This window comes from Paenibacillus sp. J22R56, assembly GCF_056269375.1.
On record NZ_JBWDNV010000005.1, the window covers coordinates 288357 to 346027 of the forward strand.

The 57671-nt window shown below is 46.8% G+C and carries 45 protein-coding genes and 1 pseudogene (2 of these 46 cut by a window edge); 7 read left to right on the forward strand and 39 right to left on the reverse strand.

The window, feature by feature from the left end:
* Together AC0YNT_RS14190 and AC0YNT_RS14195 are read right to left on the reverse strand one after the other, a co-directional pair.
* Window positions 1-238, reverse strand: partial view of an extracellular solute-binding protein gene (locus AC0YNT_RS14190; RefSeq protein WP_475805184.1) — the 5' end (the start) only. The gene continues 1379 nt to the left of window position 1, outside the view; the window shows 238 of its 1617 coding nt (coding positions 1-238); the start codon lies at window positions 236-238; the stop codon falls past the left edge of the window.
* A 364-nt stretch (window positions 239-602) separates the two neighbouring features.
* The gene (locus AC0YNT_RS14195; protein ID WP_475805185.1) at window positions 603-2870 is read right to left on the reverse strand and encodes a helix-turn-helix domain-containing protein; all 2268 of its coding nucleotides are present in this window, start codon (window positions 2868-2870) and stop codon (window positions 603-605) included.
* A 383-nt stretch (window positions 2871-3253) separates the two neighbouring features.
* On the opposite strand from AC0YNT_RS14195, the gene katG reads away from it, so the two are divergent.
* On the forward strand, window positions 3254-5437 hold the full coding sequence (katG, locus tag AC0YNT_RS14200) for a catalase/peroxidase HPI (RefSeq protein ID WP_475805186.1): 2184 nt from the start codon (window positions 3254-3256) through the stop codon (window positions 5435-5437).
* 93 nt (window positions 5438-5530) lie between these two features.
* On the opposite strand, the gene rhaS is transcribed toward katG, so the two are convergent.
* The 19 genes and pseudogenes from rhaS to AC0YNT_RS14295 all read right to left on the reverse strand — a co-directional run.
* Window positions 5531-6622, reverse strand: a complete 1092-nt coding sequence (rhaS, locus tag AC0YNT_RS14205) for a rhamnose ABC transporter substrate-binding protein (protein ID WP_475805187.1) — start codon at window positions 6620-6622, stop codon at window positions 5531-5533.
* A 72-nt stretch (window positions 6623-6694) separates the two neighbouring features.
* Window positions 6695-7681 (reverse strand): ABC transporter permease, encoded by a 987-nt coding sequence (locus AC0YNT_RS14210; RefSeq protein ID WP_475805188.1) that lies wholly within the window; start codon window positions 7679-7681, stop codon window positions 6695-6697.
* Window positions 7682-7684: 3 nt separating this feature from the next.
* Complete coding sequence (locus AC0YNT_RS14215) at window positions 7685-8734, reverse strand: ABC transporter permease (protein ID WP_475805189.1); 1050 nt, start codon at window positions 8732-8734, stop codon at window positions 7685-7687.
* Window positions 8731-10266 (reverse strand): sugar ABC transporter ATP-binding protein, encoded by a 1536-nt coding sequence (locus AC0YNT_RS14220; RefSeq protein ID WP_475805190.1) that lies wholly within the window; start codon window positions 10264-10266, stop codon window positions 8731-8733. Before AC0YNT_RS14220 ends, AC0YNT_RS14215 begins: the two co-directional genes overlap by 4 nt.
* Window positions 10267-10437: 171 nt before the next feature.
* Window positions 10438-12096 (reverse strand): response regulator transcription factor, encoded by a 1659-nt coding sequence (locus AC0YNT_RS14225; protein WP_475805191.1) that lies wholly within the window; start codon window positions 12094-12096, stop codon window positions 10438-10440.
* The gene (locus tag AC0YNT_RS14230; protein ID WP_475805192.1) at window positions 12083-13915 is read right to left on the reverse strand and encodes a sensor histidine kinase; all 1833 of its coding nucleotides are present in this window, start codon (window positions 13913-13915) and stop codon (window positions 12083-12085) included. Before AC0YNT_RS14230 ends, AC0YNT_RS14225 begins: the two co-directional genes overlap by 14 nt.
* Window positions 13905-14963, reverse strand: a complete 1059-nt coding sequence (locus AC0YNT_RS14235) for an autoinducer 2 ABC transporter substrate-binding protein (RefSeq protein ID WP_475805193.1) — start codon at window positions 14961-14963, stop codon at window positions 13905-13907. The genes AC0YNT_RS14230 and AC0YNT_RS14235 overlap by 11 nt, the downstream gene beginning before the upstream one ends.
* Window positions 14964-15078: 115 nt before the next feature.
* Window positions 15079-15255 carry a YjfB family protein gene (locus tag AC0YNT_RS14240; protein ID WP_167279747.1) on the reverse strand — a complete coding sequence of 59 codons (177 nt, stop codon included), beginning with the start codon at window positions 15253-15255 and terminating at the stop codon, window positions 15079-15081.
* 66 nt (window positions 15256-15321) lie between these two features.
* Window positions 15322-16659 (reverse strand): LLM class flavin-dependent oxidoreductase, encoded by a 1338-nt coding sequence (locus AC0YNT_RS14245; protein WP_475805194.1) that lies wholly within the window; start codon window positions 16657-16659, stop codon window positions 15322-15324.
* Between the two features lie 51 nt (window positions 16660-16710).
* Entirely contained in the window at window positions 16711-17727 is a 1017-nt protein-coding gene (locus AC0YNT_RS14250) for an ABC transporter substrate-binding protein (protein WP_475805195.1), read from the reverse strand.
* A 29-nt stretch (window positions 17728-17756) separates the two neighbouring features.
* Window positions 17757-19103, reverse strand: a complete 1347-nt coding sequence (locus AC0YNT_RS14255; protein ID WP_475805196.1) for an LLM class flavin-dependent oxidoreductase — start codon at window positions 19101-19103, stop codon at window positions 17757-17759.
* A 61-nt stretch (window positions 19104-19164) separates the two neighbouring features.
* Window positions 19165-19989, reverse strand: coding sequence for an ABC transporter permease (locus AC0YNT_RS14260; protein WP_475805197.1), 825 nt, complete (start codon window positions 19987-19989; stop codon window positions 19165-19167).
* A gap of 25 nt (window positions 19990-20014) precedes the next feature.
* Window positions 20015-20824, reverse strand: a complete 810-nt coding sequence (locus AC0YNT_RS14265) for an ABC transporter ATP-binding protein (protein ID WP_475805198.1) — start codon at window positions 20822-20824, stop codon at window positions 20015-20017.
* A 171-nt stretch (window positions 20825-20995) separates the two neighbouring features.
* Complete coding sequence (locus AC0YNT_RS14270; protein ID WP_475805319.1) at window positions 20996-21877, reverse strand: deoxyribonuclease IV; 882 nt, start codon at window positions 21875-21877, stop codon at window positions 20996-20998.
* A 72-nt stretch (window positions 21878-21949) separates the two neighbouring features.
* Window positions 21950-22432 (reverse strand): nitroreductase family protein, encoded by a 483-nt coding sequence (locus AC0YNT_RS14275; RefSeq protein WP_475805199.1) that lies wholly within the window; start codon window positions 22430-22432, stop codon window positions 21950-21952.
* Between the two features lie 18 nt (window positions 22433-22450).
* The gene (locus tag AC0YNT_RS14280; protein ID WP_475805200.1) at window positions 22451-22840 is read right to left on the reverse strand and encodes a nitroreductase family protein; all 390 of its coding nucleotides are present in this window, start codon (window positions 22838-22840) and stop codon (window positions 22451-22453) included.
* A 143-nt stretch (window positions 22841-22983) separates the two neighbouring features.
* Window positions 22984-23520, reverse strand: a complete 537-nt coding sequence (locus AC0YNT_RS14285) for a helix-turn-helix domain-containing protein (protein WP_475805201.1) — start codon at window positions 23518-23520, stop codon at window positions 22984-22986.
* 161 nt (window positions 23521-23681) lie between these two features.
* A complete protein-coding gene (locus tag AC0YNT_RS14290) occupies window positions 23682-24098 on the reverse strand; it encodes an SRPBCC family protein (RefSeq protein ID WP_475805202.1) in 417 nt (138 codons plus the stop codon).
* Window positions 24095-24967, reverse strand: a pseudogene (locus AC0YNT_RS14295) (aldo/keto reductase); the annotation flags it as partial. The pseudogene AC0YNT_RS14295 and the gene AC0YNT_RS14290, both read right to left, overlap by 4 nt.
* Before the next feature lie 319 nt (window positions 24968-25286).
* On the opposite strand from AC0YNT_RS14295, the gene AC0YNT_RS14300 reads away from it, so the two are divergent.
* Complete coding sequence (locus AC0YNT_RS14300; RefSeq protein ID WP_475805320.1) at window positions 25287-26660, forward strand: family 43 glycosylhydrolase; 1374 nt, start codon at window positions 25287-25289, stop codon at window positions 26658-26660.
* 126 nt (window positions 26661-26786) lie between these two features.
* Here the strand turns inward: AC0YNT_RS14300 and AC0YNT_RS14305 are convergent, their stop codons facing one another.
* On the reverse strand, window positions 26787-27743 hold the full coding sequence (locus AC0YNT_RS14305; protein WP_475805203.1) for a helix-turn-helix transcriptional regulator: 957 nt from the start codon (window positions 27741-27743) through the stop codon (window positions 26787-26789).
* A gap of 127 nt (window positions 27744-27870) precedes the next feature.
* On the opposite strand from AC0YNT_RS14305, the gene AC0YNT_RS14310 reads away from it, so the two are divergent.
* On the forward strand, window positions 27871-28782 hold the full coding sequence (locus tag AC0YNT_RS14310; RefSeq protein WP_475805321.1) for an SDR family oxidoreductase: 912 nt from the start codon (window positions 27871-27873) through the stop codon (window positions 28780-28782).
* Window positions 28783-28845: 63 nt separating this feature from the next.
* Here AC0YNT_RS14310 and AC0YNT_RS14315 read toward each other — a convergent pair whose 3' ends face one another.
* From AC0YNT_RS14315 to gltC, 7 genes are all read right to left on the reverse strand, one after another.
* Window positions 28846-29844, reverse strand: a complete 999-nt coding sequence (locus AC0YNT_RS14315) for a type I glyceraldehyde-3-phosphate dehydrogenase (protein WP_475805204.1) — start codon at window positions 29842-29844, stop codon at window positions 28846-28848.
* Between the two features lie 67 nt (window positions 29845-29911).
* Complete coding sequence (locus AC0YNT_RS14320; protein WP_475805205.1) at window positions 29912-30868, reverse strand: alpha/beta hydrolase; 957 nt, start codon at window positions 30866-30868, stop codon at window positions 29912-29914.
* 332 nt (window positions 30869-31200) lie between these two features.
* Window positions 31201-31557, reverse strand: coding sequence for a DoxX family protein (locus tag AC0YNT_RS14325; protein WP_475805206.1), 357 nt, complete (start codon window positions 31555-31557; stop codon window positions 31201-31203).
* Between the two features lie 181 nt (window positions 31558-31738).
* A complete protein-coding gene (locus tag AC0YNT_RS14330) occupies window positions 31739-32860 on the reverse strand; it encodes a GerAB/ArcD/ProY family transporter (RefSeq protein WP_475805207.1) in 1122 nt (373 codons plus the stop codon).
* Window positions 32861-32897: 37 nt separating this feature from the next.
* Window positions 32898-33980 carry a Ger(x)C family spore germination protein gene (locus AC0YNT_RS14335; RefSeq protein ID WP_475805208.1) on the reverse strand — a complete coding sequence of 361 codons (1083 nt, stop codon included), beginning with the start codon at window positions 33978-33980 and terminating at the stop codon, window positions 32898-32900.
* A gap of 24 nt (window positions 33981-34004) precedes the next feature.
* Entirely contained in the window at window positions 34005-35498 is a 1494-nt protein-coding gene (locus tag AC0YNT_RS14340; RefSeq protein ID WP_475805209.1) for a spore germination protein, read from the reverse strand.
* A gap of 135 nt (window positions 35499-35633) precedes the next feature.
* Window positions 35634-36533 (reverse strand): glutamate biosynthesis transcriptional regulator GltC, encoded by a 900-nt coding sequence (gene gltC, locus AC0YNT_RS14345; protein ID WP_475805210.1) that lies wholly within the window; start codon window positions 36531-36533, stop codon window positions 35634-35636.
* Window positions 36534-36676: 143 nt separating this feature from the next.
* On the opposite strand from gltC, the gene gdhA reads away from it, so the two are divergent.
* Window positions 36677-38056: an NADP-specific glutamate dehydrogenase gene (gene gdhA, locus AC0YNT_RS14350; protein ID WP_475805211.1), complete on the forward strand. Its 1380-nt coding sequence runs from the start codon at window positions 36677-36679 to the stop codon at window positions 38054-38056.
* Between the two features lie 78 nt (window positions 38057-38134).
* On the opposite strand, the gene AC0YNT_RS14355 is transcribed toward gdhA, so the two are convergent.
* The 3 genes from AC0YNT_RS14355 to AC0YNT_RS14365 all read right to left on the reverse strand — a co-directional run bounded on the left by AC0YNT_RS14355 (window position 38135) and on the right by AC0YNT_RS14365 (window position 46387).
* Window positions 38135-38383: a hypothetical protein gene (locus AC0YNT_RS14355; RefSeq protein ID WP_475805212.1), complete on the reverse strand. Its 249-nt coding sequence runs from the start codon at window positions 38381-38383 to the stop codon at window positions 38135-38137.
* Window positions 38384-38566: 183 nt separating this feature from the next.
* Entirely contained in the window at window positions 38567-39688 is a 1122-nt protein-coding gene (locus tag AC0YNT_RS14360) for a HupE/UreJ family protein (protein WP_475805213.1), read from the reverse strand.
* Window positions 39689-39790: 102 nt separating this feature from the next.
* Entirely contained in the window at window positions 39791-46387 is a 6597-nt protein-coding gene (locus AC0YNT_RS14365; RefSeq protein WP_475805214.1) for an S-layer homology domain-containing protein, read from the reverse strand.
* 274 nt (window positions 46388-46661) lie between these two features.
* On the opposite strand from AC0YNT_RS14365, the gene AC0YNT_RS14370 reads away from it, so the two are divergent.
* The gene (locus tag AC0YNT_RS14370; RefSeq protein ID WP_475805215.1) at window positions 46662-47882 is read left to right on the forward strand and encodes a helix-turn-helix domain-containing protein; all 1221 of its coding nucleotides are present in this window, start codon (window positions 46662-46664) and stop codon (window positions 47880-47882) included.
* Window positions 47883-47918: 36 nt separating this feature from the next.
* Here AC0YNT_RS14370 and desA read toward each other — a convergent pair whose 3' ends face one another.
* The 4 genes from desA to AC0YNT_RS14390 are packed head-to-tail and all read right to left on the reverse strand — an operon-like array spanning window position 47919 to window position 50377.
* On the reverse strand, window positions 47919-48953 hold the full coding sequence (gene desA / locus AC0YNT_RS14375; protein ID WP_475805216.1) for a Delta(5) desaturase DesA: 1035 nt from the start codon (window positions 48951-48953) through the stop codon (window positions 47919-47921).
* Between the two features lie 47 nt (window positions 48954-49000).
* Complete coding sequence (locus tag AC0YNT_RS14380) at window positions 49001-49639, reverse strand: hypothetical protein (RefSeq protein ID WP_475805217.1); 639 nt, start codon at window positions 49637-49639, stop codon at window positions 49001-49003.
* Between the two features lie 13 nt (window positions 49640-49652).
* The gene (locus AC0YNT_RS14385) at window positions 49653-50051 is read right to left on the reverse strand and encodes a permease prefix domain 1-containing protein (protein WP_167279726.1); all 399 of its coding nucleotides are present in this window, start codon (window positions 50049-50051) and stop codon (window positions 49653-49655) included.
* Window positions 50048-50377 carry a PadR family transcriptional regulator gene (locus AC0YNT_RS14390; protein WP_475805322.1) on the reverse strand — a complete coding sequence of 110 codons (330 nt, stop codon included), beginning with the start codon at window positions 50375-50377 and terminating at the stop codon, window positions 50048-50050. Before AC0YNT_RS14390 ends, AC0YNT_RS14385 begins: the two co-directional genes overlap by 4 nt.
* Window positions 50378-50645: 268 nt before the next feature.
* Here AC0YNT_RS14390 and AC0YNT_RS14395 point away from each other — a divergent pair, with 268 nt between their 5' ends.
* Window positions 50646-51338: a response regulator transcription factor gene (locus AC0YNT_RS14395; RefSeq protein ID WP_475805218.1), complete on the forward strand. Its 693-nt coding sequence runs from the start codon at window positions 50646-50648 to the stop codon at window positions 51336-51338.
* Window positions 51316-53586, forward strand: a complete 2271-nt coding sequence (locus AC0YNT_RS14400; RefSeq protein ID WP_475805219.1) for a sensor histidine kinase — start codon at window positions 51316-51318, stop codon at window positions 53584-53586. The genes AC0YNT_RS14395 and AC0YNT_RS14400 overlap by 23 nt, the downstream gene beginning before the upstream one ends.
* 110 nt (window positions 53587-53696) lie before the next feature.
* Here the strand turns inward: AC0YNT_RS14400 and AC0YNT_RS14405 are convergent, their stop codons facing one another.
* The 3 genes in view from AC0YNT_RS14405 to AC0YNT_RS14415 are tightly spaced (at most 33 nt apart) and all read right to left on the reverse strand, a layout consistent with a single transcriptional unit that may run on beyond the window.
* Window positions 53697-54980: an alpha-L-fucosidase gene (locus tag AC0YNT_RS14405; RefSeq protein WP_475805220.1), complete on the reverse strand. Its 1284-nt coding sequence runs from the start codon at window positions 54978-54980 to the stop codon at window positions 53697-53699.
* A 33-nt stretch (window positions 54981-55013) separates the two neighbouring features.
* Window positions 55014-55886: a sugar phosphate isomerase/epimerase family protein gene (locus tag AC0YNT_RS14410; protein WP_475805221.1), complete on the reverse strand. Its 873-nt coding sequence runs from the start codon at window positions 55884-55886 to the stop codon at window positions 55014-55016.
* Between the two features lie 33 nt (window positions 55887-55919).
* On the reverse strand, window positions 55920-57671 hold the 3' portion of the coding sequence (locus AC0YNT_RS14415) for an alpha-mannosidase (protein WP_475805222.1). Its footprint extends 1392 nt past the window's final position; only the last 1752 of its 3144 coding nucleotides appear in the window; the start codon falls outside the window, past its right edge; it ends in the stop codon at window positions 55920-55922.

The following is a 57671-nucleotide window of genomic DNA, read 5'->3' on the forward strand; positions in this document are numbered from 1 at the left end:
CCTGTACGAATGTCGTTAAGTAGTTCTTCGTAATGGTAGAACCTGCAGGAGAATTGCCTCGGTCGAATACTTCAACTTTAAGTGAAGAAGCTTTGCCGGAAGCCTTGTCGCCTCCAGTTGATTCGTTTGCTTTCTCGTTGCCATTGTTGCTGCTGCATGCGCTGATCAGCATCGTGCCTACGAGTGTAGCTGTTAATAGAGTGCTGGCAGTTTTTCTTCCTCTTTTCGTTTGTACCATTTGAACCCAACCCCTCTTTATTAAGGTTTGCTTCCTGCACCCGGTGTTATTAATTGAACACGCTTACAAGCTTTACTGTTGGTCCGTGTTTGGGAAGTGGCCTCAGTATGACACGCCCTCCAATATCGTGACAATAAACCAGTTTCGGCTGAGCAAACCGTTCCTCCAATCCGTTGCCCCATAAGGCTTTTGAAGCTTAGAATAAATCATTTTCCCGATATAAACCGTATAGCAAAAAGCCCGTAATAAAGCCTTTTCCTGCGATAAACCATACGATTGACTATAAAAAAGAACGACAGCGGTGGTCCGAATGAAATACATTATCCGGGCCACCGCTGTCATCATACATAGATCATTATTGTCATCATTCTATAGTAGCTTCATCACGATTGCCCTGTACGCCTAATGACAAAGTGGAAGGGCGCATCTTCAGCTTGCGGAATTCGCCTGGTGTTACACCAGTCAACCGTTTGAATACCCGTCCGAATGTTATGGAGTTAGCATAACCAACTTGAAGGGCAATATTTTGTACCGTCTCTTCTGTCTCGGCGAGCAGACGCTCAGCTTGCTGCATCCGAAGCTGTACAAGAAAATCAACAAACTTCATATCGTACTCCAGCTTGAACAGATGACTGGCATATTTGCCGGATATTTCGAACCGATCGCTCAAATGCTTAAGAGACAGATCCGGATCGGCGAAGTTCTCTTGAATATAATCTCTTATCTCGGTAATCATCGTTTTATAGCCTTTGGCCTGGCTCATTGATACATACGTATCGTAGACTTGGACGAGGTAATCCAACAGCAGCTCTTTCATCTCTGGAAGTGCTGATGCTCCTCTCAGGCTTACAAGCAATTTAGAAATTCGGTTACCATCCAGACATTCATTCAAAGAGTCCGACAGCTCCTTCAGCTCCCGGCTGAGCATCTGCAGGAAAAGCTGGATAAACGATAAAATATCTTCATCCTTCATTACATCTGTTTCAAAATGCTTAAATAGCTGCTCAAACGTATCCCGCCAGCTTTCATTCGTTAAGCGGAACTCCTGCACACAATTCGTACACTGCTGCATGTAATTGAACATTCCGCGCGACTGATCCAGTGGAATATCACCACTAAAGGTAATCGCATTACGCCCGATGGCGAATTGATATTCCATACCGTTTAGAGCATCACGGTAGGAACGTCCAATTCCGCCCCAGTCATTCACAATGGAGCCGATACCAATGGAAATATTGAAGCGCAAATGCTCCCCTACCCATTCCCGTGCAACCATTGCTGTTTTACGAAGCTGGTCCTGAACTTGCGACCCGGTGTCGCCTGTGGCGAACACAAACGTGATCCGATCCGATGCGGACCATTCTCCCCATCCCTGCAAACCTTCAACACTTGCAAGCTCCTGCATCACATTACCCAGCGCGAATTTTAATACATTCTGCTCATGAAGCGTATTTTCCGCTTGGAAATCATCGTACCTGTTCAGCCTGACGACCATAACGGCATACTGCCCCGCATCCGGAAGAAGATTCAGCCTGCGCAGCCGTTCCATCATTTTATCGCCGCGTTGTCCGCTAATGAGTTCATTAAATAGTTGCCTGCGTCCAAGCACAATACTTTCTTGCTGCTCCTTCTCATGATCAAGAGATTGAACAATTAAATTCTCGAGCGCTCGATCGATCATCGTCAGATCGTCCGTCTTGACCGCTGAGCCGTCACTCCCCCTGAGTTGCAACGCTTGAATTCGGTTCATCATCAGCCTGATCGGCTTATAATTTCGCCGGGTAACCCAAATAATATAGACAATGGCGACAACGAAGGTCAGAACCGCGATAATAACCCATACATACGAAACAACCGATACCCAGCTGCGCAAATGACCAGCCTGAAGACCACTCTCAAACGTCCAGCCCAGCGACCCGGAGGTGAGCGTTGTCAGCACTTTCCCACTAGGAGCAGAGCTGTCTCCCGGATAAATTGGCTGCCTTGCTGCATCGGTGATCCGCATGAACGAAACCTGATGATTCGTCATGCTTCCAATCAGTTGCTCCACATTATATAAATTGATGTTGACGACCAGTATGCCGTCTTTTCCGAATGGAAGCGGCGTCTGCTTGTACATGGAAATAACCCGTACCGGCTTCAGTCCGTCAAATTCCCGGAACTCGCGGCTTGCCGACCAACCTTGGAAATCCCGGTTATTATTTGCCTTCTGAATAAATTCACGGTCACCAAACTCCGATAAATCGGTCAGACCACTAGAAGTGAGCACGGAATTATCCGACTGCTTGTACAAATAAATGGATTCGACCAGGTCATTATCTTCAATCATCGACCGCAGACTATGGACGACGTTATATTTAATCGTTGTAGACTCGGATGTACCATTCAAATATGCCGCATAGCTCTTGTTCGCCTCGGCTTCCTTCAGTACATTAAACTCTACTTCACGTATAGACCGTTCCACACTGTTTACGACATACCCGGTCGTAATTTTATCTGCCTTAGCCGTCTCTGAACGAGATATTTCATTAACCGCAATGAACGACAAGAATATGATCATCGATACGGTCAACACCAATATCGGAAAATAAGACACGAGCAGCCTTAAATACCAATTGTTAAGCTTTAGCATGTTCAACCTCCTGCCAAACCTGACTCTAGATGAAAGCGTTATCACAATAATTAGCATAAATGAGTTAAGCGGTTTACTAGTGCCTACATTGTAGCATGCCTCCTAATGATTCGAAACACTTTAAGCGGCAAAAGTTATAAGATCATTGTTGAATTTTTTCGAGGTCAGCCTATGCATCCGCCAGAATAAACAAAGGCCACCATAAGAGGTGTTGTTTGGAAATGGGCATGTCATCAGCTTCTAACTCTCTCAAATTGTCAGAGCCTCCGTGAAGATTAGATGAAAAGTTATTTCTAGCATTGCTTTCAGTTGTATATAGATTTATAAAGAGGATAAGAGCAAATTTATTTGCTACTTCAATAAACCCAATAGGAGATGATTGAATGGATTCTACAGTTTCTACTAACGCAGGGAAATGTCCAGTTATGCATGGCAGCGCTACTAGCCACAAATCTAGTGGTACTTCAAATAGAGACTGGTGGCCTAACCAGTTGAACTTGAATATATTGCATCAGCATGACAGAAAATCTAATCCTATGGGCGAAGACTTTGATTATGCTGAACAATTCCAACAGCTGGACTACCAAGCTCTTAAACAGGATCTCACTCATTTAATGACAGATAGCCAGGAATGGTGGCCTGCTGACTTTGGTCATTATGGTCCTTTCTTTATCCGCATGGCTTGGCACTCTGCAGGTACATATCGCACAGGTGATGGCCGTGGCGGCGCGGGAAGCGGCACGCAGCGTTTTGCCCCGCTTAACAGCTGGCCAGACAATGGTAATCTAGATAAAGCACGCAGGCTTCTTTGGCCGATTAAACAAAAGTATGGCAATAAAATCTCTTGGGCAGACCTCATGATTCTAACCGGTAATGTCGCTATTGAATCAATGGGCGGTAAGACATTTGGCTTCGGTGGTGGACGTGCTGACGTCTGGCATCCGGAAGAAGACATCTATTGGGGTAATGAGAAGGAATGGCTCGGAGATACGCGTTACACCGGCGATCGGGATTTGGAAAATCCGCTTGCTGCCGTTCAAATGGGTCTTATCTATGTGAATCCGGAAGGCCCTAACGGTAATCCCGATCCGGCTGGAAGCGCCCGCGACATTCGCGAAACGTTTGCCCGTATGGGCATGAACGATGAAGAAACCGTTGCACTCGTTGCCGGCGGCCACACTTTCGGCAAGGCGCATGGCGCAGGTGATGCTGCTCTGGTTGGTCCAGATCCTGAAGCTGCTCCTATTGAAGCACAAGGGCTTGGCTGGCTGAGCACACATGGCTCCGGCAAAGGACGCGATGCCATCACGAGTGGTGTTGAAGGTGCTTGGACGGCTAATCCAACACAATGGGATAATGGCTTCTTCGATCTTCTGTTCGGCTATGAATGGGAGCTGACGAAGAGCCCGGCAGGTGCACATATCTGGGCTGCGATCGATCAAGCTCCAGAGCATCTTGCACCAGATGCTGAAGATGCATCCATTCGTGTTAAAACAATGATGACTACTGCCGATATGGCCTTGCGAGTAGATCCAGCATATGAGAAGATCTCACGCCGTTATCATGAGAATCCGGAAGAGTTCGCGGATGCGTTCGCTCGTGCATGGTTCAAGCTGACACATCGTGACATGGGTCCTCGTGCAAGATATTTGGGTCCTGAAGTTCCGTCTGAAGAGCTAATCTGGCAAGATGTAATTCCAGCTGTCGATTATACATTAACAGATGATGAAGTCGCTGAATTAAAGGAGAAAATCCTTGATTCGGGACTTACAATCAGCGAGTTGGTTACGACAGCTTGGGCTTCGGCCAGCACCTTCCGTGACTCGGATAAACGCGGCGGTGCCAATGGTGCACGTATCGCTCTTGCTCCACAGAGAGATTGGGAAGTGAATCAGCCGCAGCAGTTGACCAAAGTGCTCACTATTCTTGAGGGCATTCAAGAGGAACTGGATAAGAAAATAAGCCTTGCCGATCTGATTGTACTTGGCGGCAGCGCAGCTGTTGAGAAAGCTGCACAAGAAGCAGGCTTTAATGTAACGGTACCTTTCACTGCTGGTCGCGGCGATGCTTCGCAAGAGCAGACCGATCTGGAAAGCTTTGCAGTACTCGAGCCGGCTGCTGACGGCTTCCGCAACTATCAGAAGAAGCAGTATAGTGTAAGCGCTGAAGAGCTACTGGTAGACAAAGCTCAGCTTCTAGGCCTTACCGCTCCGGAAATGACTGCCCTTGTTGGCGGCTTGCGTGTTCTTGGTACTAACCACGGCGGCACCAAACATGGCGTATTCACGGATCGTGTTGGTACACTGACGAACGACTTCTTCGTCAACCTGCTCGACATGAATATCGCATGGGAACCAAGAGACGGCGGCATTTACTACGGACGTAACCGCACAACAGGCCAAGTCGACTGCACAGCAACTCGAGTTGACCTCGTGTTTGGCTCCAACTCCGTTCTTCGTGCAGTGGCCGAATTGTATGCACAAGACGATAACCAAGAGAAGTTTGTGCGCGACTTTGTCGCTGCATGGGTGAAAGTGATGAATGCCGATCGGTATGATCTGAAGTAAGTTCGCCATTATTATTATTCATAGTCAAACAGAGAGAAGAGTCCGCGAGTGCGGACTCTTCTCTCTGTTTCCATGTAAAAGGCTGTAATCTATTTAATAGACCGCTTTCCACTCCGCAATGTTTGAAGCATCAAATTTAAACGGCGCGCCAAGCATAATTTGTGTACCTTCGCCGTCCTCTATTACCTCTTTTTCCCCTAATTTGCCAGCCGTCACCTTGTCGCCTAATTTGCCTGTAATCGTGCCTTTAATGAGTGCGTCAGCTACATAGCCCGACAGATAACCAACATCAAGCGGATTCCACAGGTACATCCATTGGCAAACACCGCTTTCGATATATTCCGCCATCTCACTTGGCAGACCGAGGCCCGTCAACTGAACTTTACCCTTCAAGCCTTTGTCCGTCAGTACTTTGCCCGCAGCTGCAATTCCAACCGTTGTAGGAGCGATGATGCCTTTCAGATTCGGATAAGATTTCAGCAGCGCTTCTGCCTCAGATACACTCTTGTCGCGAAGGTCGTCGCCATATGCAACTTTGACCAGTTTAACATCTTTGTATTTAGGATCTTCCAGCTCTTTTTTCATCCACTCAATCCAAGTGTTTTGGTTTGTCGCTTGGGAAGTCGCGCTAAGAATCGCAATTTCACCAGAACCACCAATCATTTCTGTTACACCTTGTATGAGAGTACGTCCGATTAACTCAGGATCTGCCTGATTCACATGAACCATTCGACTTTTCGCATTAACCGCCGAATCAAGAGATAACACTTTAATACCTGCTTTCATGGCTTTCTCCAAGGCTGGCTGTAGCGCGTCCGGATCATTGCCCGTGATAGCGATTGCGGATACCTTTTGAGAGATAAGCTCCTCAATCATTGCGATTTGAGCTTCTGCAGTCGGCTGATCCGGTGCCTTCAGAATCGCTTCATAACCAAGCTCTTCCACTGCATTCTTATATCCATCCATCAATTTTTCACCGTAAGGGTTGCCTGTATTTTTAAAGATGATAGCTGCTTTGCCGCCTGCTGCAGGAGCATCACTTTCTTTCACGCTTGGCTCGGAGCTTGCATTTGGACTATCCGTCGCTGCCGTTCCAGTGTTATTTCCGTTATTGTTATTTCCGCAAGCCGAGAGCATCACCATAAGTAAGATGGCCGTTAAACACGTTACCCAGATCTTTTTCATTTTTCTGTTTCCTCCCTTGTTTTCGTTACTTATATATACAAAACAGCCTAATGACCGTCATGTATCGGAATATCACTTGCGAATAGCTGTAAAACGCTGCTTCAACTGAGGAATCGCGACGGATATAATAAGCAGCAAACCAAGAATAATGAGCAGCATTTGTGCGGATACGTTGACGAGTCCAAGCCCGTAACGCAGAAAACCAACAAGGAAAACCGCAAGAATCGCACCAATCATCCGGCCCTTACCTCCCGCTGTGCTGATTCCGCCAAGCACAACCATCGCGATCACTTCCAGCTCGTAGCCCGATGCGATGTTAGGTCTCGTGCTCCCCATACGGGAAGTAAGGAACATCGCTGTGACAGCAGACATTAGACCTGCGAGAGTAAATACGATTATTTTGATTCGATCAACCTGTACGCCGGAATATCGACTGGCAGTTGGATTATTGCCGATCGCATATACTCTTCTGCCGAATACTGTCTTATGAAGCAGGAATCCGAACAGGAGCGCACAAATCACGAAAGCGATTAGAATAAACGGAATATTGCCGATATAATCCCAGCCGAGAAACTTAAACCAGTCCGGGAACTTGCCCGAGGCTTGATCCTTCAGCAGCATGTAAGCAATTCCTCGGTAAATAATCATCGTCGAAAGTGTCACGATTACCGATGACAGCTCCTTGTACTTGACGATCAGCATCCCATTAATCCAGCCGCAAACCGTTCCGACGATTAGACCCACGACCATTGCCCCTACCATTGGGAGTCCATGATTATACAAATCCGCCATCACAACGGAGGACAACGTGACGATGGAAGCGACAGAGATATCAATATCACCCATCAGAATGATGAATACCATAGGGAGAACAATAAACGCTTTATCCAAAAAGCCCATTGTTGCGTCACGCAAGTTGTCGTAATTCAGGAAGTACTCGGACAAATTCGAGTTCATGATGAATATGCCAATGATCAATAAGACAAGCAGCCATTCCCATTGGAGGACAAAGCCTTTAAGCGTCATTTCCTTCTTATTAGATAGCAGTCTCGGTTCCATCGCTTAAATCTTCCTCCTCATCAGGTTATTGCGGTCAATTCCCCGCTTGACGAGCGCATTAACCAGTACCGCAATAAGAATAATCATCCCTTGAATAAACATTTGCCAGAAAGGTGATACATTGATCATTGGAAGTGCGTTGTTTAGAATGCCAAGCAGAAGCGAACCAAGAAGAATACCGGATATTTTGCCCACGCCGCCCGCGATACTGACGCCGCCAAGCACACAAGCTGCTATGACGCCTAATTCATAGCCTGATGCCGTATCACCTTGAGCAGATGCAAACTTGGAAACCCAGAGCACACCGGCAAGGCCCGATAAACCGCCCATAATGGCATAAACGAGCCACAATATTCTGCCTGTGCGAATACCGCTGATTGCAGCCGAATCCGGGTTGCTCCCAACTGCATAAATTCTGCGTCCTGTGCGGGTGTGACCCACAAAGTAATAAGCGGCGATAAAAATGACGATGGCAATAAGGATCAAGTTATTGATGCCGAGAAACGAACCAGTCGCAATACTTTTAAAGCTAGCCGGCATTTGATGTGCGCTGACCCATTTGCCTCCACTGGTCTCGAAGGTAAGACCACGAAATACGTTCATCACGCCGAGTGTAGCAATGATTGGCAAAATATTGATCCATGAGACAAGAAAGCCGATAATGATTCCACATGCGAGACCAATGGCAATTCCGATGGCGATTGCGATTAGCGGATGAGTGCCCGGGTAATGGCTGACGGTCAACGCTGCGATCATACCGGATAAAGCCAAGGTCGCACCGATAGAAAGATCAATGCCTCTCGTGACGATAACAAGCATCATACCTACAGACAGAATGCTTAAGATTGCCGTGTTTGTACCGATATCGCTAATATTTTCCCAAGTCAGAAAACTGGAATTACGCAGCTGCACACCAATCGACAGCAAGAGGATAAAACCTAGCAGACCTAGCTCTCTGAACTTCGCGATGAGATCGCTGATCGACTGTTTCTTCGGTTCCGCATTAACTGGCGCTGCTCCCAGTCCCGCAGACTCCGTTAACATCTGTTTCATGCTTCTGCCCACCTTCTTCCTTCCGCTGTGGATGGTGTATCGTCCATAGAAGCTTGCAAAATCACTTCTTGCGTCAGCCCTTCCCGACTTAGCGTAGCTGTCACCCGACCCTCCCGCATGACGACCACTCTATCACTCATTCCAATAATCTCCGGCATCTCAGAGGAGATGAGAATAATGCCGTATCCCGTGCAAGCCAAATCGCTGATCATTTCGTAGATTGCCGATTTTGCCCCAACATCGACGCCTTTCGTTGGTTCATCTAGGATCAGCACGTCCAGATCCGACATGAGTAGCTTCGCGAATACGACTTTTTGCTGATTACCGCCTGACAGCGAGCTAACGAGGTCGAAAACACTCTTTGCTTTGACACTAACTTTCTCTGCGAGTGTTTTTGCAATATCTCGTTCCTTCCGCTGATTAATAGCGCCCTTGCTAGTGAAGTTTTCCAGCGCAGGAAGCGTAATATTATGGCCGATGTCCCATTGCAGCACAAGCCCTTGCTTTTGCCGATCCTCCGAAAGCAAACCAATTCCTTGGCGCATGGCATCGAGCGGATTCCGGACTTTCAGCGGCTTTCCTTTATATAACACGCTGCCTTTATCGTACTTCTCGATGCCAAACAACGTTTGGCTTACTTCCGTTCGTCCCGCACCAACCAGTCCAGTCAGTCCAAGAATCTCGCCCCTTCGCAGTGAGAATGAGACATCAGCGAAATACCCTGTTTTCCCGAGTCCCTCCACGCGAAGAATTTCCTCGCCAATTACCGCTTCCTTCTTCGGGAACAGTTGGGATATCTCTCGACCAACCATTGCGACAATCAAATCCGGATTCGAAATTTCGTCTACGTTCCAAGTGCCAATATATTTGGAGTCCCGCAGCACCGTCACTCTGCTGGCGAGGCGGTACATATCTTCGAACCGATGAGAAATGAAAATAATCGAAGCACCATTGTCGCGCAGCCGCTCGGCAATTCGGTACAGCTCCTCGCTCTCATTTTTAGAAAGCGCCGCTGTTGGTTCGTCCATAATAATGATTTTCGCATTTACGGACAGCGCCTTTGCAATCTCAACAATTTGCTGCTGGGCGACACTTAATGCCCCCATGAGCGTCTTCGGACTGAAGTTCGCTCCAAGCTCTTCGAGAAGTCTTTCTGCTTCCTCATGCATCTGCTTCCAGAGCAGGCGCCCTGTTGCTTTCTGAATTTTTTCATGGCCCATAAAGATATTTTCCGTCACACTTAAATCCGGGTAACAAGTCACATGCTGATAGATGGCAGCGATTCCCGCAGCTTGTGCCTCCGTCGGGTGGCTAAAGCTGACTTTGCTGCCATCCAGAAACATCTCACCTTCTTCAGGTGAATAAACACCTGTAATGATCTTAATAAAAGTCGACTTGCCGGCGCCGTTCTCGCCCATCAAGGCATGAATTTCGCCCGGCTTCAGCTTGAAATACACGTTGTCGAGTGCTTTGTTGCCCGGGAATATTTTGGTTATGCCATTAAGCTCCAGCACAAATTCCGTTTTTGCCATCGCCGGTACCCTCCTTAGTCTCTATATCTCAACCTTATAGATCAAAGATACCGTCAAACGATGCTCACCATAAGGAGACAATACTCAGATTAGGGGGAGAACCTTCGGATTGTATGCGATTTCCTAAAATAAAAAGAGCCTCGACTGCCGTCGAGACTCTTTAATAACCTTCTATTGTTCATACTCGTCTGTGCTTTCCCGACCTGAATAGAACACCTGCTCTCTGAACTTGGACGGGCTTTGACCGATATATTGCTTAAACAGACGACTGAAATATTTGATATCTTGATAACCGATTTTGATGCTAATGTCCTGGAGCTTTATTAAAGGATCTGCAAGCAGCTCCTTTGCCTTCTCCATGCGCTGCCGAGTCATATAATCGAGTACGGTTTCTCCGGTTTGCATTTTGAAATATTCGCTGAAATAGGTAGGGTTCATAAACACATGGTCCGCAATTTTCTTGATCGTTACATCTTTGGACAAATGCTCCCCAATCCATTTCTTCGCCTGTTCGACCGGCTTCATGCTGCTCTTCTTCCGAACTTTTCCAATGTCATGAATAATCCTTATGATCAGTTGATCAACCACGCTCTTAAGTTCATGAATACTCGAAGCTTTACGAGCCTTCAGCAGCTCATGCTCAATGGAAGTCGCTTGTACGAGCTCACTGACGTTTTCCACCCATGCTGAATGAATTAAAATAATGACATTTTGTACTGCACTTTGTAAATAGCCAGGTGACTCCATCTTTTCAAGATTCGTGAACAGCTTCGTGCAGATCAAGGCAGCCTCTTCACCGCTCCCTTGTTCGATCACCCGCCTAAGCTTGTGATACAAGCCGGATAACTCCTTCTCTCCTGAGACCGAGCTGCGTTCTTCTTCCTTCTCATAGGGACGGAATACCTGATTACCGCCGCTTAGAAAACGATAATTCATCAGCGACATCGCTTGACGTTTCGCTTCCGGCAGCAAATATAAATCCTCGATTGCATCACCAAAGGCGACTGTCACAGAGAAAGGTGTGTATGTCTGAATAGCCGTTCGAATTTTCCCGGCAAGCTCGTACACCGCCTCGTTGAATTCAGCATCATTATCTGGTCCGTGCAACAGTACCCAAAAATCTGATTCTCCGCCAAGGAAGCTCCACCCCTGCCTTTCCGTTTGTAACAACTGAGTACCAACCACTTCTGCCAAAATATTTTCCAGCGCATAGTAATACGCCTTCCAGTCTTTCGAAGTGTAACTTCTTGTCTTCACAGGCAGCGTATCAAGCTTGATGAGTGTAAGAATATACTTGCCCTTCGGAAATTCATCGACCCAGTATCCAAGAGTAGTAACATCTATTTCCGAGGAAACAATATAGCTTAACGTCTGAATTTGTCTGCTATTCTTCAGCTTTACGGCTTCTCGCTCCATCTCCCCTCGCTTGAGAGACTGAAAGCGCCTGTTAGTCACAATTTCGCGGATCTCCGACATCCGCTGACGGAATTGATCCCGGTCAACCGGCTTCAATATATAGTCGAGCGCACCTTCGCGAAGCGCGGTCTGCACATAAGCAAAATCATCGAAGCCGCTGATGAGCAGTGGATAGAAGAAAAAGCGTTTTTTCGCTTCCTTAATTAAGGTAAGTCCGTCCATTTCTGGCATTTTCACATCCGTAATAAGCAAGTCCACGTCTCCACCGGTTTGCTCTAAATAATCAAGAGCTTCCCTGCCGTCACTTGCGGTAGCCACAACATCCCATGCCTCCCCGCAGGAGAGCACCAGCCGCTCAATGCCGCGCCGGATGCGTGCTTCGTCGTCTACGATAAGCACTTTAATCTTTATCATGAGATACTCCTGTCCCATAGTTCATAGGAATTCGAATGATGACTTCCGTCCCCATGCCTGCGATACTGTCAAGTTGAAGGCCATAATCCATCCCGTGCATCATTATAATCCGGGAATTTACATTAACGAGGCCGAAGTGCGAGCCCCGGCTTTCGAAGCTGCTTTTCTTCAACGATTGATCAAGCTCATTCAATTTGACTTCCAAAATTCCTGGTCCGTTGTCACGCACGCGGAATACAATATCCCGTTTACCTGACCTCGCACCAAACTCCTCGCTGACAGAGATGTGCAGCTCGAGTGCTTTTCGGCTTTCCAAACCATACTTAATAGCGTTCTCTACGATTGGCTGTAAGATGAATTTTGGTGTATACAGAGATCGGAAGTCATGCTCGTCCAAGCCTTGCGCAATATGGAAGTGAACCCTTTCTTCGAACCGGAATTTCTGTATGGTCAAATAATCTCGCACGTGCTGCACTTCTTCCGCGATCGACACCGATTTGGACTGGTTGGACACGGAGAAGCGCAGCATTCGTCCGAGAACGGTAACCATATCGACCACTTGCTCTCTTTCCCCTTCTTCGACCGCCATTCCTATTGTTTCTAGCGTGTTATACATAAAGTGAGGATTGATCTGCGATTGCAGCGCATACAGTTCTGCTTCCTTTTGCCGGATTTCGATCTGGTAGTTCTGCTGAATCAAATCCCTAATCGTTGCAATCATTGAGTTGAAGCTTCGTGCGAGCATACCTACCTCATCACCGCTTTGCACCTTGAGATCAACCTGCAAATCACCTCTCTCGACCGTCTTCATCAGTCTGGTCAGCTTCTTAAGCGGCCTCGTCATATTGTAAGAGATGATGACCCCGATTATGAGGGTAAGCAAAATGATTCCCAGTACTACGACAACAGTCAAATCGCGTACCATACTTGTCCGTTCTGTCAATTCGACTAAGGGGATGCTGTGTACGAGCACCCAGCCCCGCTCCGGCGACTGGTTGGCACTCACGAGCTTATTTATTCCGGAGACATTCGTGCGGAAGCTTCCGCTCAGCGTTGGATATCGAACAACATTCGCGTCTACTCCGCCGATTTTTTTATGATTCGTATGATAGATCATTTTCCCAAGATCGTTCATCACCCAAAGATCAGCTTTAGCATTTGTTTCAAAATTGCGCACGATGTTGTCGATGAACGTCAGGTCTACCGCGATGAGCATCGCGCCTAGATTTTTGCGGTTATCGTTATCATTAATCGGCTCGAGAATAAATACATATGGAATTTCGCTCTTGAACCTCAGATTGATTTCATCCGGAAGAATAATATGTTCTTTGGATCCCAGCTTGATCCGATTCACATAGTCTTTGATCGTTGGACTCCATTTTTGGTCGATAAAACCAACTTTGGAGCTATAGAACATCCGATCATTTGATACTACAAACACGCCAAGTACGTCCTTGTTCCTGCCGTTCGTGAATGTGCGCGTCAAATAGCTGTTCATCATGTATTGATCTCTGTTCAGTTCGGATTGCTTGCTATAGCTTGTCCGTCTCAAAATCTCGAGCACGCTGTCCGAGTTAAACAGAATTTCCGGCATCGTCTTCATCTCATCGAGGCGCTTGTCGATATCCGCATTTGCTTGGTAAAGAAAGCGCGGCATATATTCGCCAATTTGCTCTTCTACCGATCTTTCATATTGTGTGGAAGAGACATAGACAAGCAGCAGCAGAGGAATAACCGTAAGCAGAGTATAGGTGACGATCAGCTTATACGCGATTGGAAAATCACGAAATTTGAACCCGCGTAATCTTCTAAAAATCATATTGATCCACATTCTCCGCGGTGAAATCGAGCGGCTCTCCCATGATCACCATATCCCCATTTAATCGAATGTTGCCGACGCCGCTGATTTCCTGTCCGTCGATCGGCATTTGCCCGTTCAGATAGTTATACGCTAGCATAATGGTCAAAAAACCAAGTTTCTTAGGGCTCCATAACGTTGCCACTTGCGCGGATCCATCATGCAAATAAGCTCTCATCAGGTTCGGATTCGCCAGTCCAACGACCTTCACCTCGCCGGTCTTTCCCGCTTCCTTAACGATCTTAGCTGCGGCTGGAGGACCAACCGAGGAATTGCCAATTATGCCGTCGAGATCAGGATAGTCTGCAAGCAGCTGCTTCGCTACACGATAAGCCTTGCTAATATCATCATCCGTTGCGACCGTAGCCACAAGCTTTAAGTCAGGATAATATTGACTGTTCTGCTCGCTGATCCATTTTAACCACTCATTTAAATTCGCAGCTGCGAAAGAACCGGTCATAATCGCATAGGTTCCCTTCTCACCCATCGTCGCCGCCAGCGAATCTAGCAAATGCCTCCCGAGCATCTCAGGATCAACCATGTTCACGAAGAAATCACGGCTGGTAACTTCCGTGTCAGAATCCCATGTTATAACCTTTATACCTTGATCCCTCGCCTCTTGAAGTACCGGCACCAGTCTGCTTGGATCATTGGCCGAGATTGCGATCAAATCTACTTTTTCAGCTATTAGTTCCTTTACAGCTTCGATCTGACGATCGACGTCAGCCGCAGCTGAGCCGCGGAAAAGAACATGAATGCCGAGATCTTCCCCGGCTTCCATCGCACCTTCAGCCGCGTATTTGAAATAATCAATATCCGTCCCCTTTGGTACAAAAGCAATTGTATATTCAGCGGTTCCATCCTTCAGTGAGACCGATTCGGAGCCTGTAGCTTGTCCGTTATTCATCTCATACACAAGTTCATACCGTTCCGCAGAACGCGACTGGCATGAGACGAGGCACAACATAATTATGATTAATGCTGCCAATGTCCGAACCAAAAGCCTCACCGCCTTCCTTGAGTTAAACCAATTATAGCTGAATGTATGCGCTTACGGAATATGATGTAAAAAAGGCCGCCTTTTACGTCTTATCGACGTATAGGCGGCCTTTCTTCTAAATTAGTTACACTTTCAAATCGATACTGCCGCCAAGGTGGGGCTGTACGCTTTGTGCCATCATTTGCACCATCTGCTGTGACTGCTGCGCTGCGTGATCCTGTGCCATCTTAAGCACGCTGATGCCAACATCAGTCATGAGCTTGCTCTGCGACATGGCAACAGATAAAGCCGGAATGTCCATGATCTTCCTCCCACATCAGAAAATAAGAGCCTTCCTCTGTTGTATCGGATCATGGATGGTCTTTCGTTAGACTTTAGCTCCAGCCTTCTCGAGACCTACCGCAGGAACAGGAAGACCTAAATTCCCCCGAAGCGTGCTGCTCTCATATTCCGTGCGGAATAAACCTCTACGCTGCAGCTCGGGAACGACGAGCTCGATAATATCCTCGAATCCGCCTGGGAAATAAGGCGACATAATATTAAAGCCATCGGCGCCATCATTCAGGAACCACTCTTCCAGCTGGTCAGCAATCTGTGATGGTGTTCCGACGATTTCACGGTGTCCACGCGCGCCGGCAATCCGTTCATATACGGCGCGAATAGTTGTTAAATTTTCACGTTCCGCAATTTCGCGGATAATGTTGTAGCGTATGCGCGGATTCGTCTTATCCTCAATTGCACCGAATTCAGGCAGCGGTCCATCCACATCATAGCCGGACAAGTCGGTATTGGTGAAGGCAGACAGATAAGCCAAGCCGACCTCCGGCAGTATGTAGCTGTTCAGCTCCTTCTGCTTCGCCAGCGCCTCTTCCTCCGTTTTCGCAACAGTAATAAAGACGCCTGGCATGATTTTTAACTCTTCCTTATCACGACCATATTTGGCTAAACGCCCTTTTACATCAAGGTAGAAGGCTTGCGCATCCTCCAATGTCTGCCAAGCCGTAAATATGACCTCCGCCGTCTTGGCAGCAAGCTCTTTTCCGGCTTCTGAGGATCCTGCCTGCACGATAACCGGATTACCATGTGGATGCGATGGCGAATCCAGTGTACCCGTTACTTTGAACCACTTTCCTTCATGAGTGACAGGATGCACCTTATCTACATCGAGAAAACGTCCGTTCTCTTTATCGATGACAAGCGCGTCCGGTTCAATGGACTGCCATAGCTTCTGGACGAGCTCAACGAATTCCTCTGCTCGCTCATAACGACTCGCATGCTCCAGATGCTTATCTTTGCCAAATAGAACAGACTCTTTATCATTAGCAGAAGTCACGACGTTCCAAGCTGCACGGCCGTTCGAGAGATGATTGATGGAACCAAATTTACGTGCGACATGGAATGGTTCGTTATAAGTCGTTGTCAAAGTAGCGACTAACCCGATTTTTTCCGTCACAGCCGCAAGTGCCGAAATAATAACAACCGGATCCAGCTTAAGCGCAGAACTCGAATGCTGATTGAGGTTTGAACCAAATCCGTCTGCGAAAAAGATCGTGTCAAACTTGGCACGTTCCGCCGTCTTGGCGATCTCCGCTAAATAAGCCAAATCAAAGGTACGGTCTGCACCTGAGGCAGGATGCCTCCAGCTTGCCACATGATGGCCGGGCAGCATAACAAAAGCTCCAAGTTTCATTTGTCTCAACGTCATCTTCACCACTCCATATCTTCTTCTATTTTTTTAAAATTTGATATACCGTTACTATTTGGCGAAAGAATTAAATTCGTTTGTATACAAATCTTCACTCTTTACCTGCCCTTTCTTCAAATCACCGTTTGCCACCAGCCAGTCAATCCAGACTTGGTATTCATCTGGAGTAATGACACCACCAGCTTGAGCGATCCCTGTACTTTTCCAATATTTCAGATTCTCGATAGGTTCGTTGCCATCACGGTTCTTAATAATCGTCTCGAACCGCTTGATGACTTCTTCACGAGGGGTCGTACGAGCCCACTCAATGGCCTTGGCCACACCATCAACAAACTGCTTGACGGTGTCAGGATTGTTCTTGATGTACTCCTCCCTGAAGAAGTAATCACCTGCCGTAAATTCGGAGCTGAAGACATCAATGTCCTTAAAGAGTTCGACGATACCGCCCTTATCGAGAGCTCGGTCTCTAGCAATACCACTTAATAAAACAACATCGATCTGCTTACTGCGAAGAATTTGTTCCGCATTGGCAGACGGGATCGTTACCAGCGTCACTTGTTCAATTTCCTTCTCCGTTAAGCCGCCTTTGCGCAAATAGTCCTTCGTTACAAACTCCAAATGTGCGCCAAGCGTGTTTACGCCTACTTTTTTGCCGATAAAATCTTTAGGCGATTTGATCGGGCTTCCTTCAAGCACATAGGCGCCAATATACGTGTTTTTATCACTGCCATACGAACCGATTACCGATTTGATTTTGACGTTTTGCGAAATGGATTTAATAATAGCTCCGTTAAACGCCGATCCAAAATCAATTTGTTTAGTCGCTGTTAATTGAATACTTTCTGGTCCGCCGGTGCTGCTTCCGATTGATTCCAGCTCCAAGTCGCCGAGGTATCCCAAATCCTTCGCTAATTCCGGAAACGATACACTTCCAGGCGCACCATTATACTGAAGTACCTTGTCTTCTTCACCCGACTTTGCCTTGCTAGATGAGCACCCTGCAAGCACCACACTAATAAGCCCCAAAGTAACCAACAGTACATGCACGTATTTATAACGTCTCTTCATAAGACAACCCCCTTATATAAATCTTCCTATTATTGATGAGTCTGCTGTGTCTGCTTCTTGTACGGATTAACGGGAATAGACAAGCCCAGATTTCCGCGCAGCGTATTACTTTCATATTCGGTACGGAATAATCCGCGGCGCTGTAATTCCGGAATGACGAGATCGACAATGTCGTTCAGACCTTCCGGGAACGTAGGCGGCATCACATTGAACCCATCCGCACCTTCATTTAAGAACCATTCCTCTAATTGATCCACAATTTGAGCAGGTGTGCCTACGATCTCCCGATGGCCGCGTGCACCTGCGATAAATTCATAAACTTCGCGTAGTGTTTTTAACCCTTCACGTTCTGCTAGAGCCCGAATAATATTCGTACGTATCTGAGGATTCGTCTTGTCTTCCTTCTCTCCGTTTGCCGGAAGAGGAGCATCCACATCGTAACCGCTCAAATCTACACCAATAAAATTAGATAAGTAATTGAGCCCAACTTCCGGCAAAATATATCCATTCAATTCTTTTCGCTTAGCAATCGCCTCGGCTTCCGTTCTTGCAACGGTGATGAACACGCCAGGCATAATTTTCAAATCCTCCGGTTTCCGGCCATACTTGGCCAGACGTCCCTTCACATCCCGATAGAAGGTTTGGGCTTCTTCCAACGTTTGCCACGCTGTGAAAATCACCTCCGCTGTCTTCGCTGCCAGCTCTTTCCCCGCTTCTGAAGAACCCGCCTGTACGATGACAGGATGCCCTTGCGGCGTCGACGGTGCATCCAACAAACCTTGTACCTTGAACCATTCCCCGTGATGATCAACCGGATGAATTTTCTCCACATCCAGGAATTTGCCATTCTCCTTGTCGATCACAAGCGCCTCATCCTCGATGGAGAACCACAGCTTCTTGGTAAGCTCAACGAATTCTTCCGCTCGCTCATAACGGCGTGCATGCTCAAGATGCTTCTCTTTGCCAAACAACTGTGCCTCCTTCTCATTGCCAGAGGTCACTACATTCCAGCCTGCACGTCCTCCGGACAGATGATCGATGGCGGCGAATTTGCGTGCCACCTGGAACGGCTCATTATAAGTGGTGGTCAAAGTCGCAGTTAGTCCTATATTTCTAGTAACTGCCGCAAGCGCCGTTATAATCATAAGAGGATCAAGCTTTACCGTTGACGTAGCGAAATTACCTGTTGGCTTCAGACCAAGGATATCGGCAAAGAAGATCATATCGAACTTCCCACGTTCCGCCATTTGTGCTAATTCCTTGAGATAGTCCAGATCCAAGGTCCGGCGTGGATCCGTAGATGGATATCGCCAGCTTGCCACATGATGTCCCGGCAGATTAAAGAATGCTCCAAGCTTCATTTGTTTTTGTGTCATTCTACCAACTCCTACTATTCCTATATTTTTAATCAACTTAAGAGTAAAAAAAAGGGCTATATTAACCGTTCACCTGCTGTTTCCATCTGGAAAATTTACGCTCAATGACACTTAATCCTTGATTGATCAATAATCCAAGTAACGCAATCGTAAGGATGCCGGCGAACATTTCAGGGATCTGGAAGTTATATTGGGAATAGGTGATCAGGTAACCTAGACCTTCCTTCGCGCCTACCATCTCAGCAGCAATCAAGACCAATATCGCTCCTGTTCCCGCCATCCGAATTCCGGTAAAGATAGTAGGGACGGATGCTGGCAGAATAACCTTGAGAAACAGCTTAAACGATGAGATGTTCATAGACCTAGCCGATTTAATCAACAAAGGATCAACATTCCCTACAGCTGCGATGGTATTCAGTAGGATGGGCCATGTGCAGGCGAAGAGGACAATAGCAATCTTGGATGTCTCTCCGATTCCCAGTACTAACATGAACACAGGCAGCAAGGCTAATGCCGCAGTATTGCGGAACAATTCAAGCACTGGGTTCAGCAGCTCTCTTGCAAGAGGATACCAGCCAATTGCGAGACCTAGTGGGATCGCGATAAGAAGAGCTAAGGAAAAACCACTTAAGGAACGAATCATACTCGCTGCAAAATGATGAAATAACTCTCCGGATAATATCAAATCCCACAACGCCCGAATAACATCCGAAAAAGGGGGAAAGAATGCCGGATCAACGATGCCGCTGCTCGGAGCAATCTCCCATAGCAAGGCTAGTAAGACGAGTACAATAGATTGTTTGAGCAGCCTCCGAAAGTTGATCGACCAGCCGATTCGAATATTTCTACTTTGCAAGGTAGCAGGAACTGCTTTAATGTTCTCCATTCAACGATCTCCTCTCCTTAATCAATTAGATATAAGCACCTTGATACTCCAATTCGTGAAGCAAGCTCCATACTTCATGGCGCGCCTTCACAAATTCCGGATGTGATCGGATATCTGCATCATCCAGCCGGTGCTTCAACGGAATGTCTACAATCTTCTTCACTGTACCTGGCCCCGGAGTCAGTACCACGACGCGTTCACCCAAGTACACTGCCTCATCGATTCCATGCGTAATGAAAATAATTGTTTTTTTCGTTTTCTGCCAAATTCGTAATAGTTCACTTTGCAAGGTTTCACGAGTCTGTGCATCCAGCGCCGCAAAAGGTTCATCCATTAATAGAACATCCGGGTTAAAAGCAAGACTTCGAGCAATCGCTACACGCTGCTTCATTCCTCCAGACAACTCATGGGGATATCGGTTAGCAAAGGCACTCAGCCCAACTAAAGCAAGAAAATGCTCAGCTAATTCCTTACGCTCATGTTTAGGAACTCCCTTTGCTTCCAATCCGAACTCAATATTGCCACGTGCCGTCTTCCAAGGAAATAAAGCATATTGCTGAAAAACAATCCCTCGATCAAGACCTGGACCGGTAATTTCTCTACCGTCCATGTAAATACGTCCATTCGTTGGACGGGTTAAACCACTGATCAAGTCAAGCAAGGTCGATTTGCCGCATCCGCTTGGACCAACCAATGTGATGAACTCGCCTTCCTTGACGGTAAAGCTTAAATCTTTTACTGCTGTAAATTGCTGTGTCGCCCCTTTTTGTTTCGGATCACGCACGATGAAGCTTTTCGCTACATTCTCAAACCTGATTTTTTCACTCGCAGGCATTTCTCTCACCCTTTCTCTTTTGGCCCATCAGAAAACAAAAAAGCACAGATGACCACACGCTGTGTTAGTCTTCTGCGCTTCCAGTTAACCGGTCAGCGGTATGCTGTTTAATACCTAGTAAATCCATGTGATTAATATAGCATGGAATTTCCAATTGTCAACATAGTCCATTTAGTCCAATTTTTGAACCAACTCATCCGTCTCTCCCCTTAACAGAGCGATCTCATGCTTATAAGGCGGATTAACGTATTTCTTTGGTCCAATTGATGGGGTTTCAAGATGCTTTGGAATGGCCGTTAGCTGCGGGTGGTGAACGACATATCGCAGAGCATCAAGTCCAATATACCCATAACCGATATTCTCATGTCTATCTTTGCGGGAACCTTGCATGTTCTTTGAATCATTCACATGAATAGCCTTCAACCGATCAAGTCCGACGATTCGATCGAATTCGTCCAGTACTCCGTCAAAATCGTCCCTCACGTTATAGCCTGCATCATGAATATGGCAGGTATCCAGACAGACCGATAAACGTTCATTATGAGTAACCCGATCTATGATCGCGGCCAGCTCCTCAAAGGAGGTTCCGCATTCACTCCCCTTGCCAGCCATAGTCTCCAGAGATACCTGAACATCCCTTTTATCCGTCAACACTTCGTTTAATCCCTCTGCAATCCGAGCAATACCCGCTTCCACACCTGCTCCCACATGGGAGCCTGGGTGAAGAACGATTTGTGCTGCTCCAAGCGTTTCCGTTCTTTCAATCTCAGATTGCAGAAACGTAATTCCATGCTCAAATACCTGTAAAGATATCGTATTGCCCAAATTAATAATAAATGGGGCATGAACGACAATATTAGATATACCATGCTCTTTCATATGAGCCTGTCCCGCTTCTATATTAAGCGCCTCTATAGGCTTACGTCGCGTATTATGCGGAGCACCTGTGTAGATCAGGAAAGTTGACGCACCATAGGATGCTGCCTCTTCACTTGCTTGAAGAAGCATCTTCTTCCCTGTCATCGAAACATGAGATCCTATAAGTAAAGACAGCTCAAGCACTCCCTCGTCCTGCAAATATAGCTCCAATTATAGTTTGGTCTGAGAAACTTTTTTATTCGTTTTTTACAGCAAGCTCCATTTCAAAGTTACAGGTGATGTTGGAATGACTTCTGATGAACCATGATAGAATCCCAAATCTAGAACTGCTGCAATTCTTTCCTTGTCCGACACACCAAGCTCTTGGCAATGTCTTCGATCATACATCCATTTCTCGAAAGAAACGTTTACCCCCAGATTCTGCTGGGTGGCGAGCAGCTTAAAATTCTGGATGAGGCAGAATATCGCAGCTAAATTCTCATCCTGCTTAAGGGTATCGTTCTCGTTTTTCATTGCAATGATTAAACACCCCGGTGCTTTGGATTGGATAAAATTTAAACCAGCCTTATTGTTATCGCTAATATAAATAAATCTCCATGGCTCCCTGAGTCGATGATTAGGAGCCCATACCGCATGATTTAATAGTTCAAGAACGAATGCCTGCGGAACCGTACGTTGCTCAAATCGAAGATCGTTCTGCGGCTCAACACCCTTATCCATCAGCTTCATTGTTGATAATCCCCCAATCTATTTTCCATTAGGAATCACTTCGGTCCAATTCCGTTCTGCAGGAGTTCGAGTCCGGCCCCTTGGAGCCTTATCAAAGTACCCCATCTGCAGTATGCCAACAAATCGCTCATCTTCTTGTAAACCAATCCCTTTAAAAAAGGCTTCATTTTGCATCATCGGTTCGGTAATCCAGACCATCCCAAGCCGCTCTTTCCAACCAAGAAGTTGGAAATTTTGCATGATCCGGCATACCGTTCCAAAGTTCTGATCATGAATGATGGGATCGGAATCCGTTTTGGCAAACACGATAAGGTTTGCAGGCACCTCTGCCGTACGTTTATGAATGCTCTCCGTTAATTTGCCAAGCACCAATTTAAAGATCTTATTTTCCTGAAATCTTCCTACCACGTAGTCAGACACATCGTATTCGATACAAAAATCACCGTCAATGGAACGTGGGAAGGTGCCATAGATAGTCCGGTTTATGACCTATTTTGTCTGGAAAATGAAGAAAAGCCGCCCTCCGTTGTTTGAACGGAAGGACGACTTATTTACATCGTATCACCTTGTTTTCGAAATTCACTCGGAGACAGGCCAACATTCTTTTTAAATAATCGGCCGAAATAGGAAGGATCTTTGTAGCTTAGTTGCTGAGCAATCTCATCTACTGATGCCGTTGAATAGCGCAGCAATCGCTTGGCTTCTAACAACTTGCGCTCACGGAGTACTTCACCTGCCGATTTCCCAAGGGAAGGCGATGGCCAATTCCTATTCTCCCATTTGTTCGCAGCAAGCATGTCCTTGGAAAAGATAAGTAGATACCCGCTAACTAGCTCATCCGATTTGATCTCCAGCCAAGCATGAATTTGCCCTGGAGAGATCAGTCCAATGGAATGAGGTGAAAAGCTGTAGGTTTGTAAATCGACCTGAACCTTGCCATATCCACTCGTCACATAAAATATTTCAAAACAATCATGCCGATGCACGGGCAGCTGACTTATACTATGTTGGTCCAAACGTAATGAAAACAGACTGAAGTTGTTCGTTTGCAAGTCTGCAGCGGATATAATAGGAATGGTTTTTTTCATAAATTCTCCAATAATACCCATCGGAATTTCTCAGCAAGATGTGCTGCTGATGTTTAAGCGTCATAATGGTACTAATATATCACAACAGGGATTATCGAACAATTTGGACATAAAAAGCCTCTAAACACTCGGAAACCATGTGTCTAGAGGCTTTTATTAGACTAGAAACTTAATGCTTGTGCCAAAGCTTTTAAGCCGTCCGTGTAGATTCCATGAAACAGATCAATGGCCTCTTGGTCACTTACACCTGCAGGGGTGAAGCTGCCCGACCATTCCACAAGTGATGTTTGGCTGTCCGCCAGTTCCCGAACACGAATCGTTGATTTATAATCCGTGACCGGGAATGGTGCCTCTTTTATGGAATAAGTGTAGTAACGATCCTGTTCATTAAACTCCTCAAGCCGCTCTACAATAATAGCTCCGTCGGGATTAGCAAGATGGCGCACACGTCCACCCTCACTTAATTCGCTGTTTGGTATATAGGGCAGCCAGTCTGGCAGAGAGTTAAAGCCGCCGATTAATTGCCACACTTGATCAGGTGAAGCTGGGATTTCCTTTGTTGCAATCGTCTGTGTCATTTTTGCAGCTCCATTTCAGAAAGGATTGGAAGCGGCGCGTTTGGAGCCACCAGGTTCTGTTCACGCATTTCTTCCCAAAAGGCTGTTGGAATAACGGTATTTAATGCCTCTTGATCCTCGGTGATCCGCTCAGGACGACTAGCACCAGGGATAACAGCAGCAACTGCTGGATTGGCAAGTGAAAACTGCAGGGCAGCCGACTTGATACTGATGTTGTGGTTTTGCGCAATGCTTTTAATCTTTTCCACTTTCGAAATGATTTCTGGTGATGCTTTCTGATACTCGAAGTGTGTACCTCCAGCCAGAATGCCCGAGCTGTACGGACCACCAACAATAATATTGACATCTTTCGCTATGGCTGCAGGCATTAATCGTTGCAGTGCACGCTCATGATCAAGCAATGTATAACGACCAGCCAGCAAGAAAGCATCAGGCTTCACTTCATCCAGCTCCAACGTGATTTCGATCGGCTCTACTCGGTTTACTCCAAGTCCCCAAGCTTTAATAACTCCTTCTTCACGCAGTTTCGTCAGTACACGGAAGGCCCCGGTACGGGCGATTTCGAATTGTGAAAGCCACTCGTCCCCATAAAAATCCTGCGCGATATCATGAATGTAGACAATGTCCAGACGGTCCGTCTGCAGACGCTTCAGACTTTGTTCAATTGAGCGAAGAGTAGCGTCAGCACTATAGTCATTCACGATCTTATTCTTACGGCCGAATTCAAATAGCCCGCCTTTCTCACCCAAGTCACGTAACGTTGGGTCTTCGAGCTCGTCCATAATGAGACGTCCAACTTTTGTACTTAATACATAGTCGTCACGACGGTGCTTCGAAAGTGCTTCACCAAGACGAATCTCAGCTAGCTCTTTTGCTTCATAAACTTATAAATCCTCCTATTTGAAATGATGTGATCCATCACCCAAGCTAATTGTTTATCGTACGGGATTTATATTAAAGCACATCATACAAATCGGATAGTACGCACTATTTTGTACCATAGATACTGAAAAGTGCTATAGGCACTTAAAAGTTATATAGATAATACCCAGTTCGACTACTAACAAAAAAAAGTCCGTACGATCTAAAATTCCGTCCTGTTGCTCACCTAGTGGAAATGATTAACTATTGGTGAATGAAAATCGGATAGGAGGGACGATTTATTTGACAAAAGTTCGCAAGCTCGGAATGAAGAGTTTGGCATTACTCCTGTTATTGCTTCTCATCTTACCTGGGGCGGCTAATGCCTCAACGCAAAGCGGAAACTTTTACAACGTCGTTTTCCAAGATGGTGCAGACCCGTGGATCTACAAGCATACCGACGGCTTCTATTACTTCACAAAGACAACAGGCGGCGACGTAACAATCTGGAAATCAAGCTCGCTTACTGGAGTAGATGCGGGTACAAAAAGAGTAATTTCCACCAGCTGCTGCAACGTCTGGGCTCCTGAAATTCATTACATCAACAAGACCTGGTACATTTATTACGCCAAGGATGACGGCAACAATGACAATCACCGGATGTACGTCATGGAGAACACCTCCGCTGATCCGATGACAGGTACATGGGTCAATAAAGGAAAAATTACGGATTCCACGAACCGTTGGGCGATTGATGGAACCGTACTGCAAGTCAATAATAATCTGTATTTCATATGGTCTGGCTGGGCAGGGACAACGAATGTGCAGCAGAAACTGTACATTGCTCATATGAGTAATCCATGGACGATCGACTCGGCACGAGTTGAAATCGCAACTCCAACCTATTCATGGGAGACCAACACATCGCCTTCCGTTAATGAAGGACCTCAGGTCATCGTTCATAATGGCGTTATCAGTCTCGTATACTCAGCCAGCGGGAGCTGGACTGACGGTTACTGTTTAGGTCTCATTACAGCAAATACGAGCAGCAATTTATTGCAAGCCTCATCCTGGAGCAAACGAAATCAGCCAATCTTCCAATCCGGCAACGGCTTGTACGGCCCTGGTCATCATTCCTTCACGAAATCACCTGACGGTACGGAGGATTGGATTGTATATCATACAGCCAAGTTTGCGGGCAGCGGATGGAATCGAGAAATCCGTGCACAGAAATTCACTTGGAACGCAGATAACACCCCGAATCTAGGTGCGCCAGCTGCCCCTAATACGCCAATTGCGATTCCTTCCGGAGACACGGGACGTATTCGCTATGAAGGTGAATCCGGTGTATTCGGAGGTATCGCATATGCTTCTTCCAGCACGAATGGTTCTGGCGGAAGTAAAGCTGGACATATTGACACGACGGACAGTTATGTAGAATTTGACGTATATGCTGCGGCTGCCGGAGATTACGTCATGTCCGCACGTACGGGTAATGGTACATCGGGAGTAGATTGGTCCTACTTTATCCTAACGGTCAATCAGACGAACGCCGGTAACTTATACATTACGAACAAAGGCTGGGAGAACTGGGGAGCCTCGATTACCCGCCTGACGCTTCATGCAGGCTGGAACAAAATCCGCTTCTCCAAAGGCGAAGGATATGGTGAACTCGACAGCTTTGACCTATTCCCTGCTTAACCAGGCTGTCGTCTCCAGTGCGGTGTACAAACAGGCACAAACGTGGCAGCTCATACGGAAGTAAGCATACCTTCAAATTATGCAAAAAAACGCAGCCAACAAAGGCTGCGTTTTTTTGTGAACTAATTATTCATACATGTCAATGACTGCCTTCGCATGCTGTACAACTTTTGCAATCAAATATTCGGGCTGGACTAGCTTCATCGCCCCACCATAACCAAGCACATACTCCACTGCTTCCTGCTCAGTATTAAAGCTAAGGGTAACAGAAGCCATCTCTTCTTCGACCGATGTGTGCATGTCGATTTTCTCAACAAATCTGTCTGTGAAGGTTAAGCGGCCAATAATGGAGGGATGTACAAGAACCTTCACTTCCAAGGTAGGGAGCGATTCTGCAAAATTCAGCTTGCTTTGGTTCCAGTACTCAGCCAAATCAAACCGAGCTGGTCTGGTAAATACATCTGCTGTCACTTCTGCCTGCATGATTTTGGACACCTTGAAATTTCGATAGTCACCTTCGTCATTCATGGCGATCAAGTACCAGGAGCTGCCCTTCGCCACCAGACCCAAAGGGCTGACAATTCTTGGCGAGTGGGTCCCATCGGTTTTCTGATAATTGATGTTAAGCTTCGTATCCTCCCACAATGCTTTTTGAATGGTGAGCAAAGCTTTATTCTTGTCATTGGAAGGCTTCCATGTTCCCGTATCCATATAAATTTTGTCCATGTAATGCCGTGCTTCGCCTTTGCTTGAATCGGGTAAGGAGGCCAGTAATTTCTGACGGATGTCCAGCCCTGTGTTAACACCCAAATCCTTCATCATTTGTTCTGAAGGAAGCAGGAACAACGCCTTCGTGTCCTCCAGCTTTAGACCACTCAAATAACTCTTGAAGTGATCCATCAGCCTCCATCCCCCTGTTTTCCCACGGTCAGCTGCAACAGGTACACCGGAAATACTTAGCGCATCCATATCCCGTAATATCGTTCGTTCTGATACCTCTAGTTTTCTGGCAAGCTCTTTTGTTGTCATCATATCATGATTTTGAAGCAAAATCATGATACTAAGCAGACGGTCTGCCCTCATTTATGTTCACCTTCACTCAAAGAAGATATTTTATATATGACAAAAGATGTCGTCATTATAGTCTACAATAATCTGAGATTTAACTAAAGCTAATCCTTACGAAGTAAACTTTTGAGGAGGATAAATGATGAAATCTTTGCTTGGAAAAATCGCTTTGGTGGCTGGGGCAACACGGGGAGCTGGGCGTGGTATTGCGATCGAATTGGGAGCAGCAGGAGCAACCGTGTATGTCACTGGACGTACAACACGGTCGGAACGTTCTGAATACAACCGGGCCGAAACAATTGAAGAAACAGCAGAGCTTGTTACGTTGGCAGGCGGACATGGTATTGCCGTACAGGTGGACCATTTGGTACCGGAACAGGTGGCTGCCCTGGTGAACCGAATTGAACAGGAACAGGGGCGGCTTGATATTCTGGTCAATGATATATGGGGGGCTGAGAATCTCGCAGAATGGCATGTACCGGTGTGGGAGCATTCACTGGATAAAGGTCTGCGTATGCTGAGACTCGCCATTGATACTCATCTCATCACGAGTCACTATGCTCTCCCCCTTATCATCAAGAACAAGAACGGACTTATCGTGGAGATGACGGATGGAACAGCCGAATACAATCAACAAAATTACAGAGTATCCATGTTCTATGATCAAGCGAAAACCTCGGTCATTCGTATGGCTTGGGCACTTGCTCAAGAGGTTAAGCCCTTTGGTTGCACGGCTGTCGCAGTGACCCCTGGCTGGCTTCGTTCCGAGATTATGCTAGAGCACTTCAAGGTGAAAGAAGATAACTGGCAGGAAGCAGCTTCAATAGAACCTCATTTTCTTATTTCAGAATCGCCACGTTACGTAGGGCGTGCCATTGCTGCACTTGCAGGAGATCCGGATGTGAACCGCTGGAATGGACAATCCCTCTCAAGTGGTCAACTTGCGCAGGTGTATGGCTTCACCGATGTGGATGGTTCCCAGCCTAATTGCTGGCCTTACCTCGTTGAGGTTATGGATGCGGGTAAGCCGGCAGACATTAGCGGTTATAGATAAAAGGGATTTGAGCTTAGAAAAACCGCCTTCTCCTAGGAGAAAGCGGTTTGTTGTTTGATGAAATTAACTCCGGCTTAAAAAGGCAGCTACTTCAGCAAGACGCGAGGCATAACCCCACTCATTATCATACCAAGCGGCCACAGATAAAAGCCCGCCCTGTACATGTGTGAGCGGCAGGTCAATGATCGAAGAATGGGAATCGCCTACAATACGCGAAGAAGCCCATTGTCCTTCCAGCACATCAAGAACCCCTTTGAGCGGCTCTGCTTGCGCCGCTTGCCGGAACATATCATTAATCTCTTCTGCTGTACACGGCTTCTCAGTTACCAGATTCAGCTCCGCGATACTGCCGGTACGCGTCGGGATCCGGTAGGCTTTCCCAGTAATTTGCAGGTCTGGCCAAATGAACTTCAACGCCTTCGCCGCACCCGAAGAAGAAGGAATGATATTTTCCGCAGCTGCCCAGGAATCCCGGCGATCTCTCATCGGTTGATCCGTCAACGATTGTGTATTCGTATAGGAGTGAACGGTCGAGAATAACCCATACTGGATGCCATAATTTTCACGCACCAGCTTAACGACAGGAGCCAGTGCATTAGTTGTGCAGCTCGCCATACTGATGATCTTGTGCTTTTCCGGGTCAAAGCTGTCCAGGTTTATTCCTTTCAACAGAACAGCATCACAATCATCGAGCGATTTGCTTGGTCCGCTCACAAGCACACGCTTCGCTCCACGCTCTAGGTGAAGCTGCGCAACTTGTCTCGTCACTGCCCGGCCCGTACAGTCGATGACAAGTCCAACGCCAAGCTCACTCCAATTCGGAATTTCCTGCGAGGAGTTAAGATAGAGAATGGAACGGTCGCCAATCTTAATCGTCCCTTCTGTACCTGTTACGGACTCCGGCCAACGCTTGTAATTCGTGTCTACCTCGAAGAGCGCTGCAAGCGTCGCTTCGTCTTTAATATCCGAGATCGATACCGGCACGAACAGCTGATCCTGCAAGGCTACGCGAAGCAGCTGTCTTCCGATACGACCAAATCCAAATATAGCGATATTGTTCATTCATTTCTCCTCACGCGTATGGATACGCTTAGTTATTTTAAGTAAATGGATATCGAGACGTTATTCTTTATTCTTTCAGCCAGGCGTTAGCAAGCAAAATTGCTCCCCGTGCTGCTGAAGTATCTGCCAAGGCATTCAGCATGACGAAATCATGTATCGTTCCTTGGAATCGCGCTTGTGTTACGCGTACACCTGCCTCGCGAAGCTTATTCGCATAAGCTTCTCCTTCATCACGAAGGACATCGGCTTCTGCTGTTATAATCAGTGCTGGCGGCAAGCCCGTAAGCTGATTCGTTGTCGCACGAAGTGGAGATGCGTAAATTTCGTCTCGATCGCTAGACTTACTCGTATATTGATCCCAGAACCAAGCCATAGCATCCCGGCGGAGGAAATAACCGGTTGCGAATTCGGAATAGGATTCGGTGTCATTCCCTGCATCCGTAACCGGATAGAATAACAGCTGCTTGTGAATTTCTGGACCTTTCCGTTCTTTGGCAAGCAGCGTAATGGCCGCCGTCATATTGCCTCCAACGCTGTCCCCTGCAATATACAACCGGCTCGTATCCAAGCCGTTCTCTTCACCATTTTGCGCAATCCATTGCAGCGTTGTATAGATCTCTTCAATGGCCGTTGGGTACTTCGCTTCCGGCGACAAACTGTAGTTCGGGAAGACGACCGCTGCTTCCGCACCAACCGCTAGTTCTCGGATGAGACGATCGTGGGTATGCGCGTTACCAAACACCCAACCGGCACCATGGATATATAAAATAGCAGGCAGCTTCTTCGTTGCATTAGGAGAACGAAGAATGCGGACCGATACCTGCCCATTTGGACCGCCTTCAATCATCAGATCGGTAATAACGACAGGCGGTTTCGGAATATCCCCGGCTTGAACCTCATCCACCGCTTCACGTCCTTTAACGGGACCAAGATCGAACAAATACGGTGGGTTTGCTGTATCCTGCGTGAATTTCAATGCCTCCGGCTCCAGCACAACCTTCTTGTTTACGGTTTTCTCTGTCATTTCATACCACTCCTCACATGAATTAATTTCATCCAATATGGACCTGCTTATACTTCACCGTTATATGGCGAGATGAATCTTGTTTGCATAAAATGGAACATTTTATTACCAATATTTTATAGTAATATCCATTCCAAATAAAGTGATCAATTTACTATCTTATCGGTATTATTGGTCCTAATAATTGTTTATATGAACCCTTTTACTAATACCTGAATATATTCAAGTTTCTATTATATTAATTTTTGGTAAAGTTTATCACAAAAACTCACCTTTGAAATGTAACAAAAAAAACCTGCACACTGAGTGGATCAGTGTGCAGGTTTTAGTCATTAACCAAGTTTATCTGCAAATAAACAAACGACTGCAGCAGCTATCACAAGATTTAAAATGGCCGGAAACACTTTTCCGAACGAGTGCTTGACTCTAAGATGCGTGAGGATCGCAATTAGCATCATAATACCGATAAATATGGCGGTCCATGCAGCAATCTCCGCATCCCAGTACCCAATAATAAGTCCTGCGCATGCTGCAATTTGAAGGATACCTGTGATGACGCGGAACCATTGTGGCAGTTTGATCGAATCAAACAGTTCAACTTGATGACCCGCTCCTGCAAGCTTGCTTCCGCCAAAGAATGCCATGGAGAAAAGCAGCCAGCTTTGAAGAATAATGGCTAGTATATGCATTTTAAACCTCTCCCTTTTCACCTGTTTTATAAGACACCATTTGGTGTCCTTTTCTGTCTTTATAATATAACACCATTTAGTGTCCTGTAAAGTACATTTTATAGATTACGCAAAAATAAATAGCCGCTCTCGCGTCTCATCAACGCAAAGGCGGCCTTTCTTTTTTCATCTTAACGGATCATTAGCGGTCATTTGTTAGCGATTCTGCTTTGGTTACCCACCTTTTTCGAATCATCACCCATATAAATACAAACGGTATGTAGGCGTAAATAAAGTATAGACCAACGTTGGAATAGATTTCGGACACCCGTTCAACGGTTCTGTGGTCTATAATGAAATGATTTAAAGCCGTAATTGCGATGAGAGAAACAATCAAACTTATTCGAGGCCTTAGGCGAAAAGCGATCTTCATTCCACGGCATGCAGCCCATACATAGATGGAAATGCCAACTATAATCTTAATAAACCACATTGAAATGAACATATATTCAAGTCTTTGAAGCAACGGCACTTCAAAGATCCCAATCATATTTAAAGTCGGCCATATGGAATGACGCAGCTGTTCTTCAGTGAAAAACATAAAGGCCAGAACCAATATCATCAAATACAATAACGTAATCATGACGAGGGTGAAATGCGCCCATTTTTGTGACTTTTTCGGTGTTTTAATAAACGGATAAAATAAAAGGAGTATCTCGAATCCCAAATACTCAAATGCCATATCCTTTGAAGAGAGAAGAAGCTCCGGTATTGAATGATTCAATAGTGGCAGCAGGTTTAACGGACGCAAAAATGGAATGGTAAGTGTAACCTGCGGAACAATAGAAACGAGTGAAATAATCGTCGCCCAAACCGTCATTCCTGTTACGGAACGGACTCCGCCAGAGACAGCATAGTAAACAAGCAACAGAATTACGATACTGATGGGCAGAAAGTTCATGCTGGGGAATAACCAGACTTGAACCAATTCAATATATCCTTTAAATTTCACAAATGCCCCGAAAACAAAATACAGCACGATGGCAGCATTGAAGAAGTTGCCCAAAATACGGCCAAACAGCTTATTATTGATGGTAGCTATATCATGAGAATCCTCAACCGATGATAGTATTTTATAAATCATCCATAAGAGAAAATGAATGCTAATCCCCGTTAATATAACAGAGATCCATGCATTGTAACCGGCATGCTCAATTAAACTTCTTTGGTAATTAAGCACACCAATCCCTACCATGCTGACATAAAGAGGAAAGATGATTAAATAGGGGGATATCTTGTATTTTCCGCTGATTTCATCGTTCAATCTATGTCACCTTCCCGGAGAGCATTGTTTGCCGCCTCTAGCCGCCTGCGCCCGTACGGATTATACGAGCTTTTACGCTTACTGTCGTTGATAATGCTTTATATTGCTCCTGGAACTCTTGCGGGTTCCACTCCTTCGATCTGCTTCTTATCAGGTCACCCAGACCCAGAGGATCTACGTCGTTTCTTTTGCACAACGAGATAAGTTTTCGGATCTCATTTTGGCAATAGACCTCTATGCTTTTCTCAAGTAATGCCAATTGATCCTCTGAAGTAAGATCAATCCATTGAGGGACATCCTTTACTTGAGCGTTAAGCTTCACACGAATGTCAATGGTGGCCGGAAGGCCGGTATGAATCACTTTATATGTTGATTTAGAATTGATAATGTTCATCAGGAAATAATCATCACGTGTTTGATTTGGTCCTTTTACCGGAACCATAATACTCCCGTTTAATGAATTTTCCAGCAGCAGCTTCATCAAGAAAGAATCCTTTATACCAATTTTGGTTTTGAATTTATCGTCTTTAAACAAGGCTACCCCATCGAGCTTGATTTCGTTTCGTTCGATAGTGAAATGAGGAAGAAAGAAATCCCGTCCGCTGCCATAAAAATTAAAAAACGTTAAGTGAAGATTCATCCTGGGCAAATTTCCATACTTCATATTTTGTTCGATCAAATTGGACAAAAAATAGGAATCACGCCTGTTCTCAGTCACGCTCAGCAACTCCATGGCATCTCTATCCGCAACGCCAAGATTAACTCTAGGAGATATTTTGGGGTCGCGGATCAAACTTTCGATTGCTGTTTTGATACCTTTGCGTGCAAAGCTGTCTCCGAATAGTACCATTCGAAGCTGCCCATATTTAACCGGGAAGTCAAGCTTCATGTTAAGCTTTGGCACGCTGTCATATACGGATTTGGACTCCGTCACGTAAAATTCCATCTTCGCTTTTCCTTGTTCCTCGTAATTGGCTATAACCGCACTGCTTGTTACCCCGTTATCAACGGCATCGTAACCTATGGTCTGGACAAATTTAATCTCATTGACAACATTTTTATCGCCACACGCAGTGAGTAACGCGCTAAGAACAATAATCAGGAAAGACTTATTTCTCAACTCCATCATTCCCGCCTTCGTAAGTCATTCTCTATCCAGATCGTTCTTTTTTTTAACCCTTCCGGGCTTGTATTTGACTGTAGAATCCGTTCTTAAGTAGCTCGGCCTCTTGTTAATATATTCATAAGACGGGCGTATAAAGCTGTCCTTCAAATCCCGGATCCTTAAAGGGTAAATGGGTACGATATACGGTACACCTAATGAGGTCAGACGGGTAAGGTGGACAAGCAAAAAACCAATCCCGATAAACAATCCCGGACCTCCCCATATCGATGACGCAAGAATCATGGGGAACCGCAAAAAACGGATCGCATTAGACATCTTATAAATCGGCGTAGCAAACGAGGCCAACGCCGAGAAGGCGACAATGATAACCAAAATATTACTTGTTAAACCTGCGAGAACCGTAGCTTGACCAATAACGATACCACCTACGATACCTAAGGTTTGACCGATCTTTGTTGGCAGCCTAGCGCCTGCCTCCCGGAGAAACTCAATTGTGATCTCCAAGAATAGCACTTCAATAAGTGGAGGAAAAGGGACGTTTCTTCTGGAGAATATAAGCGGCTCGAGCAAATCCCTCGGAATAACCTCATAATGAAAAGTAGTTACGGCTATATACATGGAGGTTGCAAATAACGAAAAAATAACACCAAAAATACGAATCATCCTGAAAAAAGAGCCCAAAATCCAAGGCAAATAGTAATCTTCAGGGGATAGAAAAAAATCAAATAAGGTAGAAGGGCCTGTAACGAAATAAGGCGATCCATCGCTAATAACCGCAACCTGCCCGTTAACTAACGCATATACGACCCGATCTCTGCGTTCCGTTGATAAAAATAACGGGAACGGTGTTAAGGAGTTGTCCGAGATGAACTGGTCCAGCTGGGAGGTATCGAAAATAACATCATAGTCGATCTGCCCCAGCCTTTGTTCTACCGTTTGTACGTTTTGCTTATTGGTTACTCCATCGATGTAAATGATGGCAACTCTTGTTTTAGAGGTCGTGCCAATAATGATTTCTTTGACTACCAGGGTCGGGATGTTGATCTGCGATCGTAACAAGCCAAGGTTCGTATCAAGATCCTCTACAAATCCCACCTTGGGGCCAACAACGCTGAACTCATTTTCGGTATCGTTGTTCTTTCGTAAACCCACTATACTTGCTATTGGTATTAACGCATATTTGCGATCGTCTTCATCAAGCGCGGCAATTGCGCAACCTTTCAACAGCTTGGTTTGAATGCTCTCAACTTGCTCCGTCATTTGTACATCCTCAATCGGAATCCAGGTTTTTATATCCTCTAGCCGCACGAATTCTGAATCCAATGCACGGTCTTGCAAGGGAAAAATGACATTGGACTGAAGCAACTTCTCATCAATCAAGGTTTTGAAATATGAAATGTTCAGCTGTTTGTCGCCAATTGAAAGCTGGATCGTTTTAAAATCGCTGGACTGCTTCAATTGCTGCAGGAATTGGGCAATATCCCTGGGGTCTGTTTTCTGATTGTTAGTCATGTCATTTCCTCGAATCGGCATTTTAGGTAAATGTATTTTTCACCATAGCTACCCCAATTATTCTCAGCAGCAAATTAGAGTGTGCCGTTTGAAAAACAAAAAAAACTCCTTGATGATCAAGGAGTTTCGCCTGCTCTATAGTTTATAATCCTCCGGATAAAATTCAGAAAGAAATTGATAGAACAACTGCTCCGTCGGAAGCAGTTTGCGCTGTGTTGGACAGATGATACCGATGCTTCGTGTCACAGCGGGATTCGCTATCGGAATTTTTACCGTTGATTGCGGGATGCTCTCCACCAGGGTGACTTCAGGCATAAGCGCTATCCCAAGTCCTGCTGACACTAATCCTTTTAACGCATCAATATCATCACCTTCAAAGGCAATATGAGGCGTAAAGCCGAGTTCACTGCAGGCATTCATTACAATTTTCCGGAAGATCGTCCCTTCAGGCAGTGTGACAAAGGATTCATCCTTTATCTCCGACAACTGTATACTTGGTCGATGAGCGAGTGGATGATGAATAGGCAGAAGCGTCACAATACGTTCTGTAAAAAGCAATTTCTGCTTAATATGCTTATCTTCACTCGGCAGCGGGGCGATCATAGCCAGATTAAATTCACCTTCAATGACACCGTCAACCAAATCAGCGTAGAGGGCTTGTCTCATCTGAAATTTAGCTTCTGGATACCGTTTTCGAAAAGCGTATATGGCCTTAGGCAAAACATGAGCCGCCAAGCTGATTGGAAATGCAATGCGAACGACTCCTTTTTCCGGATCCAGATATTCCTTCACTTCTCTTTCAGCCTCGCTCATCATGTTCATCATCTGCTCTACGCGCTGCAGGAAGATCTTCCCTATCGGAGTCAGCTTTACTCTCCGCCCGTTACGAATAAACAGATCTACCCCTAATTCACTTTCCAATTGGGCTAATTGTCTGCTTACTGAGGATTGTGCAACATGAAGAACATTCGCCGCTTCTGTGACATGTTCTCTTCTTGCAACTTCCATAAAGTATCTCATTTGTCTAAATTCCACTAAAATCCACGATCCTTTATGCGTAAAACGCATCAACTTTATCTTATCTGAATATTGTTGCGATTAAATATTTGATATTAATATTAAACTACTAAATCAAAAAAGAAAAATGTTATACATCCATATTAGGGAGTGTTGTCGTCATGAGTATCGTACAGGAAGTGGAACAAGCAAACACAGGAATTGCACACGACTATATCGACCAGCTATTTGAAACGGTTCAAAAGCGTAATCCGGGTGAAACTGAATTTCATCAAGCGGTAAAGGAAGTATTCCTTTCCTTAATTCCTGTGCTCTCCCAGAATCCGAAATATATCGAGCACGCCGTTCTTGATCGTTTGGTTGAGCCGGATCGGTTAATTTCGTTTAGAGTACCTTGGACTGACGACAATGGCAACGTTAAAGTGAACCGTGGTTTCCGTGTTCAATTTAACAATGCAATCGGCCCTTATAAAGGCGGCTTACGCTTCCACCCTTCCGTAAACGCGAGCATCATTAAATTCCTCGGATTCGAGCAAATCTTCAAAAACTCGTTAACGGGTCAAGCTATCGGCGGCGGTAAAGGCGGATCTGATTTTGATCCAAAAGGAAAGTCTGATCTTGAAATTATGCGCTTCTGCCAAAGCTTTATGACCGAGCTCAGCAAGCATATCGGTCCTGATACGGACGTTCCAGCTGGCGATATCGGCGTTGGTGCTAGAGAAATCGGCTTTATGTTTGGACAATATAAAAAGCTGGTTGGCGCCTACGAAGCAGGTGTTCTGACAGGTAAAGGACTCGGTTACGGCGGAAGCCTTGCTCGTAAAGAAGCTACTGGTTATGGCTGCGTGTACTTTGTCGATGAGATGCTCAAAAGCAAAGGACACAGCTTCAATGGAAGCACCGTTGTTGTATCTGGTTCCGGCAACGTATCGATCTATGCGATGGAAAAAGCGCTCCAATTAGGCGCAAAAGTCGTAGCTTGCAGTGATTCCAGTGGTTACATTTATCATGAAGCCGGCATTAACCTCGATACAGTTAAACGTTTGAAAGAGGTAGAGAACCGCAGAATTAAAGACTACGTACTTGAGCATACCGATGCTATTTACGTAGAAGGCTGCACTGGCATCTGGACAATTGCTTGTGACATTGCTCTGCCATGTGCAACACAAAACGAAATCGACAAAGAATCTGCTGAGATTCTTGTAAGCAATGGTGTCAAAGCCGTTGGTGAAGGTGCTAATATGCCTTCCACATTGGAAGCAATCGATGTGTTCCTCGACAACAAAGTCCTCTTCGCTCCAGCGAAAGCGGCAAACGCGGGCGGGGTTTCTGTTTCCGCTTTGGAAATGGCTCAAAACAGCCAAAGACTGTCTTGGACATTCGAAGAAGTTGATGCTAAGCTGCACCAGATTATGCATAGCATTTACATCGAAAGCGTAAAAGCTTCTGAAGTATACGGCGTTCCTGGCAACCTTGTTATCGGTGCTAACATCGCCGGATTTGTTAAAGTCGCTGATGCAATGATTGCTCAAGGCGTATAAGGATTCAGATATATAAATTGCAAAAACCTCTTCTCCGTAAATCGGGAGAAGAGGTTTTTTGTATGTAAATCCATACAATCAGACCATTGTTTGATGTTGAAGCCCATTTCCTTGCCATAACAACGATTTGTGGATGCTTGTACGGAGGATCTTCTGCCTGCGTGTTTCGTCTGAATCCGTGTAAAAATAAGCATCGCCGGCGATGCTGAGCAAAGCCTCCTTTGCTGCTTGGGATGCATGCTGCTCGTGCTGTATAAGGTAATGACAAATCTGATAACAATAGTTCTCATACCGCCGCAATATAGAGATCTTAACATGCCGATCCATAGAGAAACTTTCTCCCTTCTCCTCCTGCACAATCTATACAATAGGATAGGGGAAATTATTTAATTAAAAATGGGGGAAAACATTAAGTTTTTCTTAAATGGGAGAGTTTAGTTAAAAAAAAGCTCCCTTACAGCAACAGGGTTATTATACCTGCGTACCTTAGGGGAGCTATCGATTCATAATTTAGCCTGTGATAATTCGTGTTACAAACCAATATAGTCCGATTACTGCAACGAACGAAGAGGCTGCGTAATTAGCGTACTTATAAGCTTTGTAGCGGCCAACCCAAATGAGCAGCGGAAGCAATACAGCCAGAACGGCCAATTGGCCGATTTCAACGCCCAAGTTAAACGAAAACAGGGTTAATAGGAACCGGTCACTCATCGCTCCACGCAGCACCTCGGCGAAGCCAAAGCCATGGATCAAGCCAAAGCCCATGGCAATGATCCAGCGGCGCTTCACCTTTTTGAGCCAAATATTTTCGACCGCCACATAGGCGATACTTAGCGCAATGACTGGCTCAACGAATGCTGGGGGCAAATTCACGACCTCAAGGGCCGAGAGCGCGATCGTCAAGCTGTGTCCTATCGTAAACGCTGTAAGCACCTTCACGTAATCCCGTTTGCGCTGCTTCGCGATAACAAGCGCAGCAATGAAGAGCAGATGATCGATTCCGCTCAAAATATGCTCGACGCCAATCCGTATATACTCCCACATCGACATAAGCCAGTTCGGCACCTCGACCGTCGTTTTAGACGAATCCCCTGCCGATGCGCCGAGCATCTCAGTCACCGTCTTGTTGCCGCTGTTAAACACAATATCCTTGGAAGAGCCCGCTTCACGGATGGTCGCGAAGTTCTGATGTGCCGGATCGGTATCAAAGAAAAAGTTGTAGTTGATCATATACTCAGAAGCTCCGCTCGGGAGCTCATATGTAAGCTTCATGAACAAGCATAAGCCGTTGTTTCTATTTTTTGTTGCAATTTCTCCGATCTCTGGCTCTAGAGTTTCACCGCCTGCCTTTAATACAAGCGAATCCGCGATCAGAGGGCGTAAATCTTCTTCCGTCCACGACACTTCTCCTTCTGCTGGAGAAGATTTGTCTGGATCGATAATGAACACTCCGCTAGAGCGCATATCCATCCACTGAGACACTTCTGTAATATCCAAGTACAAATCGTATTCAAGCTGCCCGTCATTCACGTTGATGTCGGAATATCCATATGTGTTCATATGCGCGTACGCATGCGGAACAATGCCGAACAGGAACAGACAGACGGCCAAAATCGCAGTCGCCTTTTTCATGAGATTCACAAGCCTCCTTGGACAAGCGATAACGGCTGGTAAAACCCGAGCCAGCGCTAAGGAGACTGGATCCCCCTGCGCCGGCTCGGCGAAAGCTACCCGTTATTTCAATTGTTCCAATATTTCGTAGATCACTTTCGCACTTTCCAAACGAGTTGCATTCGCTTGCGGAGCGAATTGCCCGTTGTCGCGGCCAGTCATGATACCAAGTGCGTTCGCTTTATCGATCGCTTCTTGTGCCCAAGCGCTGATCTTGCCAGCATCCTTGTACGAAACGTTGCCAGTTTCTGCCACAGCAGTACCTTTCTTGTACTCGAGAGCACGAATGATCAGGACAGCCATTTCTTCGCGGCTGATTCGTTTGTCCGGCTCGAAGCTGTCAGCGGTGATGCCTGTTACGATTCCCGCCTGAACGGCAGCGCCTACGGCATCCGCATACCAACTTCCCGCTTTAACGTCCTTGAACTTCGAAGCCGTTGATGCAGAATCAGTAAGACCAAGCGCTCTTGCGAGCAAGGTTACGAATTCCGCGCGTGTCGTAGGCTGGTTGGCGCCAAACTTGTTATCGCTGATGCCATTTACGATACCCCGGAAAGAAAGCTCCTGTACGTAATCGTAAGCCCAATTGCTTGAAGACACGTCACTGTAAGGCTTGTTGTATTCCATAACGATATACTTGCCCGGTTGATCAACAGAAGCTGTAAAGCTGCCGTTCGCATACTCGCCGCCAATCCAGACGGTATTGCCGCTCTCGTCGATACGGTAAATGCCAGCGAGCTTGGCGTTGTTAATCGAATCTGTCTTTAATTCGATCTTGACCGGACTTGGCAGCGTGCCAATAGTAGTCAGACTGCCGGATTTGCTGCGTTCGCTGAACGAAAGCTGCAAGGCAGCACCTTTCGCATTCATGTTGGCCTTGCGTTCCGCTCCCGCAGACTCTTCTGCTTGATCAATCGACGTCTGCGCGATTTGGTCCAGCTTAACAACTAACTCACTTCCATCGCCCAGCTTGCCGCCAAGAGACTGCAGAACCGCACCAGGAATGATGACTACACCGTTGTGATCGGTTTCGATTGTCACATCGCGGCTGCCAATTTTGGCAAGTGTATCTCCGCTAAGTGCAATCGCGCTAGCTCCTGTTGCAGGCTTCAATGTAACATCTCCCGTTGCAGGGATCGCATTTGGAGAAATAACCGTTACATCCGTACTTGGGTCAGGATTAGACGGAGTTGTTGGATTTGTTGGCGTCGTCGGAGGTACGGACGTGCTGCCGGTCGTGAAGCTCCAAATATTTGATGTCGCGCTGTCCCCGTTCTTATCAGTAGCAATCGCATACCAATTATAGACCGTGTTGCCCGAGCGAGCCGGCCAGCTTGCGGTTGCTGTGCCGCCGCTTGCCACATTGGTCTGGCTGCCAATCTCCTTACTTCCGTAGACGTTCACTCCAATAAAATCAGTGGCAACCTGCTTACTCGGATCTTGAGTCTTATAAGGCAATAAGAAGTCGTCTTTGCCTTCCTCCTCGAAGAAGTTGCTGTCGTTCATATAAGCTGAGTAAGTCGAGACATGGATTTGATTAGCAGCCAGATTGAATTCCAGTAATCTCATGTAGCCTTGGCCGCCTTGCGGACCGGATTGGTAATCCGCCAGCATCTCGATAACGACTCGGTCACTGTTGTCAACATGCTTGACGTTATAGGCAACGCCATGCAAATGTCCGCAAAGCACCATACGAACATTGTCATTCTTCGCTACAATTTCGTTCCAGATCATCTCGCCTTGACCGGAATAAGCACCTGTCGGAGAAATGTACTCGTGGGTACCGATGATCACGTAGCGATCCGGATACTTCTTAAGCACCTCGTTTGCCCATTCCACCGTGTTGTCCTGAATGTTCCAGCCAAGGTACATGATCAGGAAATCTTGGCCCTTAACCGAGATTAAGTCATAGTGATCACGGTTGTTGTTCAGATCGTCGCCATAATACGGCTGGTCCTTAAAACGTTCGCGGCCAAAATACTTCCAATACTCCGTGTAATTGGATTCGTCATGATTGACGTCATGGTTGCCGGTTACGACGCCATATGGAACGCCGGCATCCTCCAGACGCTTCATGCTGTCACTGGCAACTTTCCACTCATCCGGACGGTTAAAGTCATCGACCAGATCGCCGGTATGAATGAGATACGAGATTTTCTTCTCATCCTTCATATCTGCCACGTATTTCATTTCTTTGTCGTAAATCTCCGGATAAGAATCGGAGTAATATTGCGTGTCACTCGCCCATGCGAAGCTGAAGTCGACTCCGTCTTCTGCAGCCGGTACGAGATCCTGTACAAGCACGTGAATTGTTTTATCTTTTACCATGTCCTGAGCGCTGACTTTCGCCTTCAGTTCGAAGTCTTCAGCTCCAACACCCGATGTGGCTCTTACCCATTTGCTCGTATTGTAGTTCCAAGTATATAACGTTACTTGACGATCTGGCAGCGAATGTCCATTCCAGACAACTTCGACGTTCGCAATATCAGCAGGCTCTTGATCAAGCTTGAAGTCATAGCGCTGATAAGGGAACAAACCGTCCGCGTCGGTGACAAAATAAGTTCCATCAACACTCTTGACCTGATTGATCGCTTCTGCGGAGACAGCCGTTTCGCCGGCTGGACTCAGCTCGAGTGGAGGTTCACGGTCTGTCGAATTAGAGAAGCCTTCGATATCTGTGCGATTGCTGTAGTTGTAACGGTATGCCTCGCGGAAGCTGACATCCATCGCATCTCCGTTTGGATCACTTACTTTTACGCTAAGCTGTGCATTTGTTCCAACATTCGTTGCGTTATCCGCTGGCGTTGGCTCAAAGGAATGATTTGGTATCTCGCTGCCGACGCTGAACGTTGCGGAGCGATCCAATTCATTGCCTGCCTTGTCCTTAACTGTAACGCGAAATACGTGCTCGCCAGCAGACAGCTCAGATGCTTTCACTTGAGTCGGCAGTGTTACGGCTGTACCATCCAAGGTTGCCGTTGCCGTGCCAACACCGGAGGTCGCATCGGTTGCTTTAACATTCAGTTCAATATTGCCGCTGTACATTTCGCCATCTTTAATCGAGAACTCGTCGAACACTGGGAGTGTGTTATCGACGATTGCGGATACGCTTGCTTTCGTTCCCGCTTCCGCGTCGGACACCTCGAATGTGTGCTCGCCATCAGATAGCGTTTTCGTATCAAGTGTTGACGCTTCGCTGTAGAACAGCGCTTCAGGCAGGTTAACGGTAAGCTCAAGATATTCGAAGTATCCGGAGCTGTCGCCGACCTTTTGTCTTTTTGCCGGATCGACCGCCGTAAATTGGTCTTTGTCGAGCACCTTGCCTCTAGCCGTTACAGTTGCTTGCTCGCCATTGCCGAGTAAAAGCTTGATGTTCTCAATTTTATAGTCATCGTTATTGCCTTCCTTGCCTAGTGGATCAAGCTTGTTACCTGCCGTCACGAGCAGCACGTTATTACCCGGCTTCAGCAGACTCTTTGGTACCGTTGCGACATGAGGAGCCAAGTAGGACACGTTAGGGAACGTAGAAACTAGTTGTCCATTTACGTAAAGGCCATCATTAAAGCTCTTCTCCATATTGTCAGCATTAAACGTCAGATAAGCATCATCATTTAATGCTTTCTCACTTGCGAGGGTCTGTCCATCCACTTTCAAACTTAACGTACGTCCTGCATCGAGGGCATTCCCTTGAATGCGGGTGCTGCCTTTCAAGAAGTTGTTCGAAGCAAAATCAAGCCACAGCTTGCTCTTCGTTTCAAACGTTATCTTGTATGGCTCGGCACCACCGTCCGTCGAACGAGATACATTCTGGCCGTCCGTCGCTTCGATGAAATATTCGATCGAACCTGCTCCGAGAATTTTATCCATCGCTATTGTGCCGCTGTATTCATTTGAATTTGTCGACGAGCGAAGCAGGTTAGCTTCCTGGTAAGTGGAATCGCCTGTTCTTTTGAATAAGAGCGTCGCCCGGTCCACTTTGACGTCGTCGGTAATGCTTGCTGTAACAGTCAAGCTGCCAAAAGGCTGGTTGCCTGATGGAGCTGCATAGGAGATTACCGGCTTTGCAGTATCCTCGGGAATCTCAGCGGTTATTTCAGGCACCTGTCCTTCGACAATTACGCCCGGTGTAGCCGTTTGACCAGCTGAGCGCTCGAACATCCGATTCAGGAACTGCGGGTTCGGATCTCCTTTCGGATATTCGTATACCACACTTTTCCCATCATCGTTCACTTCATCCTTGGCAACGTTATACCAAGCCTGTGAAATCGCGCCGCCCCAATGGCCGACCCAATCCGCCGCATCCGGAGCGATTAGGATACGTCCCTCGCTGGTATTGTCCATCCCGATCGAGTAAAGAGATGTCACTTGCGCACTGGTCAGGTTCACGGTTGAACTCGTAACCGAACTCCAATGTGTATTAAAATCTCCTAGTGACTTATCAAGACTCAAGTCGGATTTCACCCAAATGACCGCCGTTTGCTTAGAAGGCAGGATAAAGTCCTCCGTCAAATCCCACTTAATGGTTGCGCCATGGGAGAATTCGTAGAAGATCGTATAGTCTTTCAGATTAACGCTGCGATCCGTGTTGTTGTACATTTCGATGTACTCATACATGTCGCTGCCCTTATCATCTGGCACGAGCTCCGTGATGAGAAGCGAAGGTGCAGCATCCGTAACCGAGTGGAACACCTTGATTTCATAGGGATCGCCGGAGAAAGGACTCTTTCTCGTATGAATACCGTCAGTTGCCTCGATATAGTAATAGAGGTACTCGGCTTCCGCATCAAATGCTTCCTTAGGAATGACGGCGTTATAGCGGTCTTCTGCTCCCGCGGTCATATTGACGGAGGTATAATCCGTATCCTTATCACTCTTGAAGTAAAGCTTCGCGCCTTGAATAGCGCCAGCCGCACTCGTAATAACAGCGGAGATCGGAAGATCCTTCTCCAAAGTAGAGCCCGCAGCCAGTGCATGCTCGATATGAGGTGAAAGCTGATCAGCAACCAAAGAACCTGGAGTTGGGGCTACCTTGCTTCCTACCTTCTCCATAAGCTTAGTCGTTTGGCCATCCACCTTATAGATGACAGAAGTATTGTTCAAATCGTCGCAATTGGTCGCCGCATCAGCCGGGCAACCGTCATTGTACTTCGCAGATACGACCGTTTCGACCGCTTCACCGGTCTTCTTCACGATCGATATCGAGTGCTCATTCGCATTGATAAGATTTCCGGACGGATGATTAAAAGAGACAATGTCACTGTCTGTAAGCGACACATTGTAGGCTCCGTTAAACTTGTCCAGCGAGCCGTTCTGTTCGTCACTGTAATAAGCACGTACGACCATCGTCTGGTTTGGCTGAATGGTCTTACTGTCTTTGAATGTCCACTCGTACGCTAATGCTGAACCATTAAAATACTGAATTTGGTAGTCTTTCAGTGCGATTGGCTCACTGCTGTTGTTGTAAATTTCGAAGTATTCCCAAGCGTTCACATCCCCGCTTCCGATATTCGGGGTATTGAACACGATTTCGGAAATGAGCAGAACTGGGGGTTGCTCAGGCTGATCAGGTTCCTCAGGCTGTTCAGGCTGTGCAATTTGCAGCTCGTAGAAGCTGTCAGCCGCTGACGGACTTCTTGTCGTACCTGCCGAGTTCACAGCTTCGATATAGTAGTCGACCTTGCTTGTCCCTTGCATCGCGCTTTCCGGGATTATGCCGGTAAGTGTATTTACGGCGTCCTTAATGCTGATCGGAACGGACGTATACGCAGATTCTTCCGCTTTTTTATAATAGAGCTTAGCAGAAAGCAAAGTACCATCGCTGCTCACGTCAGCCGTTACGGAATAATCTTGCGGCTGGATCGGTGCCGTCTGCGGAACGTGGTTCAATACAGGAGGTGTCGTCGCTGGAACACCTGTATCCACAACCGGCTGACCTGTAACCAAGCTTCCCGGCGTTGGTGCTTGCTTTGATGCCAGCTTCGTCATCACGGTTGTGCCAGAAAGTGGATTATAAGCAAATACGATGCTTTTGCCATTGCTGTCGTCGATGTTGTTGGAGGAGTTGATGAGCGGTGCTCCAGTCGAATCAACGTCATTATATCTCGCAGATACAACCGTTTCGTTGTTCGATGACCGTTTTACCGTTATTGTCTGTGTACCCGTGTTCGGGAGGTTGCCTCCGCTGGACTGATCCATATAGGTGACTTGAGTCTCGGGCAGCTCGGTATGGTAAACCGAATTAAACGACGCAAGCGTGTCATGGTCTGCTGCTGTCGTTGGATCGGTGGCATTGCTTTGCCCTTTTACAACAATCGTCTGATGAGGCTCAAGCATACGGCCAGCTTCAATGGGGTACTCATAATGAGAGCCACCGTTATAGCTGTCGCGAGTAATAAAGTAATCATTGAGTGAAATCGCAGAGCCGCTGTTATTGTACAGCTCGACATATTCCCAAGCGTTATCGTCAGTACCACTACCGCCCGGAGGCGTATAGTTCGGAGAGTTTGCTACAATTTCCGTAATCAACAACTCCGGTTCGAGCTGTAATGCCTCTGCATTAACCGTTCCAGACGCGCCGATCGGCAAGCCCGTTACGATAAGTACTGCCGTCATCGTTCCCGCGATGAACCGCCTCCGCACTTGTTTGAACAACCTGTTCATTCCTCACACTCCGCTTCTATCAAGATTGCTGTTGCCTAATTCACAGACATCTTAATCTAGCAAGGGTGGAATGCCTATTCACATTTCATTCGATAGCTTACAGCTCTTTAGAAGATTAGCAGAATTCTCGAAAAGTCAGTAATTCATGCATAGTTTCTTAATTAGGGACTATCGTTTTTTTGACATTGCGATAACATTATCTTAATTCAGGACTCACTTAATGGAAGTAAAATGAATAAATGGACAAATACAACTGGAAAGTGGGATTCCTTTCATGAGAATGTCTACGCGGAAAGGGCCTTCTAACAGCTTCAAGAAGTTAGGTTCGAATTCAACCCAATTCTCTGCCCTATCTCGCTTGGAATGTATAAACCGGCTAAGGAATATTAACGGCGTTTTAAGTGTAGATTGGAGCAATCGGCTGTCTGCCAACCGAAGCTGTCATGTCGTGCTTTTTCATTTTCGATTTCCAAAAGAAGCTTGCCCTAGCGATGAACAGCAATATATCCTTCACAACCTCGCCGAATCGCTCCATATTCAAATAAGTGAGCGATTTAACGACACAGATACGTTCCAGATCGAGACAGATAGTATTATCTCTGTCTTCTATGGAAGCACTCGCGAGAAAATTGCCTCGTTCATCAATACGTTGAAACCAATGCTGAAATGGGAGAAGACCCGCTGCCATATCACCATAGCCATCTGCACGCAGTCCGTTCGTTATAATGAGCTTGGCGCTGCCTATCAGCAAGTACTAGAGATGGCCAAGCAAGCGAACTTGACCGAGGAAACTCAAGTGATTGACAAGCTGAAGACAACTCCCCCACTTCTATTAAGTCCTAAGCACGAGCAGGCTCTTAGCTCCTTTTTGCAATCGGGCAACGCTGAAGGTGCTATGCAGATGGTGTCCCAATTGATTGACCAATTTGTCAAAAGCAGAGCTGCATTTCAAGCCTACCAACACCTCGCTAACCTTACGGCGGCCAAAGTGTGGGTTACTCTAGAACCGCTGCACTTGGAAGCCGAAGCAGCCGAGAAGGTCTACACCATTATCAAGCAATTGTATGAATGTGGAACTGTCCAGGACTATTTGGAAACGTTCACAAAGCTTTTCGAACAGGTCGCCGCCTTCATCAAAGATTCTCAAAAGCATCAGGATCCGATCGCGGCCCTTGTCATGGATATTTTACACACCCGTTACTCTCAAGATTTGTCGCTTGCCTATTTGTCCCAGTTGCTGACCATGTCCCCTGCTTATTTGTCCGTTTATATTAAAGAGAAGACCGGTGCGAACTTCAGCGACCATCTGAACGAGATTCGCATCCGCAAGGCAAAGGAGCTGCTCATCGTCACCGAGATGTCCATTCAAGACATCAGCCTGCAGGTCGGTTACGCTAACATAACGTCCTTCAACCGGATGTTTAAGAAGCAGATCGGAATGTCGCCTGGTGAATACCGCAAGCAGCAAATTTCTCAAATTCATAAGGTAAAATAAAAAATCTCTCAGGTGGTTTACCTGAGAGACTGCCCTCTAATTTTCCTTGCCGGCTGCAACAGCACCCATTTTACTTTTTTTAACTTTCTCACTTATTTCTTTGAATCCAACAAATCTCTTGTTGCTCTCATCCCAGAGGCGGAACCGAATGGCCTGCAGACTGGAGGCAATCGTGATCGTGGTCACTTTATGCAAAGCTGGCGTCTTATTATGAGCTTCTTCCAAGTAGTAGTTCGGTACTCTAGGACTCAGGTGATGAACATGGTGGAAGCCGATATTCCCCGACAGCCATTGCAGCAGCTTAGGCAGCTTGTAATAAGAGCTTCCTTCAACTGCCGCCTTCACATAGTCCCACTCTTCTTCGTTCTCGAAGTAGCTGTCTTCGAACTGATGCTGCACATAGAACAACCAGATACCAGCTGCTCCGGATACATAGAAGATCGGAATCTGAACCATCAGAAAGGCTTGCCAGCCAATAGCCCAACAGATCAGTCCTGCTACAGCCACAATACCCAAATTCGTCAAATACAAATTGATACGTTCTTTCGCTTTAGCATTTTTCCGATTGAAGCGATTTTCAATAAGAATCGAGTAGAACGGTCCAAGAACGAACAAAACAAAAGGATTCCTATACAATCTGTAACCGATACGTTTCCATACGGAAGAAGTTAAATACTCATCTACCGTAAGGATCCATATGTCGCCTATTCCTCTTTTATTAAGATTACTGCTTGTAGCATGATGAATCGAGTGCGCATGCTTCCACTGATAATAAGGAAAGAAAGTAAGAATGCCTGTAAACGTTCCGACTATTTCATTTAATCTCTTGCTCTTGAACATGGACTGGTGACAGCAATCATGGAAAATAATAAATGTCCGAACGACGAATCCTGATGCGACAACAGCAACAGCTAAAGTGAGCAAATAAGATACGGAGAGCGAGAGATAGGCAACATACCAGAGCACTACAAACGGCAAGATGGTATTCAAGATCTGTAGAATGCTGGTCTTGGGATTTGATTTTTCATAAGGAGCCATGTCTTTTTTAAGTTGACGTACGGAAGTTTGCATATTGTTCCCCTCTGTCCTTAAGGACATTCCATTTAATCTGGGTTAGATCAGTTCTTGATTCTTTTGACCTGAAAATAATATATGCTGAGCGGCCACCACAGAACGGCAAAGATCGGATAGATCGCCCAGATTGTATCCGGGGAAGAAACCACATTGACCGTAATAAAGAAGGCAATCATCAGTGAGCTGGCAGAGATGGAAAAGCTGTAATACTGCTTCTTACGGACATAATATAGAGCAAGCGGCCACCAGATCACAGCAAAAGCAGGATAGATTGCCCAAGGATAATCAGGTGACATCGCAGCATTCAAGATCGAATAGTACAAAATCACACTTATGCTCGAGATGATGCCGAATTGTAACGTCTTAGCCTTGGACCTGCTGTACATCGTAATTGGCCACCATATGACTGGAAATAAGGCATAGACGAACCACGGATAATCAGGTGATTCCATATAGTTAATCGTAAGCAGAAAGACAATGACCAGCAGGCTCCCTAGCAACGAATACAGCCTGTAATAACCCTTTCTTACAGAGGCCAGGCTGAGTGGCCAGAACAATAATACAAATGCCGGATAAATAAACCAAATTTCACTTGGACTTGTTAAGAAATTCACGAGCATAAAAAACAAGATACTCATCAAGCTGCCAACTGCGGCAAAACCAACTTGCTGCCTATCTATCATTAGGTCGACCTCCTCACCTTAAGCGCAACCAATTAAACACCATGGACAACGGCCACCAAAGAACAGCAAAAGTCGGGTACACGAACCAGATCACATCAGGGGTATAATAGAAATTGACGAATACAACAAGTGCAATAATCATAAGGCTGCCCCAGACTGAGAAGCCGAGATTCAATTTGGCATTGTTCCTTCTTGTAGGAAGCTTGTGTCCAAGCTGCTGCTTGATTTCTTCTATGTCACCAAATTCAACTATCGCTTTGTTGATTGCATCCTCTTCTTCCTTCCCCTGCTCCATCAAGTCGAATACTTTCTCCTGAAGATTAGCTACAATTTCCTGTTTGATAATCTTCTTTTTCTCGCTCTCCGGAATGCCCTTGAACAATTCGTCTACATGCTGCTTTATCGATTTCAATTCAATCCCTCCATGAACACGTCGATAATTTCCTTTATCTCTTGCCATTCTTTAACCGTTTCACGTAAGTAAGCCTTACCTAATGTTGTTATTCGATAATATTTCCTTTGTCCCCCATGAGAAACATCTCCGTAGTAGGACTCAATAAGTTCTTTGTTCTCCAGCCTTTGGAACACGGCATACAAAGTGGCCTCTTTAATCTGGAATCTGTCCTTCGTTCGCAGGCTGATCTCTTTAGAAATTTCATATCCGTACCGATCCTTCTCCAGAATCAGGCGTAGGATGATTGGATCCAAATGCCCGCGAATAATGTCGCTCCTAATAATACTGAGCCCTCCTTGCCTAACTATTCTATCTGATAGAGTAATACTAACCGAAAGTACTCTATGTGTCAAAGTAATCTTTATTTTTGGAAAATAACCTGTCCACATTAGGAAAAACCTCCTCAAAAGTAGGTTAATCCGTCATATCCACGATAAAAATGAACAAGCCAATAAATTAAGAAGTTCTTCATAAATTTTATGAACAGTTATTAAGAATTTCCAATTACAATGAGAATATGAATTGGCTAACACGCAAGGGGGAATGAAAAAGATGGAGCAGCGCGTAGTGCTGGTCGTTGACGACGATAAGGAAATACGTGACGCCATCGAGATTTATTTGAGACACGAAGGTATATCCGTTTTGAAGGCGGAGGATGGTTTGGAAGCACTGGAGACTTTGGAGTCGCACCAAGTACATCTCATCATAATGGATCTCATGATGCCTAGGCTTGATGGTATTACTGCCACCTTCAAAATCCGCGAGCATCGTAATCTTCCGATCCTCATCTTAAGTGCCAAGAGCCAGGACAGTGACAAAATACTTGGACTTCATATAGGGGCGGATGACTATGTGACCAAGCCGTTTAATCCGATGGAGCTTGTTGCAAGGGTGAAGTCCCAGCTAAGGAGATATGTCACTTTTGGCTCCTACGAAGGCATCAAGAAAATGATCGACCTGCGCGGTCTCTCACTAAACCTGGAGGGCAAAGAAGTAGCTGTGAATGGCGAAGCAGTCAAACTGACCCCTATCGAGTATAAGATCGTGGAGCTTTTGATGACGAACGCGGGACGAGTCCTCTCGATCCAGGAAATTTATGAACGTGTTTGGAAGGAGCCAGGCTACAACGCCGAAAATACGGTTGCCGTCCACATTCGCAAAATTCGTGAAAAGATTGAGATTGATCCGAAAAACCCAAGATATTTGAAAGTGGTGTGGGGCATTGGATACAAAATGGAAAAATAGCACACGTCTCTTCCTCTATGCGCTCTTGCTTGTGATTGGCCTGAGCGGACCGTTAACGTTATTGAATCAGGGAAGCCGTTACCTTCATCAAGATTACTACCACACATCAGAATTCAAGCAACAGCTTGATCAATTCGCCGCTTACTTGAACCTGTTTGAGCTCAATTCGCCCGCTGTGCAAGCAGCGAAAAACTCCATTACGGTGGAGATGGAAGACATTATCAATTATCGCAATGTGCTGGAGCCTCTTGCTGACCAAACGAATGCAATCCTAGACGAATACAAGCCACTTATTGCGAAAGCATCTGCAGATGGCAACAGCAATGTGGTTGCCTATTACATAGCCCAGAGACAAAGCAAGCTGGAAGAACTCTTGAAACTCTACAATGATGACGATTATGTCACTTCCCTTATCCGTAAGGAGAAGGAACAACGAATAGACACTTACTTCAGGTTAAGGGAGCCTTACCGCTTTAAGTACAATGAACTGGAAAATCAGTTTGACTATTACTTTTCAAGTCCTACCGCTAGTTCTGTTCATTCGAGCTTGAATGTCCCTGATCGACTTGCTCAAAAAGAATTGCACGGCAGCGGTTACGTCTATACAACGGACTATACGATCGATATAACGAATTCGATGCAGAAAAATATTGGAGCTCACGAACTGCTGGACGCTTCGATCAATCCTTATCAAGGCTGGATCGCGGTGCCAATGAACAGTCCTATTCAGGGGAATTCCATTAGATACACCTGGGAGCAGTTGATCCTGTTCGCCTATTGTCTCGCAGGCATTACGTTGCTCGTCCTATGCTTGAAGCGTTTCAAAGTCATCATGGCCATTCGGAGTGAGACAAGCCTATGGACGACCTCCTATAGTAAGCTGCCGCTTGATGCCAAAGCTTTATTTTTCGCCGGAACGTTTGTCTTGATCGTTAGCTTGCTGGTGAACTTGGCGGATCATTACCCTTCCATTCTCGAAGCACCTCTGTCATACCTCGGTAGGTTGCTTGTTGCACTCTCCATTGCGGCGATTGGCATGGCACTCTCCCTTCTTCAAGGACAGTTCCTTGTGAGCGAGTTGGGCAGCTGGAGCGATTTCAGGAGACAATGGTCCAAATCTTTATTAAATCGGGGCAACTTACGTGTAAAAGCCCGATTCAATCAAATCGTGAATTCGGTGAAGGACTCCTTTATTTATAAAAGTACTGGAATACGACTGCTCGTACTTGCCTTTATCTTGATCGGACTAGGATTTATTGGGGTATGGGGGGTGGTTATCTCCTTCTTTCATGAGCCCGGCTACAATGAGCTCTCCATCATCGCTCTATATATACCGATTCTTGCGGTTATTGGGATTATCGCAATCCTCATAACGGCAAGGCAATCCATGCATCTGAATCGAGTTGCCCTGGCAGCGGATGAGCTAGCAGCCGGCCGAATGCCCAATGAGCTTCCTCCATCAGGAAGTGGCGTACTTGCTTCGCTGGCTGCCAATATCAACGAGTTAAGACGTGGGGTCAAACTACTTCAGAATGAACAAGCCAAAAGTGAGAGGCTGAAGACGGAGCTCATTACGAACGTCAGTCATGATCTTCGTACTCCCCTTACGTCAATAATCACTTATGCGGGACTTCTGAAATCTGAGGAAGCAACTTTTGAGGAAAGAGCCGCTTACGTCGAAATCATCGACCAGAAATCCAAGCGTTTAAAGGTAATGATTGACGATTTGTTTGAAGTGTCGACCATGGCAAGCGGTAATGCCAAGCTGCTCCTGGAGCAAACAGATCTCGTCCAGCTTATGCAGCAGGCGCTTGCGGAGCATAAAGAGGATATGGACAGCTCCAATATTCAATTCCGTATCTCATTGCCCGAGGAGCCCATATACGTAATTGCGGATGGTCAGAAGCTGTGGCGCGCGTTCGATAACCTGATTGGGAACATGATGAAGTATTCGCTCGTTCAGACACGAGCCTATATCACGATGCAGTTATCCGAACAGCAGCAAGAAATTACGATTACGTTCAAGAATGTATCGAAGTATGAAATCAGCGATAATGCTGAAGAATTATTCGAGCGCTTCAAACGCGGGGATACGTCACGTCATACGGAAGGATCAGGCCTCGGACTCGCGATTGCCAAGTCGATTATTGATCTGCATGAGGGGCGTCTGACGCTGGAGACCGATGGGGATTTGTTTAAGGCGGCGGTTGTTCTGAGGGTTGGGGATTCCTTAACAGAGGACCTATAAACGCTCACTCACCAAGGATTTCTGGTTCGCAAAGCCACAATGATGACATCTCACGCAGATGTTTAATTAAAAAAGAAACCTAACGTAAAAGCCGTTAGGTTTCTTTGCATCTACGAATCGGTGTCCCCCGCATAGTGGAAGCTCAGCTCACGGAGAACAGGCTCCCCGTCGCAAGCCGTCACTTCCACGATCACTCCGGCCACTTTGACCGCTGGGATGCGGATAATCGCTTTATGGCCGATGTTTCGACCCTCGTAGACGGCTATCGGCGTATGGGTCTTCGCCGATAGCACCGACACGGTGAAGGAGAGCACGCACTCGCCGTCCGTCAAATTCTCTTGGATGATAATGTGATCAATGATATGCGGCATCGAAGCTTTGTATCGCCATTGCCGCCCTTCCTGCCGACATGCCTCAAGCGACGCGATTGGCCCACCGAAGCGGCGACGGATTTCGTCTCCAAACGCCGTTAAATGCGTCGTATCCTTGGCAGGCAGCAAGCCTTCGCGGTTTGGTCCGATGTTGAGCAGCAGATTCGTGCCACGGCCAATGGACAGGTAATAGAGGCCCATCAGCTCGTCCACACTCTTAACCATGTGTTCGTCATTGTCACTGTAGAACCAGGTGCTGCCGTTCTGCCGCATCTGCACGTCGCATTCCGCAGGCAGCCATAACCGTTTGCCGAATTGTTCCTTCTTCTCCGTGTAGATCGAGAAGTCGGCAGATTCAACCGTGTTCCAGCACGGAATTGGCGCAATGCCGTCCTCGTTGCCGATCCAGCGGAAATCCGGATCGCCCATGTTGAAGATTAGAATACTCGGCTGCAGCCGGCGAATCGTTCCGATAATCCGAGGCCAATCGTATTCGTGATTCTCGGAGCCGCAGCCGTCGAACCACAGGATATCGATGTCGCCGTAATCACTAAGCAGCTCAGTAATTTGATTGACGAAATAATCGTCATACGCCTGCGCATCCTGCGAATAGAAATCGGCCGAGCCATCGTAAGGCGAGTAATACAAACCCACCTTCACACCGTACTTACGGCAAGCGTCAACGTATTCGCGCACGACGTCGCCTTTGCCATCTTTCCACGGCGACGCTTCGACCGTGAACCGGCTGTAGTTGGACGGCCAGTTGGAGAAGCCATCATGATGCTTCGCTGTCAGGACCGCGTATTCCATTCCGGCTTCCTTGGCTGTCCGAATCCACTGCTCGCAGTCGAGCTGTACCGGATTGAAATCGGCAGGCGTCATCTTCCGCTCGTCGAAATCAGCATAGCCTTCATAGAACGTCCGCAAGCCGAAATGCAAGAACAAACCAAACTCCCAATCCTGATAAGCCAACTGTTTGGCCGTTGGCACGATGCGCGATTCTTCCGCCTTATCTGTCTGCATGCTCAAATCCGCCTTCCCCATTAACGAATTTTCTTAGGCTTCCTGCCACAGCTGACGAAGATTGTCCATTGCGATCCGTGAAGCCATCTTGCACTCTTCCATGCCTTCGAATTCGACCGTGACGTTGCCATCATACCCGGAGCCTTTAATCAGCTTCACGATGCGGCGCAGCGGAATCTCACCATGCCCAACGATCGCCCCGCGCAAATAGTTGCCGTTGCTTGTGCGGAACCAGTCACCGCCGCCGGGAGACTCGTCGAACGAACGGAAGTAGAAATCTTTGAAATGCACCAGAGATGCATACGGCAAGTTCTTCATAACGCCGATGACCGGATTCTCATCCACGCACATGAAATTGCCAACGTCGAGCGTCGTCTTGAAATTCGGACGGTCTACCGCCTGCAGCACCCGTTGCACCCGGTCGCTCGCCTGAACGCTGAAGCCGTGATTCTCGATCGTTGTCGTAATGCCGAATTGCGCTGCATAATCGGCGATAATCCGGCTGCCTTTGATGATAAGCGGCAGGCTCTCTTCGAACCAGGCGATCGTCGTCTGCTCCTTCTCGATCGAGAACGCCGTCACGTCGTGGCGCATATGCTTTATGCCGAGCCGGTGAACGAGATCAACATGAGCTTTGACGCGGTCCATCTCCGCTTCGAAAGAAGGTTCATCCGGCTGCACGAAATTCGCCGGCATAGAATAATTCGACAGCTCGATGCCGACCGCCTTCGCCTTCTCTCGCACCGCGTCTGCCAATTCCGGGTTATCGACGAGCGTGAAGCCGTACGGCACGATTTCCATATGCTCCCCGCCGTTCTCCTTAATCCAATCTATTGCGTCCAGAACCGTCATTTCGCCGGAATTGAGCGCTCCAAGCAAGCTGTACGTACTTAATCCGATTTTCATCGCGGTTACCGCCTCTCCCATGATTAAAATATATTAGAACAAATGAATCGATTTGATCTCAAACGGATTGAATATCAGCTCCACTGTACCATTCGGCCCGACGCTGCAGGTTTCCATGACATCTTCCAGCAAATTAACAACGTTAGCACGTTTCGTGCCCGGCGGCAGCTCGAACACGATCCGATCGCGACTGCCGGTCGATTCGTAGAACCGAAGCACAATGCCCTCGCCGCTTTCCGCAGGCTTCACCGTGTCGAGCACAACCGTACGGCTTTCAAGTTGCAGCAGCGTATTCGTCGACGGCAGCCGGACTTTGCCCGCGCCGTTCCCGCTTCCTGCAGGCAAATGAAGCAAGGCTGCCGGATGATTCAGCTCAGCTGCTCTACGCACGACTTCGGCGCTGCGCCAATCCTGCTCATGCGGATAGAGCGCATACGTAAATTCATGCTCGCCTTGATCTGCCGTGTTATCCGGCCATTTCGGAGCACGTAACAAGGAAAGGCGAAGAACGCTATTCTTAACGTCATAGCCGTACTTGCTGTCGTTCAGCAAGCTGACCCCGTAACCACCTTCCGAAATGTCCGCCCATCGATGCCCGCACACTTCGTACTGCGCTTGCTCCCAGCTCGTATTGCGATGCGTTGGACGTTCCAAGGCACCAAACGGAATTTCGTACGCCGCTTTGGTAGACAGGATGTCCATAGGGAACGCTACCTTCAGCAATTTGTGGTTTTCCCGCCATAACACGCGAGTTTTGAAATCGACGCGCTTCTGATTCGGATAGAGAATCAGATCCTGCGTGATAAGTGACAGTCCAAGCTTCCACTCGAACCGGATAATATCGGCTGTGTCGCCGGACAAGATAAGCCGTTTCCCAATAAGCTCAGCCTGTCCAGCTGGCTGCTGCTCGTACTTCGGATCGATGTCCCACGCATCCCAATACGTTGGCTTGTCATGAAAGAACTGCATCTCGTTCGCCTTGGCGCCCGGCCGTAGCAGTTCGCGCTGCGCCGCTTTGTCCCACCAGCGCACGATCTCGCCGCGTTCGTTGAATTCCAGCCGGTAATGCACAGTTTCCCATTCACTCAAATCGGTCTCGTTCAGGCTAGCGCTCCGCTGCTGATCTTCTTTGCCAGCCGCTTGCCGTAGCCAGATCGTCTTGTAGCCAAACGCTGGAATCGCCTGAACCGTCACCATCAACCCGCCTTGTTGATCTCCTCCTGCCGCTTCGTCCGACAGCCAATCGCATGGCAGACGGAAGCCCGCTTCATCATAGGCGCAGGTACCTGCAAGCTCCGCTCCGCCTGCGATGAGAATCGTGTCTTCGCGCTCCCAGCCAAGGCTGTTGAACACCATGTACGGCTTTCCTTCGCCCACCGCGTCTACCGCTCCCGCTAGCGCAAGCAGCGCTTGGTCCAGCTCCTTGCCGCCAAGCGCGAAGATTTCCTCGTACTCCGCGGCCGAGGTCTCGTACGTCTCCGTAATCGCCGTGCCCGGGATGATGTCGTGGAACTGATTAAGCAGCATAAGCTTCCAGCCCCGGTTCATCGCTTCGGCATCCATGTCCGCGCCGGTGTAAGCGCGAGCCAGCGTGCCCCAAATTTCTGCTTCGCGGTAGAGTGCTTCCGCTTTGCGGTTGCTTCGCTTGTTCCGGCCGTGCGTCGTCAGCGTACCGCGGTGCAGCTCCAGATACAAGTCACCATGCCATTCCGGCAGCGTCTCTGCCACATGGCCGACCTGTTCGAAGAATGCGCCAGCCGTGCTGAAGCTGCCCGCAGGCAGACC

What these genes read in the sequence shown, in the direction of transcription:
- AC0YNT_RS14195 (WP_475805185.1), bottom strand. Translation starts at nt 2,870, where the DNA reads ATGCTAAAGCTTAACAATTGGTATTTAAGGCTGCTCGTGTCTTATTTT.
- katG (WP_475805186.1), top strand. Translation starts at nt 3,254, where the DNA reads ATGGATTCTACAGTTTCTACTAACGCAGGGAAATGTCCAGTTATGCAT.
- rhaS (WP_475805187.1), bottom strand. Translation starts at nt 6,622, where the DNA reads ATGAAAAAGATCTGGGTAACGTGTTTAACGGCCATCTTACTTATGGTG.
- AC0YNT_RS14210 (WP_475805188.1), bottom strand. Translation starts at nt 7,681, where the DNA reads ATGGAACCGAGACTGCTATCTAATAAGAAGGAAATGACGCTTAAAGGC.
- AC0YNT_RS14215 (WP_475805189.1), bottom strand. Translation starts at nt 8,734, where the DNA reads ATGAAACAGATGTTAACGGAGTCTGCGGGACTGGGAGCAGCGCCAGTT.
- AC0YNT_RS14220 (WP_475805190.1), bottom strand. Translation starts at nt 10,266, where the DNA reads ATGGCAAAAACGGAATTTGTGCTGGAGCTTAATGGCATAACCAAAATA.
- AC0YNT_RS14225 (WP_475805191.1), bottom strand. Translation starts at nt 12,096, where the DNA reads ATGATAAAGATTAAAGTGCTTATCGTAGACGACGAAGCACGCATCCGG.
- AC0YNT_RS14230 (WP_475805192.1), bottom strand. Translation starts at nt 13,915, where the DNA reads ATGATTTTTAGAAGATTACGCGGGTTCAAATTTCGTGATTTTCCAATC.
- AC0YNT_RS14240 (WP_167279747.1), bottom strand. Translation starts at nt 15,255, where the DNA reads ATGGACATTCCGGCTTTATCTGTTGCCATGTCGCAGAGCAAGCTCATG.
- AC0YNT_RS14245 (WP_475805194.1), bottom strand. Translation starts at nt 16,659, where the DNA reads ATGACGTTGAGACAAATGAAACTTGGAGCTTTTGTTATGCTGCCCGGC.
- AC0YNT_RS14250 (WP_475805195.1), bottom strand. Translation starts at nt 17,727, where the DNA reads ATGAAGAGACGTTATAAATACGTGCATGTACTGTTGGTTACTTTGGGG.
- AC0YNT_RS14255 (WP_475805196.1), bottom strand. Translation starts at nt 19,103, where the DNA reads ATGACACAAAAACAAATGAAGCTTGGAGCATTCTTTAATCTGCCGGGA.
- AC0YNT_RS14260 (WP_475805197.1), bottom strand. Translation starts at nt 19,989, where the DNA reads ATGGAGAACATTAAAGCAGTTCCTGCTACCTTGCAAAGTAGAAATATT.
- AC0YNT_RS14265 (WP_475805198.1), bottom strand. Translation starts at nt 20,824, where the DNA reads ATGCCTGCGAGTGAAAAAATCAGGTTTGAGAATGTAGCGAAAAGCTTC.
- AC0YNT_RS14275 (WP_475805199.1), bottom strand. Translation starts at nt 22,432, where the DNA reads ATGAAGCTGATGGATAAGGGTGTTGAGCCGCAGAACGATCTTCGATTT.
- AC0YNT_RS14285 (WP_475805201.1), bottom strand. Translation starts at nt 23,520, where the DNA reads ATGAAAAAAACCATTCCTATTATATCCGCTGCAGACTTGCAAACGAAC.
- AC0YNT_RS14290 (WP_475805202.1), bottom strand. Translation starts at nt 24,098, where the DNA reads ATGACACAGACGATTGCAACAAAGGAAATCCCAGCTTCACCTGATCAA.
- AC0YNT_RS14300 (WP_475805320.1), top strand. Translation starts at nt 25,287, where the DNA reads ATGAAGAGTTTGGCATTACTCCTGTTATTGCTTCTCATCTTACCTGGG.
- AC0YNT_RS14305 (WP_475805203.1), bottom strand. Translation starts at nt 27,743, where the DNA reads ATGAGGGCAGACCGTCTGCTTAGTATCATGATTTTGCTTCAAAATCAT.
- AC0YNT_RS14310 (WP_475805321.1), top strand. Translation starts at nt 27,871, where the DNA reads ATGAAATCTTTGCTTGGAAAAATCGCTTTGGTGGCTGGGGCAACACGG.
- AC0YNT_RS14315 (WP_475805204.1), bottom strand. Translation starts at nt 29,844, where the DNA reads ATGAACAATATCGCTATATTTGGATTTGGTCGTATCGGAAGACAGCTG.
- AC0YNT_RS14320 (WP_475805205.1), bottom strand. Translation starts at nt 30,868, where the DNA reads ATGACAGAGAAAACCGTAAACAAGAAGGTTGTGCTGGAGCCGGAGGCA.
- AC0YNT_RS14325 (WP_475805206.1), bottom strand. Translation starts at nt 31,557, where the DNA reads ATGCATATACTAGCCATTATTCTTCAAAGCTGGCTGCTTTTCTCCATG.
- AC0YNT_RS14340 (WP_475805209.1), bottom strand. Translation starts at nt 35,498, where the DNA reads ATGACTAACAATCAGAAAACAGACCCCAGGGATATTGCCCAATTCCTG.
- gdhA (WP_475805211.1), top strand. Translation starts at nt 36,677, where the DNA reads ATGAGTATCGTACAGGAAGTGGAACAAGCAAACACAGGAATTGCACAC.
- AC0YNT_RS14355 (WP_475805212.1), bottom strand. Translation starts at nt 38,383, where the DNA reads ATGGATCGGCATGTTAAGATCTCTATATTGCGGCGGTATGAGAACTAT.
- AC0YNT_RS14360 (WP_475805213.1), bottom strand. Translation starts at nt 39,688, where the DNA reads ATGAAAAAGGCGACTGCGATTTTGGCCGTCTGTCTGTTCCTGTTCGGC.
- AC0YNT_RS14365 (WP_475805214.1), bottom strand. Translation starts at nt 46,387, where the DNA reads ATGAACAGGTTGTTCAAACAAGTGCGGAGGCGGTTCATCGCGGGAACG.
- AC0YNT_RS14370 (WP_475805215.1), top strand. Translation starts at nt 46,662, where the DNA reads ATGAGAATGTCTACGCGGAAAGGGCCTTCTAACAGCTTCAAGAAGTTA.
- desA (WP_475805216.1), bottom strand. Translation starts at nt 48,953, where the DNA reads ATGCAAACTTCCGTACGTCAACTTAAAAAAGACATGGCTCCTTATGAA.
- AC0YNT_RS14380 (WP_475805217.1), bottom strand. Translation starts at nt 49,639, where the DNA reads ATGATAGATAGGCAGCAAGTTGGTTTTGCCGCAGTTGGCAGCTTGATG.
- AC0YNT_RS14395 (WP_475805218.1), top strand. Translation starts at nt 50,646, where the DNA reads ATGGAGCAGCGCGTAGTGCTGGTCGTTGACGACGATAAGGAAATACGT.
- AC0YNT_RS14405 (WP_475805220.1), bottom strand. Translation starts at nt 54,980, where the DNA reads ATGCAGACAGATAAGGCGGAAGAATCGCGCATCGTGCCAACGGCCAAA.
- AC0YNT_RS14410 (WP_475805221.1), bottom strand. Translation starts at nt 55,886, where the DNA reads ATGAAAATCGGATTAAGTACGTACAGCTTGCTTGGAGCGCTCAATTCC.